Annotated in this window: 50 protein-coding genes and 1 pseudogene (2 of these 51 only partly in view); 27 read left to right on the top strand and 24 right to left on the bottom strand. The window is 69.2% G+C overall.

The features are described 5' to 3' along the window. The 3 genes from ABEA67_RS13125 to ABEA67_RS13115 all read right to left on the bottom strand — a co-directional run. A protein-coding gene (locus tag ABEA67_RS13125) for an ABC transporter permease (RefSeq protein WP_345465857.1) crosses the window boundary here: on the bottom strand, positions 1-119 show its beginning. It extends 904 nt beyond the left edge of the window; only the first 119 of its 1,023 coding nucleotides appear in the window; it begins with the start codon at positions 117-119; its stop codon lies beyond the left edge, outside the window. Further along, on the bottom strand, positions 119-1,141 hold the full coding sequence (locus ABEA67_RS13120; protein WP_345465855.1) for an ABC transporter permease: 1,023 nt from the start codon (positions 1,139-1,141) through the stop codon (positions 119-121). The genes ABEA67_RS13125 and ABEA67_RS13120 overlap by 1 nt, the downstream gene beginning before the upstream one ends. Positions 1,142-1,310: 169 nt before the next feature. Beyond that, entirely contained in the window at positions 1,311-3,032 is a 1,722-nt protein-coding gene (locus ABEA67_RS13115; RefSeq protein ID WP_345465853.1) for an ABC transporter substrate-binding protein, read from the bottom strand. 211 nt (positions 3,033-3,243) lie between these two features. Here ABEA67_RS13115 and ABEA67_RS13110 point away from each other — a divergent pair, with 211 nt between their 5' ends. Together ABEA67_RS13110 and ABEA67_RS13105 are read left to right on the top strand one after the other, a co-directional pair. Next, positions 3,244-4,263 (top strand): D-alanine--D-alanine ligase family protein, encoded by a 1,020-nt coding sequence (locus ABEA67_RS13110; RefSeq protein WP_345465851.1) that lies wholly within the window; start codon positions 3,244-3,246, stop codon positions 4,261-4,263. 99 nt (positions 4,264-4,362) lie between these two features. Further along, positions 4,363-4,878 carry a M23 family metallopeptidase gene (locus tag ABEA67_RS13105; RefSeq protein ID WP_345465849.1) on the top strand — a complete coding sequence of 172 codons (516 nt, stop codon included), beginning with the start codon at positions 4,363-4,365 and terminating at the stop codon, positions 4,876-4,878. Here the strand turns inward: ABEA67_RS13105 and ABEA67_RS13100 are convergent. From ABEA67_RS13100 to ABEA67_RS13085, 4 genes are all read right to left on the bottom strand, one after another. After that, positions 4,847-5,491 (bottom strand): histidine phosphatase family protein, encoded by a 645-nt coding sequence (locus tag ABEA67_RS13100; protein WP_345465848.1) that lies wholly within the window; start codon positions 5,489-5,491, stop codon positions 4,847-4,849. The genes ABEA67_RS13105 and ABEA67_RS13100 overlap by 32 nt on opposite strands. A 199-nt stretch (positions 5,492-5,690) precedes the next feature. Next, a complete protein-coding gene (locus tag ABEA67_RS13095) occupies positions 5,691-6,662 on the bottom strand; it encodes an NUDIX domain-containing protein (protein WP_345465847.1) in 972 nt (323 codons plus the stop codon). Continuing rightward, the gene (locus ABEA67_RS13090; protein WP_345465845.1) at positions 6,659-7,306 is read right to left on the bottom strand and encodes a nucleoside deaminase; all 648 of its coding nucleotides are present in this window, start codon (positions 7,304-7,306) and stop codon (positions 6,659-6,661) included. Before ABEA67_RS13090 ends, ABEA67_RS13095 begins: the two co-directional genes overlap by 4 nt. 41 nt (positions 7,307-7,347) lie before the next feature. Continuing rightward, on the bottom strand, positions 7,348-7,953 hold the full coding sequence (locus ABEA67_RS13085; protein WP_345465843.1) for a GGDEF domain-containing protein: 606 nt from the start codon (positions 7,951-7,953) through the stop codon (positions 7,348-7,350). 272 nt (positions 7,954-8,225) lie between these two features. Here ABEA67_RS13085 and groES point away from each other — a divergent pair, with 272 nt between their 5' ends. Further along, positions 8,226-8,513, top strand: coding sequence for a co-chaperone GroES (gene groES / locus ABEA67_RS13080; RefSeq protein WP_345465840.1), 288 nt, complete (start codon positions 8,226-8,228; stop codon positions 8,511-8,513). A gap of 109 nt (positions 8,514-8,622) precedes the next feature. Next, a complete protein-coding gene (groL, locus tag ABEA67_RS13075; RefSeq protein ID WP_345465838.1) occupies positions 8,623-10,266 on the top strand; it encodes a chaperonin GroEL in 1,644 nt (547 codons plus the stop codon). A gap of 120 nt (positions 10,267-10,386) precedes the next feature. Here the strand turns inward: groL and ABEA67_RS13070 are convergent, their stop codons facing one another. From ABEA67_RS13070 to ABEA67_RS13050, 5 genes are all read right to left on the bottom strand, one after another. Next, positions 10,387-10,698 (bottom strand): hypothetical protein, encoded by a 312-nt coding sequence (locus tag ABEA67_RS13070; protein ID WP_345465835.1) that lies wholly within the window; start codon positions 10,696-10,698, stop codon positions 10,387-10,389. 88 nt (positions 10,699-10,786) lie between these two features. Then, the gene (locus ABEA67_RS13065) at positions 10,787-12,013 is read right to left on the bottom strand and encodes a 2,3-bisphosphoglycerate-independent phosphoglycerate mutase (protein WP_345465833.1); all 1,227 of its coding nucleotides are present in this window, start codon (positions 12,011-12,013) and stop codon (positions 10,787-10,789) included. 89 nt (positions 12,014-12,102) lie between these two features. Beyond that, entirely contained in the window at positions 12,103-12,900 is a 798-nt protein-coding gene (locus ABEA67_RS13060) for a TerC family protein (protein WP_345465831.1), read from the bottom strand. Positions 12,901-13,038: 138 nt separating this feature from the next. Continuing rightward, positions 13,039-13,689 (bottom strand): tRNA (guanosine(18)-2'-O)-methyltransferase TrmH, encoded by a 651-nt coding sequence (gene trmH / locus ABEA67_RS13055; RefSeq protein ID WP_345465828.1) that lies wholly within the window; start codon positions 13,687-13,689, stop codon positions 13,039-13,041. Between the two features lie 214 nt (positions 13,690-13,903). Next, a complete protein-coding gene (locus tag ABEA67_RS13050; RefSeq protein WP_345465826.1) occupies positions 13,904-14,074 on the bottom strand; it encodes a hypothetical protein in 171 nt (56 codons plus the stop codon). Positions 14,075-14,312: 238 nt separating this feature from the next. On the opposite strand from ABEA67_RS13050, the gene ABEA67_RS13045 reads away from it, so the two are divergent. Next, positions 14,313-14,576, top strand: coding sequence for a hypothetical protein (locus ABEA67_RS13045; protein ID WP_345465824.1), 264 nt, complete (start codon positions 14,313-14,315; stop codon positions 14,574-14,576). A gap of 139 nt (positions 14,577-14,715) precedes the next feature. Here the strand turns inward: ABEA67_RS13045 and ABEA67_RS13040 are convergent, their stop codons facing one another. After that, a complete protein-coding gene (locus ABEA67_RS13040; protein ID WP_345465822.1) occupies positions 14,716-17,499 on the bottom strand; it encodes an ATP-binding protein in 2,784 nt (927 codons plus the stop codon). Positions 17,500-17,636: 137 nt separating this feature from the next. Between ABEA67_RS13040 and ABEA67_RS13035 the strand changes: the two genes are divergently transcribed. The 11 genes from ABEA67_RS13035 (at position 17,637) to ABEA67_RS12985 (ending at position 28,480) form a co-directional block, all read left to right on the top strand. Next, entirely contained in the window at positions 17,637-18,197 is a 561-nt protein-coding gene (locus tag ABEA67_RS13035) for a hypothetical protein (protein ID WP_345465820.1), read from the top strand. A 32-nt stretch (positions 18,198-18,229) separates the two neighbouring features. Then, positions 18,230-18,949 carry a hypothetical protein gene (locus tag ABEA67_RS13030; protein WP_345465818.1) on the top strand — a complete coding sequence of 240 codons (720 nt, stop codon included), beginning with the start codon at positions 18,230-18,232 and terminating at the stop codon, positions 18,947-18,949. Positions 18,950-19,031: 82 nt separating this feature from the next. Next, entirely contained in the window at positions 19,032-20,138 is a 1,107-nt protein-coding gene (locus ABEA67_RS13025; RefSeq protein WP_345465815.1) for a hypothetical protein, read from the top strand. Positions 20,139-20,650: 512 nt separating this feature from the next. Continuing rightward, on the top strand, positions 20,651-21,367 hold the full coding sequence (locus ABEA67_RS13020) for a FadR/GntR family transcriptional regulator (RefSeq protein ID WP_345465813.1): 717 nt from the start codon (positions 20,651-20,653) through the stop codon (positions 21,365-21,367). Then, complete coding sequence (locus ABEA67_RS13015) at positions 21,360-22,838, top strand: ABC transporter substrate-binding protein (RefSeq protein ID WP_345465811.1); 1,479 nt, start codon at positions 21,360-21,362, stop codon at positions 22,836-22,838. Before ABEA67_RS13020 ends, ABEA67_RS13015 begins: the two co-directional genes overlap by 8 nt. 79 nt (positions 22,839-22,917) lie before the next feature. After that, a complete protein-coding gene (locus tag ABEA67_RS13010) occupies positions 22,918-23,883 on the top strand; it encodes an ABC transporter permease (protein WP_345465808.1) in 966 nt (321 codons plus the stop codon). A gap of 23 nt (positions 23,884-23,906) precedes the next feature. Beyond that, a complete protein-coding gene (gene nikC, locus ABEA67_RS13005) occupies positions 23,907-24,752 on the top strand; it encodes a nickel transporter permease (RefSeq protein ID WP_345465806.1) in 846 nt (281 codons plus the stop codon). Positions 24,753-24,846: 94 nt separating this feature from the next. Then, positions 24,847-26,385: a gamma-glutamyltransferase family protein gene (locus ABEA67_RS13000; RefSeq protein WP_345465880.1), complete on the top strand. Its 1,539-nt coding sequence runs from the start codon at positions 24,847-24,849 to the stop codon at positions 26,383-26,385. Positions 26,386-26,416: 31 nt separating this feature from the next. Next, a complete protein-coding gene (locus ABEA67_RS12995) occupies positions 26,417-27,172 on the top strand; it encodes a sulfite exporter TauE/SafE family protein (RefSeq protein WP_345465879.1) in 756 nt (251 codons plus the stop codon). Continuing rightward, positions 27,169-27,459 (top strand): hypothetical protein, encoded by a 291-nt coding sequence (locus ABEA67_RS12990; RefSeq protein ID WP_345465804.1) that lies wholly within the window; start codon positions 27,169-27,171, stop codon positions 27,457-27,459. The genes ABEA67_RS12995 and ABEA67_RS12990 overlap by 4 nt, the downstream gene beginning before the upstream one ends. A gap of 100 nt (positions 27,460-27,559) precedes the next feature. Continuing rightward, positions 27,560-28,480 (top strand): acetamidase/formamidase family protein, encoded by a 921-nt coding sequence (locus tag ABEA67_RS12985; RefSeq protein WP_345465802.1) that lies wholly within the window; start codon positions 27,560-27,562, stop codon positions 28,478-28,480. Here ABEA67_RS12985 and ABEA67_RS12980 read toward each other — a convergent pair. From ABEA67_RS12980 to ABEA67_RS12960, 5 genes are all read right to left on the bottom strand, one after another. Continuing rightward, on the bottom strand, positions 28,468-28,905 hold the full coding sequence (locus tag ABEA67_RS12980; RefSeq protein ID WP_345465801.1) for a response regulator: 438 nt from the start codon (positions 28,903-28,905) through the stop codon (positions 28,468-28,470). The genes ABEA67_RS12985 and ABEA67_RS12980 overlap by 13 nt on opposite strands. Then, positions 28,895-31,147: an ATP-binding protein gene (locus ABEA67_RS12975; RefSeq protein WP_345465799.1), complete on the bottom strand. Its 2,253-nt coding sequence runs from the start codon at positions 31,145-31,147 to the stop codon at positions 28,895-28,897. The genes ABEA67_RS12980 and ABEA67_RS12975 overlap by 11 nt, the downstream gene beginning before the upstream one ends. After that, positions 31,144-31,692: a biliverdin-producing heme oxygenase gene (locus tag ABEA67_RS12970; protein WP_345465797.1), complete on the bottom strand. Its 549-nt coding sequence runs from the start codon at positions 31,690-31,692 to the stop codon at positions 31,144-31,146. Before ABEA67_RS12970 ends, ABEA67_RS12975 begins: the two co-directional genes overlap by 4 nt. 244 nt (positions 31,693-31,936) lie before the next feature. Next, positions 31,937-33,697 carry a M14 family metallopeptidase gene (locus tag ABEA67_RS12965; protein WP_345465795.1) on the bottom strand — a complete coding sequence of 587 codons (1,761 nt, stop codon included), beginning with the start codon at positions 33,695-33,697 and terminating at the stop codon, positions 31,937-31,939. Positions 33,698-33,918: 221 nt separating this feature from the next. Then, positions 33,919-35,484, bottom strand: a complete 1,566-nt coding sequence (locus tag ABEA67_RS12960) for an ABC transporter substrate-binding protein (protein WP_425557198.1) — start codon at positions 35,482-35,484, stop codon at positions 33,919-33,921. Between the two features lie 451 nt (positions 35,485-35,935). On the opposite strand from ABEA67_RS12960, the gene ABEA67_RS12955 reads away from it, so the two are divergent. The 10 genes from ABEA67_RS12955 (at position 35,936) to ABEA67_RS12910 (ending at position 48,930) form a co-directional block, all read left to right on the top strand. Further along, on the top strand, positions 35,936-37,255 hold the full coding sequence (locus ABEA67_RS12955) for an ABC transporter substrate-binding protein (protein ID WP_345465791.1): 1,320 nt from the start codon (positions 35,936-35,938) through the stop codon (positions 37,253-37,255). A 106-nt stretch (positions 37,256-37,361) separates the two neighbouring features. Further along, entirely contained in the window at positions 37,362-38,336 is a 975-nt protein-coding gene (locus tag ABEA67_RS12950; protein ID WP_345465789.1) for a carbohydrate ABC transporter permease, read from the top strand. Beyond that, on the top strand, positions 38,333-39,202 hold the full coding sequence (locus tag ABEA67_RS12945) for a carbohydrate ABC transporter permease (RefSeq protein ID WP_345465787.1): 870 nt from the start codon (positions 38,333-38,335) through the stop codon (positions 39,200-39,202). Before ABEA67_RS12950 ends, ABEA67_RS12945 begins: the two co-directional genes overlap by 4 nt. After that, positions 39,199-40,224 carry a glycoside hydrolase family 43 protein gene (locus ABEA67_RS12940; protein WP_345465785.1) on the top strand — a complete coding sequence of 342 codons (1,026 nt, stop codon included), beginning with the start codon at positions 39,199-39,201 and terminating at the stop codon, positions 40,222-40,224. Before ABEA67_RS12945 ends, ABEA67_RS12940 begins: the two co-directional genes overlap by 4 nt. 68 nt (positions 40,225-40,292) lie before the next feature. Then, on the top strand, positions 40,293-41,237 hold the full coding sequence (locus ABEA67_RS12935) for a glycoside hydrolase family 43 protein (RefSeq protein ID WP_345465783.1): 945 nt from the start codon (positions 40,293-40,295) through the stop codon (positions 41,235-41,237). Between the two features lie 202 nt (positions 41,238-41,439). Next, positions 41,440-42,432 (top strand): hypothetical protein, encoded by a 993-nt coding sequence (locus tag ABEA67_RS12930; protein ID WP_345465780.1) that lies wholly within the window; start codon positions 41,440-41,442, stop codon positions 42,430-42,432. A gap of 3 nt (positions 42,433-42,435) precedes the next feature. After that, positions 42,436-43,635: an FTR1 family iron permease gene (locus tag ABEA67_RS12925; RefSeq protein ID WP_345465778.1), complete on the top strand. Its 1,200-nt coding sequence runs from the start codon at positions 42,436-42,438 to the stop codon at positions 43,633-43,635. Positions 43,636-43,777: 142 nt separating this feature from the next. Then, the gene (locus ABEA67_RS12920; protein ID WP_345465775.1) at positions 43,778-45,856 is read left to right on the top strand and encodes a hydantoinase/oxoprolinase family protein; all 2,079 of its coding nucleotides are present in this window, start codon (positions 43,778-43,780) and stop codon (positions 45,854-45,856) included. Positions 45,857-45,878: 22 nt separating this feature from the next. Next, positions 45,879-46,316: a hypothetical protein gene (locus ABEA67_RS12915; protein WP_345465773.1), complete on the top strand. Its 438-nt coding sequence runs from the start codon at positions 45,879-45,881 to the stop codon at positions 46,314-46,316. Between the two features lie 160 nt (positions 46,317-46,476). Then, positions 46,477-48,930: a heavy metal translocating P-type ATPase gene (locus ABEA67_RS12910; protein WP_345465771.1), complete on the top strand. Its 2,454-nt coding sequence runs from the start codon at positions 46,477-46,479 to the stop codon at positions 48,928-48,930. Positions 48,931-49,151: 221 nt separating this feature from the next. On the opposite strand, the gene ABEA67_RS12905 is transcribed toward ABEA67_RS12910, so the two are convergent. Further along, positions 49,152-50,201: a YeiH family protein gene (locus ABEA67_RS12905; protein ID WP_345465769.1), complete on the bottom strand. Its 1,050-nt coding sequence runs from the start codon at positions 50,199-50,201 to the stop codon at positions 49,152-49,154. Positions 50,202-50,292: 91 nt separating this feature from the next. Here ABEA67_RS12905 and ABEA67_RS12900 point away from each other — a divergent pair, with 91 nt between their 5' ends. Beyond that, positions 50,293-51,186, top strand: coding sequence for a LysR substrate-binding domain-containing protein (locus ABEA67_RS12900; protein ID WP_345465767.1), 894 nt, complete (start codon positions 50,293-50,295; stop codon positions 51,184-51,186). A gap of 506 nt (positions 51,187-51,692) precedes the next feature. Here the strand turns inward: ABEA67_RS12900 and ABEA67_RS12895 are convergent. From ABEA67_RS12895 to ABEA67_RS12875, 5 genes and pseudogenes are all read right to left on the bottom strand, one after another. Then, positions 51,693-51,953: pseudogene (locus tag ABEA67_RS12895) on the bottom strand (alpha/beta hydrolase fold domain-containing protein); the annotation flags it as partial. A gap of 53 nt (positions 51,954-52,006) precedes the next feature. Then, a complete protein-coding gene (gene rsgA, locus ABEA67_RS12890; protein ID WP_345465765.1) occupies positions 52,007-53,014 on the bottom strand; it encodes a ribosome small subunit-dependent GTPase A in 1,008 nt (335 codons plus the stop codon). A gap of 319 nt (positions 53,015-53,333) precedes the next feature. Continuing rightward, positions 53,334-53,843, bottom strand: a complete 510-nt coding sequence (locus ABEA67_RS12885; protein WP_345465763.1) for a PaaI family thioesterase — start codon at positions 53,841-53,843, stop codon at positions 53,334-53,336. Positions 53,844-54,067: 224 nt separating this feature from the next. After that, positions 54,068-55,321 (bottom strand): VWA domain-containing protein, encoded by a 1,254-nt coding sequence (locus tag ABEA67_RS12880; RefSeq protein ID WP_345465761.1) that lies wholly within the window; start codon positions 55,319-55,321, stop codon positions 54,068-54,070. Further along, positions 55,314-56,706: the 3' portion of a DUF5682 family protein gene (locus ABEA67_RS12875; RefSeq protein WP_345465759.1), read on the bottom strand. The gene runs 854 nt beyond the window's last position; the window shows 1,393 of its 2,247 coding nt (coding positions 855-2,247); its start codon lies beyond the right edge, outside the window; its stop codon occupies positions 55,314-55,316. Before ABEA67_RS12875 ends, ABEA67_RS12880 begins: the two co-directional genes overlap by 8 nt.

The raw sequence follows: 56,706 nt of genomic DNA, 5'->3' as shown, positions 1-56,706 counted from the left end.
GTGATCGCCAGCCCGAACATGGCGAGCTTATTGCGGCGCAGCTTCAGCACCGGGCGGGAGGTCAGGAAGGTCTTGAAGCGGCTTTCCCGGCGCTGGGGGGGAGCACTGATTGTCGTCATCAGTCAAACCTCACGCGGGGATCGACCACCCCGTACAGGATATCGGTCAGGGTGCTGATCACCACCACGATCAGCGCCGAGAGCAGGGCGAAGCCCAGCACGGCGGGAATATCGAGTTGCAGGGCGGACTGCACCACCCACTGCCCGATGCCTGGGTAGGCGAAGATGGTCTCGGTGATCACAGCACCGCTCAGCAGGCCGATGATCAGGAAACCGCCCAGCGTGATCACCGACAGCAGGGCGTTACGCCGGGCGTGCTTGAGGTTCACAGCCCGTTCAGGCAGTCCCTTGGCACGCGCGGTGCGGACGTAATCGCTGGTGAGCGCTTCGAGCATGTTGTTGCGCATCACCTTGAGGATGGTCGCACTGTTGATGACGATCAGCGTCAGCGCGGGCATGATCAGGTGCCGGAACACGTCGAGCGCCACATCGAACTTGCCATTGAGCAAAGCGTCAATGCCCAACATCCCGGTGTAGCGTTTGATGTCACTCACCGCGAACTGGTTGAGCACCTCAAGCTGCCCGGCCCCCGGCAACCAGCCCAGATAGCCGTACAGTACGGCCAGCAGCACAATCCCCAGCACAAAGGACGGCAGGCTGTAGCCCAGCACGGCAAAGACGCGCAGCACCTGGTCGATAAACCGGTCCTTGTTCAGCGCGCTGAGGGTGCCCAGCCAGACGCCGATCAGGATGATCGGAATGGCCGTGACCAGCGTCAGCTCGATCGTGTTGGGCAGGCGGTCGTGAATGGTTTGCAGCACCGGCTGACCGCTGGCCTTGGAAAAGCCCAGGTCGCCGTGCAGGGTGCTGCCGAGCCACTTGCCGTACTGCACCGGGAACGGCTGATCCAGGCCCCGGTCACGAATGATGCGTTCGAGTTGCGCGGCCTGCTGGTCACTCTTGATGTAACCGGCAGCACGCTGGGCAGGCGTGAGCAACATGGTAAGGGCCACAATCAGAATCGACAGGGCCAGCATGACCAGTGGAATCTGAATGAGGCGGCGGACGATGAAATTGAGCATGAGAAACCTCTGGAAGAACCCGTCAGGGAGTTCAGCTTGATTGTCCTCGCAAAAGGGGGGCCTGTGATGAAAACAGGTGAAGAGCCGGGCTGCCCTCCCCTCCCTGGGTCAGGAACACGACACAGCGGGGCGGGGGAACGTCGCCGCCCCCCCGCCAGAGAGATTCCGCTTACTTCTTGCTGAGGTCCTTCCAGTTGGTACCGGTGTACGAGAAGCCCACCATGGGGTTGTAGGTCTGGGCCGTCGCGCCCACCAGGTTGTTGCGCTGCACATTCACACCAACGCCCGCAGGCACCAGGATGAAGGGAGCCTGTTCGTAGGCACGCTGGCCGACCAGGCTGTACAGGCGGTTACGCTCGGCCTGGTTGGTGGTGGTGCGGGCCTGCTCCAGCCACTTGTCCACAGAGGCGTCCTTCCAGTTGCTGCGGGGGTAGTAGTACCCGTTGCTGCTGTAGAAGGTGTACATGAAGTTGTCGGGGTCGGCGTAGTCGGGTGCCCAGCCGATCAGGATCATCGGCTCCTTGCCCGCCTTGGAATCGTTGAGCATCGCCGACCATTCCTTGGCCTGGATGTTCACGCGGAACTTGGGGTTCAGCGCCTCGACGTTCCGCTTCAGGATTTCCATCGCGGTCTGGCTGGACACGCTTCCCGCACGGTACGCCACGTTCAGCGTGAAGCCGTTCTTCCAGACGTTGCCGCCCCAGGCACGCTGGAAGTAGGCCTTGGCCTGCGCCGGGTCATACTTGTAGGTCTTGACCTTCGCGTCATAGCCGGGGAAGCTGCTAGGGAGCAGCATGGTGAGCTGCTTGCCCTTGCCCTTCTGCACGTCGCTGATGTACTGCGCGTAGTTGAAGGCGTAGGAGAAGCCACGGCGCACGTTCACGTCGCTGAAGAAGTTGGCAGGAATGCCCTGGCCGTCCAGCTTGCCGCTGCCCAGACGTCCGGCGTCCTTGATGTTCTCGTTCATGAAGATGGCGTAGGCGCTGGTGTTGGGCAGGTCGTCCACAACCACCACACCGGGCTTGCCCTTGAGCTGCTCCTCGATGTTGGCGCGCGAGCCAGGCTCGATCAGGTCGGCGTCACCACGCAGGAAAGCCTGCTGGCGGGCGGCCAGTTCGGGCACCTTCTGAATGATCACGTTCTTGATCGCAGGCTTCTTGCCCCAGTAGCCGTCAAAGGCCTGGGCCAGGATGGCGTTGGCGTCCTTGCGAACCAGCCGGTACGCCCCCGTACCACTGGGGCTGGCACTCAGCTTGCTGCCCTGGAGGTCCTTGCCGACCCAGTTCTTCCAGTCGGCCTCGGTGCCCTTCCACTCGCCCAGACCGATAGCATGCTTGCTGTCCACGATGCCCTGGCCGGTGTAAGCCAGCTTGGCGAGGAATGCCGGGTCCGGCTTGGGCAGTGTGAAGACGAGCTGGCCCTTGCTGTTGCACTCCACGGCCTTGTCGATCCTGGCCCAGGTGATGCTCTTGTCGTCGTTGGCGTTCGCGCCGACGCCCAGCAGGCTGTCGGCCAGGAACCAGTTGCCCGACTCGGCGGCGTTGGTCACCAGGTTGCGCTCGAAGGTGTACTCGGCGTCACGGCAGGTAAAGGGGTTGCCGGAGTGGAACTTGACGTTCTTGCGCAGGTCGAAGGTGTAGGTCTTGCCCCCGTTGCTGATGGTCCACTTGGTCGCCAGCAGCGGCTCGAGGTCACGCAGGCTGGAACCCTTGTAGGTCAGCAGCGTCTCGTAGATGTTCTCCACGATCTGGCTGCTGGCGGTGTCGTAGGTCGCGCCGGGGTCGAGGGTGGGCGTGTCCGCGGCCTGCTGAACGACGAGGGTGTCCTTGGGGGCGGCGGCAAAGGCCGCGCCAGCGAGAAGCAGGGTGCTGAGCAGAGCGAGTTTCTTCATTGCGCCTCCTGGGCAGAGGTACCCCGCACGCCGCAACCTTGGTTGCGAGAACAGAGCACCGATGTGGGGTTAAACGCTAGGCATCATAGCGTAGGCTGAGCAGCGGGTGTGAGAGTTCCCAAAGAGCCGAACGAGGTCTAGATCGCAGTTTTGGGGGCGTCTGATACTCTTTATGAGTCTTTTGAGTGCCGGGAGTGCCATACTGCCCCCTGTGAAGAAGCGCATCCTGCTGCTGGCGGGCGGTCAGTCCGGCGAGCACGAAGTCAGCCTCAGAAGTGCCCGCAGCGTTCTCAGCGCCCTGCCCCGCGACCAGTTCGACGTGACGCCGGTGGTGATCAGCCCGCAGGGACGCTGGCTGGCCCCCGGCGATACCCAGCGCGCGCTGGAAAGCGGCGAGGCCCAGGGCGGCGGCGACCTGGTGCTGCACCGCGCCGCCACCGCCGAGGGCTATGACGCCGTGTTCCCGCTGCTGCACGGCCCGATGGGCGAGGACGGCACCATCCAGGGCCTGCTGACGCTGGCCGGGATTCCCTTCGTGGGGTCGGGGGTGCTGGGGTCGGCGGTCAGCATGGACAAGGTGATGACCAAGCAGGTGCTGGCCTCGGCGGGGGTGCCGCAGGTGGCCTGGCGGCTGGCCGTGCGCCGCGAGTGGCAGACCAGGCCGGAGGAAGTGCGCGCCCGCGCCGGAGAGCTGGGCTACCCCCTCTTCGTGAAGCCCGCCAACCTGGGGTCGAGCGTGGGCATCAGCAAGGTGAACCACGCCGGGGAACTGGAGCGCGCCCTGGACCTGGCCTTCGACCTCGACCGCCGCGTGATTCTGGAGGCCATGACGGCCCACAAGCCGCGCGAGGTGGAGGTCGGCATTCTGGGCAACGACGCGCCCATCGCCAGCCCCGTGGGCGAACTGCGCTTCGACGCCGACTTCTACGACTACGAGACCAAGTACACCGAGGGCCGCGCGACCATGCACATTCCTGCCCCGCTGCCGCCCGAGGTGGCCGAGCGCGTGCGGACGCTGGCGCTGGCGGCCTTCCGCGCGCTGGACTGTGCCGGGCTGGCCCGCGTGGACTTCTTCTACGTCGAGCAGACGGGCGAGCTGTTCCTGAACGAGGTCAACACCATGCCCGGCTTCACCACGACCAGCATGTATCCCAAACTCTTCGAGGCGGCGGGCCTGAGCTACAGCGAACTCGTGACGCGGCTGGTGGAACTGGCGCTGGAAGAAAGGTAGGCGGGAGGCGGTGCGCGGGATGCGGGGAAAGCCCCGTCCTGCCACCTACGCCGCACGCAGAGCGGTCCTCCTCTCATCCAGGCGGCCCATGCTGAAAGCGTGCGCCGCCTGCTCCGTCTGCTGCTGGTTCTCGCGCTGCTGGCCGGGGCGATGTACTTGCTGTGGCCGAGTGTGCAGCGGGCGCAGCGGTATGCGGCCCTGGTGGGGGCACCGGCCGCCACTGCCGGGAGCCTCCCGAATCCCCTCCCCGGCCAGCGCTTCGCGGACACCTGGGGTGGGGCGCGCAGCGAAGGCCGCAAACATGAGGGCGTGGACATCTTCGCGCCGCGCGGCACGCCCGTCCAGGCCACCACGCGCGGCTTCGTGCTGAACGTGGGCGAGAATCGGCTGGGCGGACGCACGGTAATGGTGCTCGGCCCTAGCGGGCAGCGGCATTACTACGCGCACCTCGACCGCTACGCGGGCCTCCAGGAAGGGCAGTGGCTCGAGGCCGGAACCGTGGTGGGCTACGTGGGCAACAGCGGCAACGCCAAGGGCACACCCCCGCACCTGCACTACGGTATCTATCAGATAGGCGGTGCGGTCAATCCCTATCCGCTGTTGCGGCAGAACTAGCAAGGTGCGGCATCCGGTTGACGCCGGTCAGCCAGGCCGTGTGGCTGGTGCGGGACAGCTCGACGGTCGCAAATGCGGTGTCCCCGAACAGGAACCAGGCCCGCTGTGCTCCCGTCAGCTCTCGCAGCAGGCTGTTCAGAAAGCCGCCGTGCGACACCACCAGGAGATTCGCGGTCCCCGCCTGCCCCCCCACCTGCCACAGCCGCTCCAGCGCCAGCAGTGCCCGCGCCCGGATGGCGGCCTGACTCTCGCCGCCCGCTGCCGTGAAGGCGTCGAGGTCGTGCCGGAAGGCGGGAATGGGAAAGCGGCGCAGCGCCTCGTCACGCGGCAGCCCTGCCAGCGGGCCATTGTCCCACTCGCGCAGCAGGTCGTCGGGGTACAGGGGCACCCCCAGCGCGTCCGTGACGATGCGGGCCGTCTCGTGGGCGCGGGCCAGGGTGGAACAGAAGGCCAGTTCGAAGCCGGGCGGATGGGCCTGCCAGTAGGCCGCGAGTGCCTGCGCCTGGGCGCGGCCCACCGCCGTCAGCGGCGAGTCGTAGCGGCCCTCGTGAACGCCCTCGTCGTCGGCGCGGCTGCGGCCGTGGCGCAGGAGGGTGAGGTGGAGGGCGGTCATGCGGGGGCCGTGCGGGACGCGGTGCGCGGGAGGCGGTGCGCGGTGAAAGCGAGCAGAGGCCCCCTCATACGGTTTCCGTCCAATCCGTTATCGAAGCGGGAAAGCGCCGCTTCGAGAACTCCTTTCCCGGCAACCGTTTCTTTCCTGCTCGCTCCGCTCGGGTTGAACAGTCTTTGTAACTGTTCAACCGGAATTCGTATCATCCGGTCCTCGCGGCCAGAATTACTCGCTCAGCCGCGCTCACGGCCACCTCGGTGCAGGTCAGGGCGGGGTGTGCCCACAGCGCCTCACGCTCGGGATCGCCCGCGTGCAGGGCCTCGGGCAACCGGCCGGGCGGGCTGAAGTTGTCCAACACCAGCAGGCCGCCGGGGCGCAGGGCATCTACCAGCAGGTCGAGGCTCTCCGTCTCGCGCTTGGCGGGCGCGCAGTCGCTGAAGAGCAGGTCGAAGGGGCCGCGCGTCAGCACCTCCCGCCAGTCGCCGTGGAGCACCTCCGCCCGCCCGTCCCCGGCCAGCACACGGCGGGCGCTCCGGGCGCGTCTGGCGTCCTCCTCCACCGTGAGCAGATAGGCGGCGGCGTCCATTCCCGCCAGCAGCCAAGCCGCGCCTGCCCCCGTCCCGCTGCCCAGTTCCGCGAGGCGTCCGCCGGGGCGCGTGGCGGCCAGCACACGCAGCAGTCGCCCCGTTTCCAGGCTGCTCGTGCGGTCAAAGCCCAGCTGCGCCGCCTGGGTGAGGGCCAGCCGCACCCGCTCCGGCAGGGCCAGCGCGGGGGGCGTCTCCCCTCTCGTCCCCAGGACCTGCCGCAGTTGCGGGTCATCGGCCCAGGGGAGGGCGCGCGGGTTGACCCAGGCGACCGGGCGGCCTTCGGGGCTGGGGTGCAGCGACAGCAGGCGGGCGGGGTAACACGCGGACTCCACGCCGGACGAGCCGCGCAGGGTCCAGGGGTCGCCCGTCACCTCCACCCGCGCGCCGACTTCCTCCCAGGCCTCGCGCACGGCGGCTTCCTCGCCCGTCTCGCCGGGATGGATGCCGCCGCCCGGCAGGGTCCAGCCGCCCCATTCCAGGCCCACCATCAGCACCCGGCCCTGATGCTCGACCCAGACGCAGGCGCGCCCCGTGCGTTCGGGCGACGGCGAGAGGTTCAGAAAGGTCGTGGGGGTGGTGTGGGTCATGCGGCTCCTCCGTCCAGCACATCCAGGACTTCGGCCAGAGCTGCCCCACGCGAACGCAAGTCGCGCAGGGTGCCCCGGTCGTGCAATTCACGGGCGGCGGCCAGGTCTTCCCCGTACTCGTGAAAGGCTTGCAGGAACCGGTCCAGGCCGCTGTACCCCTCCTCCAGAAAGCCCACCAGCGCCAGCCGCAGCGCCGCCCGCCCCACGCTTTCCGGCGCGCGCCCTACCCGGATGCCCTTGCGCGAGACGTAGGGGTCGTCGGTCAGGAGGCGGGTGCAGCCCCCCCACGGGTCGGGCGCGGCGTACTCGACGGCCCGCAGCCCGCTCATGGCGATGGCCCCCGCACACTGCGGGCAGGGTTCGACGGTGGTCAGCACCGTCCAGCCGTAGCACTCTGGGCGTGGTGTGGCGGCCAGATTCAGCAGCGCGTTGATTTCCGCGTGCGCCAGGTCATGCCCACTGATGACGCCCCCTTCCGCCCCACGCGCTTCCCCCAGCCGGTTGCGCCCCCGCGCGATAACTTCCCCCGCCGCATCCACCACGACGGCCCCAATGGGATAGGAGCCGTGCAGATAGGCTTCCCAGGCCTGGGCGAGGGCGGCGAGCCAGGGTTGTGGGATGTGGGCTGTAGGTTGTGGGGTCACATCTTTTCCCACATCCCACAACCCACGACCTACATCCCCCCTCACAGCGCCCCCCGGTTCCGCTCGATCAAGTCGTCCAGCGCCTCCCGCAGCAGGCTCGCCTCGGTGCGGCCCAGCGCGCCCGACAGCTTGGCGAGGCGTTCGAGCTGGCTCTTGGGGTAGTAGTTGCTCTTGAGGACCATCTTGCTTTCCACGTAGATGCACGCCCGGCTGCGGCCCTCGCGCTTAGCCCGCAGCAGCGCCTCGTCGGCGGCGCGGTACAGCTCCGCGAAGGTATGGGCGTGAGCGGGGCGGGCGGCCAGCCCCACGCTCAGGCCCAGCGTGCGCGGCCACTGCGGGTCGCGGTGGATATGGAAGTGCTTGATCACCTCGTCGAAGAGGATCAGGGCCGTTTCGGCGGCGGTTTCAGGCAGGATGACCGCATATTCGTCGCCGCCGATGCGCCCGATGATGCTGCCGCCCGGCAGACTGCCCGCCAGGAGCCGCTCGACCCCGCGCAGCACCCGGTCCCCCTCGGTGTGCCCCAGCGTGTCGTTCAGCAGCTTGAAATGATCGAGGTCCAGCACCGCCAGCGTCAGCGGCGCGGAGCCAAGCTTCTCGAAGGCATCCTCAAACGGGTTACGGGACAGGATTTCAGGTCGGGGCATAGGTTCTCCTCCTTCTGAGATCAGAAAGGCATCAGGCGAAGCAGCATGTATTTGCCCTTTACATATATATGTTAGAGCTATAACCTGCAACCCCCGCCCCCAAAAGCAGCGTGCTGGTGGGCCTTGAGCGTATAAGACTCAGATTCCCAGACTATGGCGGTTGACATTTCTGTTGCGGAAGGACTAGTATTCCGTCTGGAACGGCAAAAAGCTGCTGGATTGCCCGGCAGTCCGCCGCCACTCTCACACTTCACTTCACAGGAGGGACACCCATGCTGAAACCTTTGGGCGACCGCGTTCTCGTTGAGATCATCGAAGAAACCGAGCAGAAGACCGCCGGGGGCCTGTACGTCCCCGACACCGCCAAGGAAAAGAGCCAGCGCGGCAAGGTCATCGCCGTCGGCAACGGCAAGCTGCTCGACAACGGCACGCGCGTCCCGCTGGATGTCCAGGAAGGCGACACCGTGTACTTCGCCAAGTACGGCGGCACCGAAGTCAGCCTCGACGGCAAGAACTACAGCCTGCTGAACGAGCGCGACATCCTCGCCATCGTTGAGTGAGGTGTTAGGCGTCAGGTTTCAGGCATAAGTAAAAAAAATGCCTGAAGCCCAAGCAAAAGCCCTAACCCCTAACGACTAGCCCCTTACCCCTCTCCGAAGGAGAACCATCATGGCCAAACAACTCGTGTTTGATGAAGCCGCCCGCCGCAGCCTTGAGCGCGGTGTCAATGCCGTCGCCAACGCCGTCAAAGTAACCCTCGGGCCGCGTGGCCGCAACGTCGTGATCGAGAAGAAGTTCGGCAGCCCCACAATTACCAAGGACGGCGTAACGGTCGCCAAGGAAGTGGAGCTGGAGGACAAGCTCGAGAACATTGGCGCCCAGCTTCTCAAGGAAATCGCCTCCAAGACCAACGACATCACGGGTGACGGCACCACCACCGCCACCGTGCTGGGCCAGGCCATCGTCAAGGAAGGCCTGCGCAACGTGGCGGCCGGCGCGAACCCCCTCGCCCTGAAGCGCGGCATCGACAAGGCCGTCGCCGCCGCCGTCGAGGAGATCAAGACGCTCGCTGTGCCGGTCGAGGACAGCGACGCGATCAAGAAGGTCGCGGGCATCAGCGCCAACGACGAGGCCGTGGGCCAGGAAATCGCCTCCGCGATGGACAAGGTCGGCAAGGAAGGCGTCATCACCATCGAGGAGTCCAAGGGCTTCGACACCGAAGTGGACGTGGTGGAGGGGATGCAGTTCGACAAGGGCTACATCAGCCCCTACTTCATCACCAGCCCCGACACGATGGAAGCCGTCCTCGAAGACGCCTACATCCTGATCAACGAGAAGAAGGTCAGTGCGCTGAAGGACCTGCTTCCCGTGCTGGAAAAGGTCGCGCAGACGGGCCGCCCCCTGCTGATCATCGCGGAAGACGTGGAAGGCGAGGCGCTCGCCACCCTGGTCGTGAACAAGCTGCGCGGCACGCTGAACATCGCCGCCGTGAAGGCCCCCGGCTTCGGTGACCGCCGCAAGGAAATGCTGCGCGACATCGCCGCCGTGACCGGTGGTCAGGTCGTCAGCGAGGACCTCGGGCACCGCCTGGAGAACGTGGGCATGGACATGCTGGGCCGCGCTGCCCGCATCCGCATCACCAAGGACGAGACGACCATCGTGGACGGCAAGGGCAACCAGGCCGAAATCGATGCCCGCGTCAACGCCATCAAGGCCGAACTCGACACCACCGACAGCGACTACGCCCGCGAGAAGCTCCAGGAGCGCCTCGCCAAGCTGGCCGGCGGCGTGGCCGTGATTCGCGTGGGTGCGGCGACCGAGACCGAACTCAAGGAGAAGAAGCACCGCTACGAGGACGCCCTCAGCACCGCCCGCTCGGCGGTCGAGGAAGGCATCGTCGCGGGTGGCGGCACCACGCTGCTACGCGTGATCCCCGCCGTCCGCCAGGCTGCCGAAAGCCTCCAGGGTGACGAGGCGACCGGCGCGCGCATCCTGATCCGCGCCCTGGAAGAACCCGCCCGCCAGATCGCCGCGAACGCCGGCGACGAGGGCAGCGTCATCGTGAACGCGGTTCTGAACAGCGACCAGCCCCGTTACGGCTACAACGCCGCGACCGGCGAGTTCGTGAACGACATGGTGCAGGCCGGTATCGTGGACCCCGCCAAGGTGACGCGCACCGCCCTCCAGAACGCCGCCTCCATCGGCGCGCTGATCCTGACCACCGAGGCCATCGTCAGCGACAAGCCCGAGAAGGCCGCGCCCGCTGCCCCCGCTGGCGGCGACATGGGCGGCATGGGCGGGATGGACTTCTAAACAAGCAAAAAGCTGTCAGCGAGCAGCTTTCAGCAGGAAGGAGCCGGGGCCGGGTGCCTCGGCTCCTTTCGTTGCTCTCGTGCCGCTTGCAGAAAAAGGAAGCGGCACGCCCCGCTGTTTTCAAGAAAAGTCGCAAAGCGAGACATAACTTTCCGGGTCTGTTTCTCCAAGATAGTTCAGGATATTTTCCCAATACTGTTTAGAGCTTAGAGATTCTTCTAGAAAGTCGCGCATCGTCAGGTCTTCTTCAAAATGCAGTTTGCCGTCCGCATTCTCAGAATAAATATCGACATAGGCAGGCCTGGGGCTCTCTGATTGCAGAATAATCTTCAGAAGGTTGAGGGCGTCATCACGTGACAGAAGAGCTTCTCCATCTTCCGTCGCCCTGACTTGCTGAGTGTTCACGAAGGCTTCAATATCAGCCTTGAGCATAACCATTTCTCCGCAACAGCGAACAACACTGAGGGGAAGGCCCAACCGGACCCTCCCCCCTCTTTCCTAATCCCTAACGCCTGCTCCCCTACGCCCCGTACTTCTGCAACTTCAGCGCGTTCGCCATCAGCAAAGGCATGATCTCGGTGCCCCGGCGCAGGCCCAGGCTGCCCTTCTGGGCCTCTTCCTCGGTGTAGCGCTGGGCCAGGTCCTTGCGGCCATAGCGGCTGTTGATCAGCAGCGGAACCGGGTGCCAGGAGTGGCTGGCGAGCTTGCTGGGGGTGGAGTGGTCGCCCACGATGCACAGCACGTCGGGCTGAAGGGCGCGCAGTTCCGGGAGCATCTTGTCGAACAGTTCGATCTTCTTCACCTTGGCGGCAAAGTCGCCGTCCTCGCCGGTAGAGTCGGTCTTCTTGATGTGCCAGTAGAAGAAGTCGTAGTTGTCCCAGTTTTCCCGCAGCGCGGCCAGCTTGCCCTCCAGCGCATCCTCCTCGCCCTCGACCTCCAGCACGTCCATGCCGACCAGACTGGCAAGGCCCTTGTACATCGGGTAGCTGGCGATGCAGGCGGCGCGCAGCTGGTAGATGTCGTCGAAGTTGGGGAAGTGCGGCACGTCGCTGTAGCCCCGGAACAGCACGCCGTTGACCTGCGGTTCGTCCGCGAGGGCCGCCTCGGCACGGGTCACGAACTCGTTGACGAGGTGGGCGGTGCGCTCGCTGGCGGGGTCGTGGGCCTCGGCGATGCGGGGGGGCACACCCGTCACCTGGGGGTCCACGTCGCTGACGTTGGCCCCCAGCGGCGTGCCGGTCGCGCGGAACACGACCACGAAGCGGTGTTCGGACTCGCTGTAGATCTCGACCGGGGTGCCGTCGATCTCGGGAATGGCGGCCCGCAGTTTCGCCACGATCTCGGCGTTCTTCTCGTTGCTGGGGCGGCCGGCGCGGCGGTCGGCAATCAGGCGGCTCTGGCCCAGCGAGGCGAAGTTGCCGCGCACCGCCACGTCGCCCGCATTCAGTTTCACGCCGATGCCCACCGCCGACAGGGCACCGCGCCCCACCACGTACTTCAGGGGGTCGTAGCCGAACAGGCTGAGGTGGCCGGGGCCGCTGCCGGGAGTGATGCCCGCCGCGACGAGTTCGGCCAGGCCCAGTTGCGATTCCGCGGCCAGCGCGTCGAGGTTGGGCGTCTCGGCGGTCGCCAGCTCGGTATCGCCGTTCACGGTCAGCGGCAGCCCCCCCACGCCGTCCAGCACGACCATCAGAATTTTGCTGTCGGTCTTCTTGGCAAGGGGGCGCACGGTGTCGATCAGGTCCATAAGTCCTACTGTACCGCCCACCCGCCGCCCCGAGGTTCACGGCAAAGGGGCCGCCTCCACGCGGAAGACGGCCCCACAAACAGGAACCCTCAGCGCCCGTCGAGCTTCCCGTCGAGGGGATCGTTCGCGGCGGCGTCGAGTTCCCGGCGGATGGCCTGGGCGTCGGCCTCGGCCACCGCATCGCTGACGGCGGCACGGCGCATAGCGAACAGGCCGCCCACCACGGCGATCAGGCCCATGCCGGTCCAGAACAGCCAGGACGGCATCATGACGTGCCAGCCCAGCTCGTAGACCTCGCTGACCTGCTCGACCGTCTCGATGCCCAGCTTGAGGGCAATCCACCCGATCAGGATGTAGGCCACGTCGTCCAGCGCGGGGAAGCGGTCGAGCAGCTTGAGGAAGAAGGTGCTGGCGAAGCGCACCAGCACCAGCCCCATCAGGCCGCCCGCCACCACGATCCAGAAGCCGGTCGAGGTGTCACGCATCTCGGGCTTGAGCAGCGCCACGCCCGCCAGGATCGAGTCCACGCTGAAGGCGAGGTTCACCAGGTTGAGGCTGACAACCACGTTCCAGAAGCTGCCGGTGAGTTCCTTCGGCCCCGCGCCCTCGTCCCGGCCCTTCTTAATGAAGTGGCTGATCACCAGATACGCCAGGTACGCCGCGCCGAACGCCCGCAGGAACCAGTACTTGATGATGAAGCTCGCCAGCAGCACGCCCACCAGCCGCAGCACCATCGCGCCCCACATCACGTAGGTCAGCGCCTTTTGCTGGAGGGCGGCGGGCAGCGGGCGCACCATGACGGCCATCACCAGCGCGTTGTCGGCGGACAGCAGGCCCTCCAGCACGGCCAGGGTCAGCAGAATGACGATAATTTCCGTGTTCAACAAAGCACCCCTTCGCGCCCCCGCCCTGCGGCCAGGCCCCGGTCAGGGGCGGCGCAGGCGGAAGCAGTCACCCCGCAGTCTACCCGCCTCATCCGGCAGGAGGGGAAGCACAGAACATACAGAACGCAACGGGGGGCCGCCTCAGCGCCGCAGTTGCCCCGCCTCGTCCAGCGCCGGGTAGGGTTCGCCGCGCTCGCGGTAGCCGGGGGCGAGGTCGGGGTAGGCCCACTCGAAGGCGAGGCGCTCCAGTTCGGCGGGCGCGAGCTGCGGCGTAGCGTACATCCCGGCGGCGAGGCGCTGGCGCTGGGCCTCGAACAGGATGGTGGCGGCGGCGACCGACACGTTCAGGCTCTGCACCATGCCGAACATCGGAATGACGATGTTGGCGTCGGCAGCCTCGGCGGCCTCGTCCGACACGCCCCATTTCTCGGCCCCCAGCAGCACGCAAGTGGGGCGGGTGTAGTCGGGTTCGCGGTAGTCCAGGCTGCGCTGCGAGAGGTGCGTGGCAAGGACCTGCACGTCCTGAGCCTGAAGCTGACGCACCGCGCCCAGCGCGTCCGGGTGCTTCACGACGCCCACCCACTTGTGGGCGCTGCCGCTGGTCGCGTCGAAGGTGGGCAGCGCGCCGCTTTTGGGCGGGACGGCATGGGCGGTCAGGACGCCCACCGCGTCGCAGGTCCGCAGGATGGCGCTGAAGTTGTGGGGCTTGTTGACCTCGTCCATCAGCACGGTCAGCGTGGGTTGCCGCCTGCTCAGGACGCGGCGGATTTTCTCGTACCGTTCGGGAGTCACGTCGGAGGCCAGGGTAGCGCAAGCGGGAGCGCCGCAGCCCCCCCACAGAAAAAGCCCCCGGGCCTCGCTCCGGGAGCGGTCTTCCCGACTTCACCCGGCCGGGTTGAATTGTTGAACGTCTTCAGGGTAAGGGGCAACGCCGGGGCGCACATGGGGACGGCCTGACTGTTCCTTCATCCCTCGCGGTCGCTGCCGCCCGGACTGTGTGGGCCGCTCAGTGCAGGCGTGCCGGAAGCTGGCCGTCCTCCGGAAACGGGAATGGCAGGTCCTCCTCCTCGGCGGGCACGGCCTCATGACGGCGCAGGAGCGCGGCCAGGCCCAGCACCAGGAGAAACGCGGCGTTCAGGACGCCCCAGGTCGCCAGCAGGTAGAGAAAGTACCCCATCGGTGTTCCCGGAGTGTAAGTGCTCACAGGAGCTTTAGCAAGAGTCAGATAGGAATCAGATTCAGGGAAACTGGGGGTGGGAGGGGAAACGCGGACGGCCACTTCCCCGCCATGACCCGCGAACATTCCAGCGGCACTTCCGGGGGCCCATTCCGCCCGTATCCTCCTGACCCGCCGGGGCAATTTCGGGTACGCTCGTGAGGACGGGGTTCACCACGCCACGAAACGGAGGCGCGTTATGGACGAGCTTGAGCAGAAACTCCTGGCCCTGCACGACCTGTTGCGGTCCCTCGACCTGCCGGACGACACCGAGTTCACCCTGCCCCTCTCCTCGGGCCGCCTGACCGTGAGCAAACGCACGTCCGGCAGCGTCACGCTGGCCTCCGGGGGCGGCCGGGGGGTCAGCGAGCACTTCGACGTGCGCCTGTCCTCCTGGCAGGAACCGCCGACCCTGCCCCCGCACGTCGTCCCGGAACCCGATAGCCACAGCGCAGGCGGCTGAGGCCACCGCGTCCCTAGGACGGCGCTCCGTTGCGTTGCCGCGCGTCCTGGGCGTCCACTCCACTGCGCGCCGCCCTTTTTGCGCTGCTCGCTTCGCTCGGAAAGGTTGCCAAAAGGCGGCAACCTTTCTGCGCCCCGCCCTAGGACGGCGCGAGGTGCCCTGTCCAGGCGGAGAGCTGGTGCAGGGCCTCGACGACCAGGGTGCCCACGTCCCCCACGGTGCCGGCCTCGTCCGGTGTGGGGGCGGCCTCGCCCAGCTCGCGCTCCAGCGTCGCCCGCGTCCAGTGGGGCAAGGCCGGCTCACGCAGCAGCCGCGACCGCAGGTGCCGAGCCTGCTGCGTCTCGCCCGCCTGCGCGAGCACGGACGCCGCCAGCGCCAGGCGGTCGAGGGTCTCGCCCAGGGCACCCGTGCGCCAGCTCTCGTCGAGGCTCTGCCAGGCGTCGCGGGCCGCGGCGGGCAGGGCACCGCCCGCCAGGTGGGCACGGGCGCGCACGTCCAGCAGTAGGCCGTGCAGCGCGGGCGGCGCGTCGCTGCCGGCCAGGTCAAGCGCGGACGCGCACCACGCCAGCGCCTCCCGCACCTCGCCCTGCTTGCGCGCGACCTCCGAGAGGGCGGTGAGGAGCCAGGGCAGCAGTGAAGGCTCCTCGTCCCGCGCCCACCGGCAGCCCTCGTCCAGGATGCGGCGCGCCTCCGGCAGCCGGTCCAGGTTCGAGAGCAGTGCCCCGTAGTTCAGCAGGGCGCGCGCGAGGCCCGGCCCCCGGGTCTGACGCCGCCTTGCGAGCACCTCCAGGTACGCCCGTTCCGCCGCGCCGGGCTGGCCGAGCTGCTCGTCCAGAATGGCGAGGCTTTCCAGGGTACGCAGCCGCAGGGCCTCGTCGCCGTTCGTGCGGGCGAGGTCGAGCAGCACCTGCCAGTGGTCGCGGGCCTCCTGCGGGCGGCCCAGCGCCTGCAACACCGCGGCGAGGACGTGCAGCGCGCGCGGCCGCACCGGCCCGCCTGCCCCCGCACCCGCCCGGGCCAGTCCGAGCGCCGCGTCCAGGTGGCCCAGTTGCAGGTGCAGCCACGCGAGGTCGGTGCCGAGTTCCCCCAGGGCCTCCCGGTCGTCCGCCGCGCCGGCCACCTCCAGCGCCCGGCGCAGCAGGTCCGCGCCCTCGGCCAGGCGGCGGGCACGCCCGGCCAGGAAACGCAGGCCGGGCGAGGCCTCGCGCAGCCCGCCCGTGTCCGCCGCCTCACACGTGGCCTGCCAGGCCGCGCGGGCATTGCCGAAGTCCGCCTCGCCCAGCGTCCGCGCCGCCAGCCCGTGCATGAAGTGCCGGCGGTGACGTTCGCGCACCTCCTGCCAGCGGGGGCCGTCCGCCTCCAGCGCCTCGCGGGCGTAGGTGCCCAGCAGCGGGTGGAAGTCGAAGCGTCCCGCGCCCACCCCGCGCAGCAGCGCCCGGTCGCAGAGCGCGGCGAGCTGCGCGAGGGTCGTGCCGCAGACCTCCGCCGCCGCCTCGCGCCCGAACCCTCCCTCGAAAGGGGCCAGGCCCGCGAGGGCACCCTGCAACACGGGCGGGAGCCGCGCCCAGGAGCGCGAGAAGACCACGCGGGGCGTCGTGGTGCCCGGCGGCGCGTGCTCGTCGAGAAGCCGCAGGTCGCCCGCGAGGGCCTCGGCCAGGTCCCCGGCCGGCAGGGCCGCGCTCCAGCCGGCCGCAAGTTCCACGGCGAGGGGGTGGCCGTGCAACAGCCGCACGATCCGCTCGACCCCGGCGGGGTCCGGCGCGGGGGCCGAGCGCGACCAGCGCGCGCGGCGCATGAACAGCGTCGCGGCGTCCGTCAGCCCACCGGCGCGGGGGTGCCGATGGTCCAGCCCCTCCAGATGCACCTCGTGCACGGACGGCCCGGCCAGGCGCGAGCGCGACGTGACGAGCAGCCGCCACCGCGGGTCGCGGGCCAGCAGCGCGGCCACGAGCGCGGCCGGGTCCTCCAGATCCTCCAGGTTGTCGAGCAGCAGCAGCTCCGGCTGGCCGGGGGGCGCGAGCGCCGCGTCCACGCGCCCGGTGGCGTCACCGGAGGTGTGTGCGCGGGCGAGGTCCACCAGGCGCGCGTCCACCCCCAGCTCGTGCGCGAGGTCCAGCGCGAGGTGCGTCTTGCCGATGCCGCCTGGTCCCGTCAGGACGATGCAGCGTTCCGGGGCCTCCCGCAGCAGGGCGAGCACCCGTTCGCGTTCCGCCTCACGGCCTACCACGGGCGTGGGCCGCGCGGGCAGGTGCGCGGCGGGCGGGGCGCGCGGTGCCTGCCACACCTGCCGCGCCGCCAGGGCCGTGGGGGCCAGGGGCACGTCGAAGCCGCGCGTCTCGGCCCGCACGTCGCGCGCGGCCGGATGGTCCGCGGCCAGCAGCAGATCGTGCAGGCGCTGCAACTCCGGCAGGGTCGGCTCGGGGGCACCCCGCAGCACGTAGGCCCGGTGGGCGAGCCGCGCCGCCTCCCCGAACGCGCCGCGCCCGGCTTCGCGCGCCGCGAGATGCAGCAGGGCCTCCCGGACACACGACCCGATGGCCTCGCGGGTGGCGAAGACCCATTCCTCCAGCGCGGCCCCCAGCAGCGGCAGGGCCACGCCGTCGAGAAACGCGCCGGTGAACTGCTCCACCACGGCGGGGTGGTCGCCGCGCTCGTGCGCGCGCAGCAGCAGGGCGGCGTCGGCCACGACGGTCGTGGCGACCGTCTCGCCCTGGGTGAGGATCGCCCCGGGCAGCCCCTGCTTGAGGCGTGCCAGCGTGACCCTCAGGTGCGCGGCGGCCTCCGGATGGCCCGGCCAGAACAGCGCCCGCAGCTCCTGCCGGGGCCGGGTGCCCTCCAGCGCGAGGTAGGCCAGCAGCAGCAGGCCCTGGGGCCGCGTGAAGTGCCCCCCGCCCGCCGAGAGCTGGCCGAGCGTGCGCAACATGGCCCAGTGTACGCCCGGCGTTGCCAGCCTGGATACGCGGCGGCAACGGGGCCAGGCGCACCCTGGGCAGCGAGGAAAGCGTGAACCGCAGGGAACTTCGCTTTCCGCCCGGCCGCGGGGCCGGGAAAGGAGCACAGATGGACATCTCGGTACCCGAAAACGGTTCGCTCATCCTGGACGCCGAGCATCCGGGGGCAGAGGTCGCGCCCGCCGCCGTGCAGCACCGCGTCACCCGGCTTCAGGACTACGCCGACCTGGGCCTGGTGCGGGAGGAGCACCTGACACGCATGCTCGCCGCGGCCCGCGAGAGCACGGCGGACGCCCTCTCGAACCCCGGCCGGCCCGGCGCGTTCGTGCCCGGCACCCGCCGCCCGGACCTGGGGCGCTACACCGGGTACACCTCCCGCCTGGCGGAGGTGAACACGTCCGAGGCGCGGCTGGTCTGGAACGCGCTGCGGGCAGTGGAACCCCGGCGGCTCGGGGCCTGGACGCTCTCGGACCGCCTGCCTGGGAATCTGGGTCCCATCATCAGCGGCTTCCGGTTTGCCGACATCACCGTCGCGGGCGGCGGCCAGTTGATCGTCGCGCCGGGCACGCGGGTGATGTGGGCGGGCGACATCGTGGTCGCGCCAAGCGGCCGGATCGTGGTGCAGGGGGCGTCACTCACCGTTCGCGCCCATTCCTTCCGCGGCCAGTAGGGTCTGGCCGGAATCCTCAGAGGAGCAGAGAGATGAACTTCAATGTGCTAGCGACGGGACCGCGCGGCAATGCGGGCACCGACGGCTTCGAGGGAACGGCCGGCGCGGGCGGACAGGTCGGGCAGAACGCGGACTGCGGCACCTGGGACGACAACGAACCCACCCGCGGCAGCGACGGCGGGCGCGGCGCACGCGGAAGCGACGGCGCGGCCGGGTCGGCGGGCGGGGCCGGGGGGCACGTCACCCTGGAGCTGACCGAGTACCGGGGCGGGCTGCGTGCCTCCTGCCAGGGCGGCGAGGGCGGACGGGGCGGCCACGGGGGCCGCGGCGGTCCGGGTGGCCCCGGAGGCCACGGGGGCTGGGGCCACAACTGCGAGGCGAACGCGCACGGCGGGCGCGGCGGGGACGGGGGCGACGGCGGCAACGGGGGCCGCGGCGGCGACGGCGGTCCGGGGGGCAGCTTCACCCTGCGCTTCAAGACGGACCTGTCGGGCGGCGCGCCGACCACCATCGAGGTGGGTGGGGGCGTGGGCGGCGTCGGCGGCCTGGGTGGTCCGGGCGGCGCACCCGGCCCGCGCGGCGTGACCGGTGGCCCGGACGAGCACGGCAATCCCCGCTCCTCGTCCTACTCCCACTCCGACTATGAACCCGGCGACCCGCCCGGACCCGCCAACGTGGGCCAGCCGGGCAGCACCGGCGCGACGGGCATCACGGGTCCGGGGGGAACCTTCGACATCATCCCGGTGCCCTGACGACGCCGACGACGCGGCACCCCGACATGACGCGGGCGGGCACGGTGCGTGGGGCTGTGCCCGCCCACCCCAAGGAGGCAGCATGACCACAGGCGACAAGCTGAGCACAGGCGCACGCCCCTTTGACCGCGCGGTATGCGCCGTCGGGGACGTGCTGGGCCTGGGGGCGGCGGGGGCACGGCAGGCGCAGGCCCGAGCACTCCTGCACGTTCTGACGCGGGACGTGCCGACGGCCGCCCGCGCGGGTGGCCCACGCCGCTCGACCCTGACCCCAGGCGGCCTGCCGCTTGAGGTCGCGGTGAGCACGGGGACCGGCGGCGCGCAGGTGCGCTACATCGTGGATGCCGGGGATCTGCGGCGGCCGGTGTCGGCGCGGGTGCGCGACGGGACGACGCGAAACGCCCTCCTGCACCTGGGCCTGCACGCCTCGGTGCCGGCGCACGACACGCTGGCGAATGTCCTGCTGGGGCCGGACGTGCTGCGCGGGGACGGGGTGCGCTTCGGCATGTGGCTCTCCCCCCAGCACCATGCGGACGGGACCGACACGCTGCGGGTGTACTACAACCTCACGCCCTTCCGGCGGCAGGTGCCGGGAGGCGTCCGGGCCGTTCTGGGGGCGCTGGCGGCCGTGGTCCCCGTCGCCCACCTCGACGCTGTGGCGCGCCTGGTGCCGGTGGGGCTGTGTCCGGCCCTGCTCGGGGTGGAGTACGGCGGGGGCGGGGCACGCAAGGCCAAGTGGTACTTCCGGGCGTGCCAGGGCCTGAGCCTCGTGCGCCTCGAACGGCTCGCGGCCCGCTGCGACCCGCCGGACGCCCTGCGGACGTTCATCCAGGTGCTGCTGGGCGGCGCGGCGCACTATCCCGAGCGGGGCGTGATGCTGTACCTCTCGCACGACCCGGCCGGGCGGGTGGGTCTGAACGTGTACCTGTCCGGACCGGCGGCGGGGCCGGGTGAGCGCGAGCTGTCACACCGGGTGCGGCAGGCCCACACGGCCCTCGGGCTGGATCCCTCGACATACGAGGCGGTGCTGGCGCGGTTGCGCCGCGACACATCCCCGGAAACGCGGCTGCATACCCTCACCGGACTGAAGCTGAGCGCGGCAGGCGTTTCCCTGAATCAGTACCTGTGTCCCGCCAGCCCGGAGGACCCCGGCGGCGGAACCGCACACCAGGCAGGCCTGGACCCCTGACCCCGGGAGGCGGGGATAACTTCCGGGCACAGCGGGCTGGCAATCCTGAAGAACAACCAGAAAGCCCCACTCCAGGCGGGGTTTTTTCTGGTGCACTCGGCTGGATTCGAACCATTAGCCTGTCCCCTGGGCACCTTCGCGGTCGTTGACGCTGGCGGGCGGATGTTACAAGAATGACGTTTCAGACGTTCTTTCTCCAGGTTGGTCTGGTGTACTGGTTTACGCAGGGAGACGGACGTGGCCGCCCGGAGCTGTCGTGCGTTTGTCATGCCCTCGGCCCAGACCATCAGGCTTTTCTGCCCTGCTCGTGCTGAGGGGCGTGCGCGCCGAAGTGAGCCGGTGGTTCCTCGCCACGTCCAGCCTGCCGATGCCCTGGCGCGGCGCTCCGTTACATTGCCGCTTTCTAGACAGGTCCCGGGGGAGGCTGGGAAGGAAGCGTACCCTGACCTCACCCCAAATTGGTAGGACCACCAGACCAAAACCATCCGCGCTGCTCCAGCCTCAGGAGGTCCATGACGGCTTATCCCATCAAGCGGCAGAAACTGACCGCCAGTGTTGCGGAGGAACTCCTGGCCCTGATCGTGCGCGGCGGGTTCCAACCCGGCCAACGCCTCCCCGCCGAGCGCGTCCTGTCGGAGCAGATAGGCGTTTCCCGGACCAGCCTGCGCGACGCCATCGCGCGCTTGGAGGTGCTGGGCCACCTGGAGGCGCGGCAGGGCAACGGCGTGTATGTGCGCGAGCCGTCCGCGGCGCACCTCACGCAACCCTTCCAGGGCATGCTTGCCCGCACCGCTCAGAACGTGCAGGACCTGCTGGAATTCCGCCGCATGATCGAACCCGAGGTGGCGGCGCACGCGGCCGCCCGCGCGACCCCGGAGCAGGTGAGGGGTCTGCTCGCGTCCATCGAGGCGCAGCAGGAGGCGGCCCGGCAGAACGTCAAACTCAGCCACGAGGATCTCCAGTTCCATACCCTGATCGCCCAGATGGCCGGGAACGAGATCGTGATGGGCGTGCTGGACACGTTGCGGTCGCTGCTCCGGGACCTGCGGGATCAGGTGCTGGGCGACCAGCCGCAGCTCACCATTCAGGAGCATGCCGCCGTCGCGCAGGCCATTGCGCGCGGTTCTCCGGCAGCAGCCCGTCAGGCCATGCTGCGCCACCTGATCAGCGTTCGTGAACACGCCACGTCGAGCCTTCAGAGGCAAAAAGGAGAAGACCACCATGCGTAAACCCTTCCTGTCGCTTTGCCTGTCGGTCCTGAGCGCCGCGCTGATCGGCAGCGCCGCCGCCGAAACCCTCACCGTCGGCCTCGACGCCGATCCGCCCCGGCTCGACCCGGCCCTGTCGAGCGCCCTGGTCGACCGTCAGGTGATGAACCAGATCTACGACAAGCTCGTGGACCTCGATCAGAACCTCAAGATCGTGCCCATGCTGGCCACCTCCTGGAAAATCACGAACGGCGGCCTGACCTACACCTTCAAACTGCGCGGCGGCGTGAAGTTTCAGGACGGCACCCCCCTGAACGCCGACGCCGTGAAGTACACCCTGGACCGCAACATGACCCTGGAAGGTTCGGTCCGCAAGGGTGAACTCAAGAGCGTCAAGGACGTGAAGGTGATCGACCCGCTGACCGTGCAGATCACCCTCTCGCAGCCGTATGGTCCCCTGCTGGCGGTCCTGAGTGACCGCGCGGGCATGATCGTCTCGCCCACCGCCGTCAAGAAGGCCGGGGCCGACTTCCAGAACGCGCCGGTGGGCAGTGGTCCCTTCAGCTTCACCAGCCGCAAGCGCCAGGACAACATCACCCTGAGCGCCAACAAGAGCTACTGGGGCGGCGCGCCGAAGATCGATAAGCTGGTCTACCGGCCCTTCCCGGACGGCGACGTGCGCTACGCCAACCTGCTGTCCGGCGCGATCCAGGTGATGACGCCCATCGATCCCAAGGACGTGAGCAAGCTCTCCCAGAACGCCAAGTTCAAGGTTCTGAACTACCCCGGCCTGGGCTTCCAGGGCATCTGGTTCAACGTGACCCGCCCGCCGTTCAACAACAAGGCTTTCCGTCAGGCGGTGGGGGCCACCATCGACCGTCAGGCCCTGGCCAAGTCCATCTTCTACGACACCGTGGAGCCGGCGGCCGGCCCCTTCCCGCAGGGCACCCCCGCCTACTCTTCGGCCATCAAGGTCAGCCGGCCGGACCTGAACCTCGCCAAACAGAAGCTGGGCGGCAAGCCCCTGAGCTTCACGCTGCTGACCACGCCGGGAACCGTGACCACCCAGACCGCGCAGCTGTATCAGGCGATGTTCGCGCAGGCCGGCATCAATGCCAAGATTGAACAGGTCGAGTTCGGCACCCTGCTCGACCGCGCCGACAAGCGCGACTTCGACGCCCTGATGCTGGGCTGGAGTGGCCGCCCCGACCCGGACGGCAACATCTTCGACTTCTTTACCACCGGCGGCAGCAACAACCAGGCCGGGTACAGCAACAAGACCGTGGACGCGCTGCTCGCCAAGGCCCGCGCCCAGACCAGCATGTCGGCCCGCGTCGCCACCTACAACGTGGCGCTGGGCAAGATCCTCGACGACGCGCCCTATACCTTCGTCTACTTCCAGCGCAACCTGGTCGGGGCGGCGGCGGGTGTCACGGGCCTGAAGCCCATCCCGGACGGCATCCTGCGCTTCAGCGACGTGGACCTGAAATAGACGCGGACTGAACCAGGTACCTGGCCCGCGCGGCCTGGACGCTGAGACCCTGCCTGAGGCGTCCAGGCCGCCCTTCCACATGCTGGAGAAGGAGACGCCCTTGCTGGTGTTCGCGCTGCGCCGACTGCTCTCGGCGATTCCCACCCTGCTGATCGTGACCCTGCTGGTGTTCGGCATGGTCAAGCTCCTGCCCGGCGACCCGGCCCGCCTGATGCTGGGCGAGGAGGCCACCCCGCAGGCCCTCACCGAACTGCGCCATTCGATGGGACTCGACCGGCCCCTGGCCCAGCAGTACGTCGGCTGGCTGGGCAGCGTCCTGCATCTGGATTTCGGCGCGAGTCTCAAGGACAACACCAGCGTGGGCAGCCTGATCGCGGACAAGTTGCCCGTGACCATCGAGCTGGCGGTGTTCTCCATGCTGATCTCGCTGCTGATTGCCCTGCCGGCGGGCCTGCTCAGCGCCCTGCGGCGGGGCAGCTGGGTGGACCAGGGCGTGACCCTGCTGGCCCTCTCGGGCATCAGCCTGCCGAACTTCTTTCTCGGGATTCTGCTGATCTACCTGTTCAGCATCCGGCTGGCCTGGATTCCCGCCAGCGGCTACACCAGCCTGCTGGAGAATCCGGCCCGCAACCTGCTGCTGCTGCTGCTGCCCGCCGTGACGCTGGGTGTTCACTCGGGCGCGGTCCTGACCCGCTACCTGCGCTCCAGCCTGAGTGAAACCCTGATGCAGGACTACGTGCGCACCGCCCACGCCAAGGGCCTGCCCGCGCGGCGCGTCACGCTGAAACACGCCCTGCGCAACGCCCTGATTCCCTTTCTGACCGTGTTCGGCCTGCAACTCGGCGGCCTGCTGGGGGGGGCCGTCATCACCGAGCAGATCTTCAGCATTCCCGGCTTTGGCCGCCTGCTGGTGGACGCGGTGTTCACGCGCGACCTGCCGGTGATTCAGGGCATGGTGCTGGTGTCCGCCGTGGCCGTCTTTCTGGTGAGCTTCCTGGTGGACCTGGGCTACGCCGCCGCCGACCCCCGGATCAGGTACAGCTGATGACGACCCTGACTTCTCCCCCCGTGACCCGCCGACGCGTCAGCCCGGCGCTCCAGCGCTTTTTGCGCAACAGACTGGCGGTGGCCGGGGCAGTCGCGCTGGCCCTGCTGGGCGTGACGGCCCTGTTCGCGCCGTGGCTCGCGCCCGCCGACCCCACCAAGATCTTCTTCACGGACCTGCGGACGCCGCCCTCGGGCGCGCACCTGTTCGGGACCGACGAACTGGGCCGCGACATCCTCTCGCGCGTGATGTACGGGGCGCGGGTCAGCCTCAGTGCCGGGCTGGTCTCGGTGCTGTTCGCGCTGGTTTCCGGCACAGCCATCGGGCTGATCGCCGGATACGTGCGCGGCTGGCTCGACGACGTGCTGATGCGCCTGGTGGACGCCATGCTCGCCCTGCCGTTTCTGGTGCTGGCGATTGCCCTGGCGGCCATCCTGGGACCCAGCCTCCAGAACACCATGATCGCCATCGCCATCGTGACCGCGCCCGTCTTCGCCCGCATCACGCGCGGCGAGGTGCTCGCGCAGCGCGAACGCGAGTACGTGCAGGCCGCGCAGGCGCTGGGTGCCCGCGATGGGCGGGTCCTGCTGCGGCACCTGCTCCCGAACATCGCGGGGCCGCTGATCGTGCAGACTTCCCTCGCCATCGCCAATGCCATCCTGGCGGAATCCAGCCTGTCGTTCCTGGGCCTGGGGGTGCAGCCTCCGGCCCCGAGCTGGGGTTCGATGCTCAACGCCGCGCGCGGCTACCTGTCCGACGCCCCCTGGATGGCCCTGTTTCCCGGTGCCGCGATCTTCCTCGCCGTGCTCGCCTTTAACCTGCTGGGCGACGGCCTGCGCGAGGCCCTCGATCCGCGCGCCCGCCACTGACCGCCCGCTGCTGCCCCCCCGACTGCCCCCCTCAGGAGACTCGCCCTTGAACACCTATTCCAGTTACCGGCACCCCGTCATCGCCCGGCAGGGCATGGTCGCCACCAGCCAGCCGCTCGCCGCCCAGGCGGGCCTGTTCATCCTGCGGGAGGGCGGCAACGCGGTAGACGCGGCGATTGCCACCGCCGCGGCGCTGACGGTCGTGGAACCGACCAGCAACGGCATCGGCGGCGACCTGTTCGCCCTGGTGTGGGCGGACGGCGAACTGCACGGCCTGAACGCCTCGGGACGCTCGCCCGCGCTGCTCGGCCTGGGCGCGCTGGCAGACGGGCAACTGCCCGCCTACGGCTGGCTCCCGGTGACGGTGCCGGGCGCGCCGCGCGGCTGGGCCGACCTGCACGCGCGGTTCGGCCGCCTGCCGTTCGAGCGGCTGCTCGCGCCCGCTGTCCACTACGCCCGGCACGGCTACCCCCTCTCCCCCGTTCTGGCCGAGAACTGGCGGCGCGCGGCCCAGGCCTACCGGCGGCGGGAGGGGCAGGAATTCGCCGCCTGGCTGGACACCTTTGCCCCGCCGGGCTTCGGGGCGCAGGCGGGCGAGGTCTGGGCCTCGGAGGGCCACGCCCGCACGCTGGAGCAGATTGCCGCCTCGCAGGGCGCGGCCTTTTACGAGGGCGACCTCGCCCGGCAGATGGACGCCCACGCCCAGGCGACCGGGGGCCTGCTGCGCCTGGACGACCTCGCCGCGCACGAGAGCGAGTGGGTCACGCCGATTCGGACCGAGTACCGGGGCCACCTCGTTCACGAGATTCCGCCCAACGGGCAGGGCCTCACCGCCCTGATCGCGCTGGGCATCCTGAACGGCCTGGAGCTGCCGGACCACCGCGACGACTCCTGGGGCCTGCACCTGCAAATCGAGGCGATCAAGCTGGCCTTTGCCGATGCCCAGAAGTACATCGCCGACCCGCAGCATGTGGACGTGCCCGTGGAACGGCTGCTGAGCGAGGGCTATCTGGCGGCCCGCCGCGCCCGCATCGGGGAGACGGCCCTGGAGCCGGAGGCGGGCGACCCGAACGCGCACGGCACGGTCTTCCTGACCACCGCCGACGCCGACGGGCAGATGGTCAGCCTGATCCAGAGCAACTACATGGGCTTCGGCAGCGGCGTGGTGATTCCCGGCACCGGCATCGCGCTGCAAAACCGCGGGCACAACTTCAACCTGGAGGCCGGACACGCGAACGTCCTGGCTCCCCGCAAGCGGCCCTACCACACCATCATCCCCGGCTTCCTGACCCGCACCGACGGCACGCCGGTCGGCCCCTTCGGCGTGATGGGCGGCTTCATGCAGCCGCAGGGCCACGTGCAGGTGGTGCTCAATACCGTCCGCTACGGCATGAATCCCCAGCAGGCCCTCGACGCCCCGCGCTGGCAGTGGCTCCAGGGCCGGGTCGTGGAGGTGGAGCATGAACTCGGGGGGCCGCTCTCCCGCGCCCTGGCCGCGCGGGGGCACGAGGTCCGGGTGGGACTGAATCCGAATGCCTTCGGGCGGGGGCAGATCATCTGGCGCGACCCGAAAACGGGCGTACTGACCGGCGGCAGCGAGAGCCGCGCCGACGGACAGGTGGCGGCGTTCTGATGGCGCGTTCAGGGGCAGGCCGGCTGTGAGCGTGCTGCTGGCGACCATCGCCATCGGGCTGCTGGCGGGCGTGCTGGGCGCGATCCTGGGCCTGGGGGGCGGGGTGGTCGTGGTGCCCGCCCTGCAATTCACGTTGCCGCATCTGGGGCATCCCATCAGCATCAGTCAGGCCATCGCCATCAGCCAGTTCAGCGTGCTGGCGGTGGGCCTCTCGGGGGCCGCGGCGTATCTCCAGCAGGGGCTGGTACGGGCGCGGACCGGGTATCTGCTCAGTCCCTACACCATCCTGGGCGGCACGGTGGGCAGCCTGCTCGGCCTGGTGCTGCCCGCGCGGGCGGTCGCCACCGTGTTCGCCCTGCTGCTGCTGTATTCCGCGTTCACCCTGGTGCGCGGCCTGCGCCGGGTGGAGGCCGAACGCGCGAGCGGCCCGCTGATGCTGCCCGCCATGACCTTTGCCGGCGTGATGAGCGGCCTGCTGGGCATCGGGGGCGGCACGGTGCAGGTGCCGGTCATGAATCTGCTGGGCGGGCTGCCCATCCGGCAGGCCATCGCCACCTCCACCTTCATCATGGGCCTCACGGCGGTGGCGAACGCCCTGATCTATCAGGCGGGGGGCCTGCTGGACGCGCGGCTCGCGTGCGCGGTGGCGCTGGGCGTGCTGGTGGGTGCCCGCGCCGGGGCCGGGCTGCAAAAGCGCATTCCCGACCGCGCGCTGAAGATCTTCTTCTCGCTCCTGCTGGTGTTCACGGCGGCGCAACTGCTGATCAAATACTGGGGGCACGCATGAGCCGGCCCGGCGCACCGGAGCCTGCGCCCCACACCGAACCCCCGGTGCTGCCCCCCTGGCTGTACCCCGCGTGCTTCTGGCTCGCGCTGCCGGTCCTCGCGCTCAGTCTGGCCGTGCCGGGGCTGGTCGACCTGGGCGTGTGGTTCATGATGGCGGTGCCCGCCCTGGCCGCGCTGGTCGTGGTCGTCACGCGGTGGCGCACCGACCGCCGCGTCGCCGTGGCCGCCCTGGTTGCCCTGATCGGGCTGGCTGTGGTGGTCGTGGTCAAGCAGTTCCTCCGCCCGTAAAAAGGCCCCTTCCCCTCGGCGGCAGGGTCCAGGCTTTCTCGTTGTCTCCCTGCCCCGCCCCACCATCCACTCCCCGCGCCAGCGGGCAAAGGAGGGACCCATGACAACCTTCGATGTCTCCCGCGAGCACCTGGTCTATGCGATGGACCGGGAGAATCCGCCCGTGCTGCGGGTGCCGGACGGCAGCACCCTGGTCTTTCACACCCGCGACTGCTTCGAGGACCAGATTCAGGACGCGCGGGCGGCCTTCACGGCGCTGGACTGGAACCGGGTCAACCCGGCCACCGGCCCAGTGTTTATCGAGGGTGCCCAGCCCGGCGACGCGCTTGCCATCGAGATTCTGGACATTCAGGTCGGGGACCAGGCGGTGATGGTGACTGGCCCCGGTCTGGGTGTGGAGGGTGACGCCCTGGAGCAGCCCAGCGTGCGCGTCTATCCCATCGAGGACGGGCAGGTGACCCTGCACGGCGTCCGGCTGCCGCTGCGCCCCATGATCGGCGTGATCGGCACCGCCCCGGCCGATACTCCTGTTCCCAACGGCACGCCCGGCCCGCACGGGGGCAACATGGACACGACCGTGATCCGGGCCGGCAGCCTGCTGGTCCTGCCGGTGAACGTCGAGGGCGGTCTGCTCGCGCTGGGTGACCTGCACGCCGGCATGGGCGACGGGGAGGTCAGTGTCTGCGGGCTGGAGGTGCCCGGCCGGGTGACCCTGCGCGCCCATGTGGTCAAGGCTTGCGCCTGGCCGCTTCCGCTGGTGCAGACCGCCACGCACCTCTACACCATCGCCAGCGCCCTCACGCTCGACGAGGCGGCCATCCTCGCCACCAAGCACATGAGTGCCTTCCTCCAGACCCAGGCGGGGCTGCCCCGCGCCGACGCCATCGGCCTGCTGAGCGCCGCCGGCCACCTCCAGATCAGCCAGGTGGTGGACCCCCTCAAGACCTGCCGCTTCGAGCTGGGCCTGGACATCCTCGCGCAGCTCGGCGTGCCGGCGCTCACCGTTGCTCAGGCCGAATAGGTGCTGGGGAGGCTGGCGGCCCCGAACCAGTACGCTTCGAGCAGGCGGACCAGGTGCAGGAACTCGTCCAGGGTGGCGGGCTTGCTGACATAGGAGTTGGCCTGAAGGGCGTACGCCCGCCGCACGTCGGTTTCTGCGCTGGAGGTGGTGAACACCACCACGACCAGGGACGCGAGGGCCGGGTCCGCCCGCAGCGCGGCGAGCACCTCGAAGCCGTTCAGGCGCGGCATGTTGAGGTCGAGCAGGACCAGATCGGGGAGCCGCTCTGCGGCCCTGTCGGCCTCCAGCTGCGCCAGGGCCTCCACGCCGTCCCGGGCGACCGTCAGGTGGACGGGCAACGTAGCGGCCTCCAGGGCAGCCTCCATCAGGAAGACGTCGGCGGCATTGTCCTCCACCAGCAGCAGCCGCACCTGCTCAGCCGGCATGGGGGCCTTCCTCCGGGTCGGGCAGGTGCAGGGTCAACGCGCTGCCCTGCCCCGGAAGGGACGTGAGGTGGAGGCTGCCCCCGTGCCGCTCGGCGATCTTGCGGCACAGGGCCAGCCCGATGCCGTTGCCGGGGGAATCCTCGCGGCGGCCCAGACGCTGGAACAGGCCGAAGACCTTCTCGTGGTATTCCGCGGCGATCCCCGGCCCCTGGTCCCGCACCGTGACATTCCATGCGCCCGGCACACGTTCGGCGCTCACCTCCACGCCGGGCCTGGGGCCGCCGAAGGTGAGGGTATTTCTGAGCAGGTGCAGCAGCAGGTCACGCAACTGGGCCGGGTCGGCGTGGAGGGTGGGCAGGGGTTCGGCCACCCGGACCTCGGCCCCCGTGTCCCTGATCTGGGGGGCCAGCGTCTCCAGCACGTCCCGGAGCACCTGCCCCAGCGCCACGGGGCGGCGGACGGGCGGTGGGGCCGACAGCAGCGCCGTGTAGGTGTGGAGGTCGTGGGTCAGGCCGCGCAACCGCGCCGTCTCCGCGAGCAGGAAGCGGATCATGCGCTCGGCACCCTCGTCGACCTGATCGCGGTAACGCAGGTGGAACAGCTCCGCGAACTGCGTGATCAGGCGCACCGGTTCCTGCATGTCATGGGCAATCACGAAGGCGTACTGCCGCCACTCAGCGTTGGCGCGCTCCAGGGCGGTGTTCAGCTCCCGGACCACGCTGAGCCGTTCGCCCAGGGCCGCCGTCAGGGCACGCCGGAGGTCCTGGGCCTCCTCCAGTTCGCCGGGGTGCCAGGGTTCGGCCCGCCCCCGCACCGTTTCCACGTAGGTGTCGAAGGACTGGCGCGGCCCCAGCCCGCCCTTGGCCTGCTCCGGCGTCGCCCCGCCCCAGGCCACGGTCGTGGTGATCGCCGGGCGCAGCCACACCACCCCCTCGGACCAGCCGTTCCCGACACTGACGGCGAGCAGGCCGCTGGCCCGGTCGCTGAAGTCGGCCGCTGCGGGCCAGTGTTCATGCAGCGCGTCCGTGTGAAACAGGGTGCCTTCCCGCGTGCGCAGCCACGTGAGCAGCGCCTCCACCTGGGCGGGTTCGGGCGTGAGGCCCGCGGCCCGCCAGCGCCCCTCGAAGAACACGATCACGCCGCCCGCCCGCATCAGCCCGGCCAGGTCCAGCGCCTCGTCGGCGAAGGTGTCCAGCGGCGCGAGCGAGTGCGCGGTGGCCTCCACCAGCCGGGCGTGGCGGGCCTGGAGCCGCGCGCGGAAGGCGTCGGTGTCTGCCCGCGCCTTGACCTGGACCTGCAGGCTCAGCAACCGGCCCAGGTATTCGAGTGCGGTGCGGGTTTCGGGGGGCACCACGTGCGGCGTGAGGTGATGGCAGGAGAGCAGCCCCCACAGCCGCCCCTCCACCACGATAGACACCGACAGGCTCGACGCCACGCCCATGTTCCGCAGGTACTGGAGGTGCATGGGCGAGGTCGCGCGCAGCACGGCCCCACCCAGCGGCGTGGGCTGGCCGGTCTGGGGGTTCAGCACGGGTTCCAGCGGGACGGGCACCCCTTGCGTGTCCGCCGTGAGGCGCAGCAGGTGCCGCACATAGAGCGCCCGCGCCTGCGCCGGAATGTCCGACTCGGGAAAGCGGTGACCCAGGAAGGGCGGCAGGTCCTCCCGGCGGGCCTCGGCGATCACCTCGCCGCTGGCGTCCTCGGCAAAGCGGTAGACCATCACGCGGTCCAGGCCGCTGATCTCCCGCACCAGGGCGGCGGCCCGCTCCGCCAGCTCGGCCAGCGAGGGCGCGCTTTCCAGCGCGAACACGGCGTTGCGCAGGGCGTGCGGGCCAGTGGGGTCATGCCCCTCGCTGGCCTCGAACTCCAGCACCAGCAGGTCTCCCACCCGGTGCGCGGTCAGGGCTGTGCGTCCCGCAGGCAGGTCCAGCGTCGCACGGTACTGGAGATGGTCGGGCGACCCGGCAGGCAGGGCCGCCAGCAGGGGCTGAAGGGCCGCCTCCGGCAGCAGGGTGGTCAGCGGCGCGCCCCGCAGCGCATCTGGAGGGTGCCCCAGGTGCCTTGCCGTGTTCGCGCTGGCCTGGAGGACAAGCCGCGTCTGCGCGTCCGCGGTGAGCAGCGCCCCATGCGGCTGAATACTGCCGGGGATATGGATCGGCTCGCGGTCGCAGTTGTCGGTGTCTATCGTCGGCCCGCCCAGATAGGTCGGTGGCAGCAGGTCCGCCGGGCCGCCCCCCGTCATGCCGGCACTCTGCGCAGGGCGTCCCCGAATGCCCGAAAGGTCATCTGCGCGCCCCCGATCACCCGCGCCTCCTCGCCTACCGTGCCCCAGCGGTTCATCGCCTCGCCAAAGGCCTGCCACATCCGCCCGGTGTCCGGACCATAGCCGTGAAAATAGGCACCGCCCCTTTCAGGCGTGAGGCCCAGATGTCGCCGCAGGTGGCGGGTAATGACCTGACCTCCCAGCGTGGCCCCTTCCAGAACATAGAGCGCCCCCAGTGCCTCGGGCACGCCCGCCAGCGGTGGGGGGGCGAGACGGACGGGTGGGGTGGCGGGCAGCGCGGCCAGGTCACGCATCAGCAGGGGCGCTTTCTTCAGGCGGAGGCCGATTCCGAAAGGCGCGGGCAGTGTCAGGGTCAGCAGCCTGGCCTCCAGCGGTTCCACCACGCCCTGGAGCTGCCGCAGGAGCCGGGCATACGCCTCCAGAGACAGGGAGGGCTGCATGACCGGCATCAAGGCTTCGACCTCCTGGTGTTGGTCCTGCGTAGCCTGTTTCAGACGTGACATCAGCATGAGTGAGATGTGACCTTAGCATACGTCGGGGCAGACATTTTGCGCCGGGCGGACTGTCAGCGACTCCAGCCGCGTGGGCGCGGGCCTCCCGGTGAGCGGCCTGCCTGACTCCTATCGAGGCGCTGCGCCACGAGTGAGCCTCTGGAGGAGACATGACCGCCGGGAACCGCTCTCCTCAACGCGGCCGACCTTCTCGTGCAAGGCGCGAGCGTGAGTTTGTTCCTGGGAAGGCCCTCTTTTACTTCCGCCCGTCACCGACGGCTGGGCGCGGGGAGGAAAGTGCTTCGCCCTCCAACCACCGAACCGCGCTTTCAATCACCTGTCCCTGGGCCGTGCAGCCCAGGCGGAACCGCTCGCCTTCCACCGTTTCGTCGGGGAACTCGGTCAGGAGCGTCAGGGGACACAGCATTCCCTCCACCTCGGCCAGCATGACGGGCGTGCCGTGGATCATCTGGTAGGGACGGGCGGCAGTGTGACACTCATAGACGCGGAGTTGCCGCTCATTGAAGGCCATCAGCGCGCGCTGCCCCGACAGGTCCAGGCAGACCTGCTCCGCCAGCCTCCTGGCCTGCTCCGACTGTTCCGGGGTGTGCCGCACCAGCAGCACGAAGCCCTTGGGAAGCGACCAGGCTTCGAAGCCGCGCGGGACATACCCGGAGAAGGGCCGGGTCCATTCATGCGCCGGGTAGCCGTGCAGGTTCACGTGGAGCGCGGCGTTCAGTTCACGGGCCAAGGCGCAGCGGGCATCCGCTTCCCCGAAGGGCGGCTGGCGGTACTCCAGGTCGTCACCGAGGGCCGTGTAGCGGGCGGCGTGGTGCATGTGTTCGGGGGCCACGGCGCGCAGCTCCTCGAACAGGGCCGCCCCATCCGGGTTCTCCAGCGGAATGAAGCCCAGGGGCAGGGGACTGGCAAGCTGGCCAGCAGCCAGCAGGGCCGCGGCGACGCCCGTGGCCTCGTTGCCGTGCTGGCCCCCACTGATCAGGACGCCCGACCCCCGGCCTGGACGCCGGAGCGTGGGAATGGGCCGCCCCTGAACGCTGTGGAAAGTCGGCGGGTCCGGCCACTCCCGCGTCAGGTGGTACACCTCGGCCACCCGGAGGGGGCGATCCAGGGTGGCGAGTGGGGGCGCAGCCCCGGATGAGGCCGCCGCCTGCGGCAAGGGCAGCAGGTCGACGGTCAGGCGGCAGGGACCGCCCGGCACCGCCTTCACCACCGGCACGATCTGGCCCACCGGAAGTTCACGGCTCCCCAGCGGCACACCCGCCCGGTCCTGGAAGTATTCCAGGGTGCCGAAATACAGGTCCTCGCTCAGCCCCTCGGTCAGGCTGGCCCGCTCGTGCCCGTAGGCAAGCGGCTCGTCGGGTTCGGACAGTTCGGCCGCGACACGCAGCACTCCGAAGAAGGGGGCCTGCTGCGGCCACGGGAAGCGTTTCAGAAATGCGGTGTAGGCGTCCCAGCAGCGCTCGGCGTCGGTCAGGACCAGCCGGGTGGTCGCCCCCTCCCCTTGAACGATGTCCACCCGCGCCGTGGGCCGCAGGCACGGGCGTCCCAGCGCATCGGTGGCCCCGCGCAGGGGAACTTCTACCCGCGTCAACTCCCCGTCCACGACCAACTCGTAGTGGTCGGCGGCGTAACCCTCGTGGGTGAACCGGACCCGGAGGTCGTCCAGCCAGCCCGCCAGGGGATAGGCCTCGATCAGGAAGCGTTCGGGATGCTCCCCGTCCAGCACGGGGAACCGCAGGTGAACGTGCCGGGGCGGCGCGGCTTGCCAGAGGGGCAGGTGAACCTCGAACACCTCGCAGGCGAGCGGCTTGTACGCGGCATGGACGCGCAGCTCGCACCCGGGAAAGCGGTGTCTCAGGTCTGCCTGAAGCCTGGCACGAACTTCGCGCGACTCGGACAGCCAGAGTTCCAGGCGGTCGGGCTGTGACGCACATGCCTCCAGCAGGGCCAGGACGGACTCGATCTCGGATGGGAACTGCTGCTCAAAGACTCGCACGGCATCTCCAGTTCAAAGGAAAGAGCCGCCCACGCTAGAGGACGGCCCTTTCCCGCGCCTCATACGGCCTCCGCTAAATTCCGCAACAATCGGGAAAGCACCGCTTGCTGCTCCATACCGCGGAGGCCGTATGTTCTCCTACTCGCTCTGCTTCGCAGCTTTGCAAGTCCGCTCGGATTTCAGGTTTACAAGTAAACCCTTCAATCGGAGTCCGTATCAGGTCATTTCTTGGTGATGGTCCAGAACTGCTCGCTGTTCGCCGGGTTGGGCACCCAGCCCGTGAGGTTGCTGCGCGCCGCACACAGCGGGCGGGAATGCACGATGGGAATGCGGACGGCCGCCGCGTTCGTCAGCTCATGCACGCGGGCGTACAGCTCCGCCTGCTGGCCCCTGCTCTTGGCCGAGGATGCCTGGGTCAGCAGGTCCTGAACCTGCGCGTTGTCGAACCCCGAATCCTGGGTGCCGCCGGGGCCGTAGAAGGCGTCGTAAAAGTTGGACGGTGCCCCGTACTGGCCGCTCCAGCCGATCATGTACATGTCGAAGCCGGGGGCCTTGTTGCGGTCCTCGAGGTACTTGGCCCAGTCCTCGGTCTTCAGGTTCACCTTGATGCCGATATCCGCGAGGTCGGCGGCCATCGCTTCGGCAATGGGCTTGGGCGTGGGGAAGTAGGGGCGGCTCACGGGCATGTACCACAGGTCGAGGGTGAAGCCGTTGGGATACCCGGCTTCCCGCAGCAGCTTCCTGGCCGCCTCGGGGTTATAGGCGGTGGCGGCGACCTTCTTGCTGTTGGCCCAGGCCAGGGCGGGCGGCACGAAACTGTTGTCGGCCACGCCCAGTTCGCCCCAGAAGGCGTCCACGATGGCCTTGCGGTTCAGGGCCATGCTGATCGCCTGGCGTACCTTGGCGTTCTTCAGTTGCTCCTGCCGGACATTCAGGCTCAGGAACCCCACATTGAAGCTGGGGCGCAGCACGGCCGTCAGGTTCTTGTCGGCCCGCACCGCCTTCAGGCTGTCGGGGTTCAGGTCGCAGGCGAAATCCACCGTTCCGGTTTTCAGCTCGTTCAGCCGCGCGCTGGGGTCCTTGAGGAAGCGGAAGAGCAGCGTGTCACTCCTGGGCTTTCCGGCCCAGTAACTGGGGTTGGCCGCCAGGTTGATCTGGGCACCGCTCGTCCACGAACGGAACATGTACGGGCCGGTGCCTACCGCACCCGCGCCGGGCGTGCCGTAGCTCGCCCCCGCCTTTCGCACCGCCGCCGGGCTGGCGATCCCGAAGAAGTTCACGCTGATCATCTCCGGAAAGTTCGCCAGCGGGCGGCTCAGCAGGAAGGTCACCTGATACTCGCCGTCCTTGCGGATGCTCTTCAGCACACTGTCCTTGCCCCTGGGTTCGCCGAAGATCAGCCGCCAGCTTTCCCAGGTTTTCTGGGGCCGGTAACCGCTGGCGAAGGCCGGGTCCCACCAGCGGTTCACGTTGAACACGACCGCGTCGGCGTTGAAGGGCGTGCCGTCGTGGAACTTCACATTCCGCCGCAGGTTGAAGGTCCAGGCGGTGCGGTCGGCGTTCGGCGTCCAGCTGGTGGCGAGGCCGGGCGCGAGGGTGGTGGTGCCGGGCCGGACCCTGGTCAGGGTGTCGTAGATCTGGTTCTGCACGATGGCCGAATTGGTGTCGTTCAGGTTCCCGCTTTCCAGCGTGACAGGTTCGCCCCCCGCGCCGTACACCAGGGTGGCGGCGCTGGCCTGCGTGCCGGCCGCCAGGGCCAGGCCGAGCAAGAGCTTTCTCGCGTTCATCATTCGCTGCGCCTCCGGTCAATGACTCGAATCAGAGAGGATTCGCTGGGACCCTGACCCGTGGATATGGCAGGCGTGGGACCAACGGCTGGATTGCTTGGCCTCCCCATGATACAGGGTGTCCTTCGCCTTCAGCCTCCGCGAAAACCGCCGCAACTGCCCCCACTGCTCCCTGAGCAGAGAACCCCCGGACGGTGGGGCCGTTCACTCCGGAAGTTCCACCGTGCCGAGGTACCGGGTCCGGCCAGAACGAGGAGTGCGTCAGGAACGGGGTTTCCGCGCATGCCTCAGATTCCCTTGAACGTCCTCAAATCAAATTGACGCCCTTCTGGGGGGGGTGTAGGCTGCCGGATGAACATACAGTAAGGCGCACCTGGGGCCAGCTTCACCCGGCCCTGTCCCGTTGACCTCGCGCGCCGCGTCGTCACGCTTCCCCAGGAGGTTCATCGTCATGGCCCGAACCACTTCCCCCCGCACCGCGGCGCTGCTGGCCCTGCTGGCCCTCGGCACCGCGAGCGCCCAGACGTACAGTGGCCCGAACGTCACCCTCACGTTCCTGCACGGCTTTACCGGCCCCGACCGGCCCGTCATGGAAGGGCTGATCAAGAAGTTCAACGACACGCACCCCAACATCCAGGTGCGCGCGCAGGCGCAGCCCTGGGCGACCACCTGGCAGCAGCTGCCCTCGCTGGTGGCCTCGGGCAAAGCGCCCGACGTGACCGTCATCAACGAGGACCAGATCACTGGCTTCATCGCGCGCGGGGCCGTCTCGCCCCTGACCCCCGCCGAGATGAAGGCGGCGGGCATAGACAGGAGCCGTTTTTTCGGCCCGCTGTTCGCCACGGCGGACTACCAGGGGCAGTCGTATGGGGTGCCGGTGTCGAGCGTCGCCTACGTGATGTTCTACAACAAGGACCTGATGAAAAAGGTCGGGCTGGACCCGGCCAAGCCCCCCCGCACCCGCGCCGAGTTTCTGGCCGCCGCGCAGAAATGCACGGTGGACAAGAGCGGCAAGACCGCTACGCAGGCCGGCTTCGACCCCAAGAACCTCGACACCTGGGGCGTGAGCCTCTACAACAACTGGGTCGGGTCGCGGGCGGCCTACGCGGCCATCCTGCAAAACGGCGGGTCGATGGTGGACAAGAACCAGAACGCGGCCTTCAACTCGCCGCAGGCGGTCAGCGCCGTGCAGTTTCTGGTCGATCTGGTGCAAAAGCAGCATGTGGCGCGCCCCAACAGCACCGAGGAAGCCGAGCTGGCCGCCTTCAGCCAGGGCAAGGTCTGCTTTTTCCCCAGCGGTCAGTGGTACCTCGACCGCTTCGAGGGGCAGAAGATGAATTTCGGCGTGACCTTCCTGCCGCGCGTGGGCGGCAACGTGCGGGACGCGGCCTGGGGCGGCTCCAGCCACCTCACCCTGCCCAAACAGCGCGCCGGGTACGACGCCAACAAACGCCGGGCCGCGCTGGTCTTCATGTCGTGGCTGTCGCAACCCGCGCAGAATCTCACCTGGACGAGTACCGGCAGTCTGCCGACCCAGCCCGCCGTGGCGAAGAACCCGCAGTTCGAGAAGGCCGCCATCAGCGGCATCTTCGACCGCCTGAACAGCGTGTACGCCACCAGCGGCTACCCCTGGGTGGGGCAGGTGATGGCCCCCTTCGATCAGGCGTGGGAAGCCGCCTACCTGGGCAAGAAGACCGTCACGCAGGCCCTGAACGACGGCGTGCGCGAGTCGAACAAGCAGATCGAGCAGGCCCGCAAGAACTTCCGGTAACCCTGCCCGGCGGGCGGCCCGGCCCCCTCACCCCCGTTCCGGCGTGGTCGTGGGGCCGGGCCGCCCCGTCGCTGCTCTCCCGTCACCCCGCGCGAGGTCCCCGCCCATGACCGTCACCCCAGCGACCCCGAGTCCACCGGCCCAGACCACACCCGCACAGACCACCACGGCCCCCGCCCCGGTCCCGCGCCGCCGCCTGAACCTGGAACCCTACCTGTACCTGCTGCCGCACGCGGTGCTGTTTTTCGTGTTCACGGTGTATCCCATCGGCTACGGGCTGTACATCAGCCTGCACCGCTGGGACCTGCTGAGCGGGCAGCAGCCCTTCGTGGGCGGCGAGTTCTACCGCAACCTGTTCACGCCCGGCACGCCGCAGTTCGATTTCTTCTGGAAGACCCTCTGGAACACGACCTTTTTCACGCTGGTCAGCGTGCCGCTGCTGGTGGCGGCGGCGCTGGGGCTGGCCCTGCTGCTGCACCGGCCCATCTTCGGGCGGGCGTTTTTCCGGGCCGTGTTCTTCATGCCCGGCATCCTGACCGTCTCGGTAATGGGCATCCTGTGGCGCTGGCTCTTCGACAACCAGATCGGGCTGGTCAACGCGGCGCGGGACGCCCTGTTCCACGCCCCGCCGATTCCCTGGCTCTCCACCGAAGGGCTGGCCTGGGTGCCCATCGTGGTCGGGACCGTGTGGTGGACGGTGGGCTTCAACATGACGCTCTATCTGGCGGCGCTGGGCAACGTGCCGCTGAGCCTCTACGAGGCGGCCTCGCTGGACGGGGCCACGCCCTGGCAGAGTTTCCGCTTCATCACGGTGCCCATGCTGGCTCCGGTCACGCTGTTCGTGGTGGTCACGACGGCGCTGGCGTCCTTCCAGCTGTTCGGGCAATCGCTGATCATCACCAACGGGGGGCCGAACCGCTCCACCCAGAGCGTGATTCAGTACATCACCGAGGAGGGGTTCACCAACGCGCAGTATTCCAGCGCCGCCGCGATGGGGTTCGCCTTTGGCCTCGTGATGCTGGTGCTGACCGCCGCGCAGTTCCGCATGATGGCGCGCGACGTGCGTGAAGGAGGCGCATGACCGACCTCGCCCCCACCCCGGCCCGGCCTGCCGCACCGCGCCGCCGGATGCCGCGTGACCTGCCCCGTTTTCTCCTGCTGTGCCTGCTGTCGCTGGTGTTCCTGGCCCCGGTGTACTGGATGATCAGCACGTCGCTGAAAACCGAGGCGGACGCGATCTCCTCGCCGGTGCAGTGGCTTCCCAGGCACGTCACCTTCGAGAATTACGTGTCGGTGCTCACCTCGCCCGACGGCAACATCCTGCGCTGGACCGGCAATTCGCTGTTCGTGGCGCTGGCCTTCACGGTGCTGCACGTGCTGCTGTGCGCGCTGACAGCCTATCCGCTGGCGCGGATGCAGTTCCGGGGCCGCAACGCCTGGTTCTGGTTCATCCTGTCGAGCCTGATGATTCCCGGCATCGTGACCCTGATTCCGACCTACATCATGATGCTGAACTTCGGCTGGATCAATTCGTACCACGCGCTGATCTGGCCCGGCCTCAGCGGCGTGTTCGGCGTCTTTTTGCTGCGGCAGTTCTTCATGGGCATTCCGCGGGAGCTGGAGGAAGCCGCGCGGCTCGACGGCGCGAACAGCCTGCAAATCCTCTGGCGGATCATCCTGCCGCTGAGCATTCCCTCGCTGGTCACGCTGGCGGTGTTCGCCTTCATGGGGTCGTGGAACAACTTCCTGTGGCCCCTTTTTACCGTCACCGACGTGGACAAGATGACGCTGCCGGTGGGCATCACCACCTTCTCGCAGCGCTACGTGACCGAATACGGCAAGCTGATGGCCTCGACGACGCTGGCGGCGGTACCCGCGCTGATCGCCTATCTGGTCGCGCAGCGGTTCCTGGAAGCGGGCCTCTCCACGACGGGGCTGAAGGAATGAAGCGGCCGTCCCGGCTGGCCCTCGCCCTGACGCTGGGGGCGCTGCTGACCCCCGCCGCGACGCTGGCGGACGGACGTGGTGCAGGGGCAACCCGGCCCACCTCCTCCCCCACCACCTTCCGCAATCCCGTGATCGACGAGAATTTCCCCGACCCGTTCATCCTCAAAGTCGGGAAGATCTATCACGCCTACTCCACCAACAGCGGCAACGACAATGTGCCGCACGCGGTCAGCCGCGATCTGGTCCGCTGGGAGCGGGCGGGGGACGCGCTGCCGGTGCTGCCGGAGTGGGCGCAGGGGGGGCGCACCTGGGCACCCGAAGTGGCGCGGGTCGGCACCCGCCTCGTGCTGTACTTCACCGCGCAGGACCGCGCGAGTGGCCGCCAGTGCATCGGCGCGGCGACGGCCAGCTCGCCCGCCGGGCCGTTCCGGGACACGTCCGCCAAGCCGCTGGTCTGTCAGACCGCCGAGGGCGGCAGCATCGACGCCAGCCCCTTTCAGGACGTGGACGGCCGGCGTTACCTGCTGTGGAAGAACGACGGCAACTGCTGCAACCAGGCCACGAACATCTACCTCCAGCCGCTCAGCGCCGACGGCCTGCGGCTGACGGGCAAGGCCACCGCGCTGATGGGGAACTTCCAGCTCTGGGAGGGAAACGTGATCGAGGCCCCGACGCTCTACCGCTCGGGCGGCGTGTATTACCTGCTGTACTCGGCGGGTCCCTTCGACAGTGACCTGTACGCGGTGGGCTACGCGACCGCCCCGCGCGTGACCGGGCCGTACCGCAAGGCCCCCGAAAACCCGGTGCTGGTCAGCAAGGGCGCAGTGGCCGGACCGGGGCACCAGTCGGTCGTGACGGACGGCGCGGGGCGCACCTGGCTGGCCTACCACGCCTGGACCGCCGGGCGCATCGGGGACGCCGTGGGCCACCGCAGCCTGCGCCTGGACCCGGTCACGTTCGGGGGCGGCAAGGTGAAGGTGGCGGGACCCACCCTCACGCCGCAGCGGGCACCGACGCCATGAACCGGCCTCAGGAGGTGGAAAGCCGCCCCGATGTCCGGCACACCCCCCGTTCTGAAAAGGCTTGACCGATGACCCAGACACCAACGAATCAGCCACCGACATCCGGCCCGCTTCCCCAGGAACCGCTCTACCCCGGCAACTTCGCCGACCCCTTCGTACTGCACGTTGACGGCACGTACTACGCCTACGGCACCGGCCTGAACGGTCAGGCGGGCGTGCGGGCCTTCGAGGTGCTGTCCTCGCCCGACCTGGTCCACTGGACCTCACACGGGGGCGTGCTGGAGCCGGTGCGCCCGGAAGCGCTGGACTACTGGGCACCGGAAGTGGCGCACGCGGACGGCACCTTTTACCTGTACTACTCGGTCGGACGCGGCGACAAGGGCCATCACCTGCGGGTGGCGACGGCGGCACATCCGCTCGGGCCGTTTACCGACCTGGGGCTGAACCTCACGCCGGAGGAACCCTTCGCCATCGACCCGCATCCCTTTCAGGCCCCGGACGGCTCGTGGTGGCTGTTCCACGCCCGCGACGACCTGACCGGCGAGCGGCCCGGCACCGTGCTGGCCGTGGCAGAGCTGCATGACATGACCCGGCTGGGTGAGTCGCGGACCATCCTGCGGGCCAGCGGCGACTGGCAGGTGTACCAGCGGGGCCGCACTATGTACGGCGCGATCTACGACTGGCACACCCTGGAAGGTCCCTTCGTGCTGTTCCGGGACGGGCGCTTTCACCTGCTGTACTCGGGGGGGGCCTGGACCAACGAGACGTATGGCGTCGGCCACGCCGTCGCGGACCACCCGCTCGGCCCCTGGACCGAACCCGTGCCCGGCGCGAACGTCTTGCGGAGCGCCGGACATCTGCGCGGCCCCGGTCACGCCAGCGTCACGGAGCGCGGCCGCGAAGACATCCTGATCTTTCACGCCTGGAACGAGGAACGCACCCGCAGGCAACTGCACGCCGCCCCTCTGCGCTGGGCGGACGGCCTGCCCAGCGCCCTTCCCGCCCCTCTCTGACGGTCGCCCCGCCCTCCCGGCCCCTCTCTTCCCAGACTGAGGAGTTGCAGAATTCGGGCGCACTGTCGGCTCAGCCACCGAGGGCTGCCCGAGGGGCCTCGCCTGGGCGACCACCCACAGAAGCTCCGGCCTCCCCAAGTTATCCTAACAATTCCGAGTGGATTGGTTGACTTTAGAGAAGCTGCTTCATAGAGTGCTCACCATGATTCGCCGCGCTTCGTTCATCTTCCTCGGTCTGGCCCTCTCCAGCGCTGCTCTGGCGGCCCCGAAAGACTCCGTCAAGTTCGCTGTGACCCTGGAGCAGATGCGCGGGCACTACGATGCCAGCTTGCTGAACTACCGCAATGGTGACCTGACGATGGCGGCCAAGCACGCCAAGCATCCCGCCAACGAGCTGTACGCGGCGGTTCGCGGCGACCTGACGCCCGCCCTGCAGCAGAAGTTCCTGGCCGACTACGCCCGCATCAACCAGACCCTGGCCGCCAGGAAGCCCTACGCGGAGTACCAGAAGGTCATGAACACCTTCTACGCCGACGTGGACGCGGCGCTGGCGACCCTGGGCACCACGCGGAACGATCCGAAGTTCGCCGCGCAGGTGATTGCCCAGATCCTGGAAAACGCCGAGCACGAGTACGAGGAGGGTGTGCAGGGCGGCAAGGTCACGAACCTCGCCGAGTACCAGGACGCGATCTACTACGTGGCCCGCGCCCGGACCTGGTTCGACCGGAGCGCCCGCAGCTTCCCCCAGCACCAGCGGGACGAAACGGCTGCGGCGCTGCGTGACGCCGCCGCCGTCATTGCCCGCAAGGGCGACGTGAAGGCCCTGGAAAAGGCCATTGACCAGGCCAGGGAGGAACTCGCGGAGATCAGCGGCGTGGAGCAGGCCGCGAAGAGCAGCAACGCGACGTACTTCGCCAACATCGACCGCCTGCTGGCCGCCGCCAAGGGCCACTACGCGGGCGGCATGCTGGACGACGCCGAGGAGGCCCTGATCGACGCCTACCTTGAGAACTTCGAGTACCTGGAAAGCCCCCTGGCCAAAAAGGATCAGGCCCTGGAGACGAAGCTCGAAAAGACCCTGCGCGAGGATCTGCGCGCCCTCTTGAAGAGCAAGCCCAGCGCGCCGAAGTTCAACGCGGCGGTGGACGCCGCCCTGACCGACCTGAAAAAGGCCCGCGCCCTGCTGGGAGAGTAAGCCATGAACCGGTTCCTGATCCTGCTCCTGGCCCTGCTGGGCGTGGCCCGTGCCGCGCCCGGACAGGTGGACGTGACGGCGGAACTCCGCACCGCGCACGATCTGGTGACCCAAAGTCTGCGCGAGTACGCGGGCGGCAACCGGGAGGCGGCCTTCCGCAGCGCCCGCGCCGCGTACCTCGACCACTTCGAGTACGCCGAGCCGCCCCTGCGCGTCCTGAATCCGGACCTGATCCTGGAGATGGAGTACCGCTTCGCGGACCTGCGCAACGGCATGAAGAGCGGGGCGAGCCTCGGCGAGCTGCGGGAGATTGCGGGCGACATCGACGACAGCCTGCGCAAGGCCGAGAGCATCGTGAACGGCACGGGCGTGCTGGCCCCCACCCTGGCTGCGACCGGGGGCTTCACCATCCTCTTCCGCGAGGGGCTGGAGGCGGCCCTGCTGATGGCCGCGATCCTGGCCTACCTGGTCAGCACCCGCAACGACCGCCTGCGGGGCGGGGTGTGGTGGGGAGCCGGCGCGGCCCTCGCCGCCACGGCCGTCACGTGGTTCGCCGCCACCTACCTGCTTTCCATCGCGCCCATCTCGCGCGAGCTGATCAGCGCGATCACCAGCGTCATTGCCGTGGTGATCCTCTTCTACCTCTCGTTCTGGATGCTGCAACAGGGGGACCGCAAGCGCAGCGCGGAATTCATGCGGGCGCGCGTTTCCCAGGCAGTGCAGAGCGGCAGCCTGGGTGCCGTCGCGCTGGTGACCTTCACGACCATCTACCGCGAGGGGTTCGAGACGGTGCTGTTCTACCAGGCGCTCGCGGTCGCCAGCGGCCCGGTCCTGGGGTACATGTACCTGGGCATCGCGCTGGCCGTTCTCGCACTCGTGGCCGTGTTCGCGGTGATCTTCCGCCTGGGGCACCGGGTGCCCACCCAGCGCCTCTTCCCGGTGCTGGTCACCGTCACGGCACTCTTTGCCGTCGCCTTTGTGGGCAACGGCGTCCGCGCCTTCCAGGAGGCGGGCTGGCTGCCGGTGACCAACCTGTACGGGAAGGTGCCCACCCTCGACCCCAACGTCGCGGCCCTGACCGGCCTGCATCCCACGGCAGAAACGCTGGTGGCGCAGCTGCTCATGATCCTGGTCTACGTGGTGGGCTTCGCCGTGTTCCGCGCCCGCGGGTCACGCCAGGCCGGACGCGAGGCGCATTCTTGATGGAGTCCGGCGCGGACCGACTCCACATTCCCCAACAATCGGGAAAGCACCGCAAGGCGGCTCCATACCGCGAAATCCGTATGCTCTCCTCCTCGCTCTGCTCGGATTTCAAAACCTTTTGGAATCCGTATGAGGCCCCCAGTTGACCCCTGACCCAGCCAACATCCTGCCCGCACGTGTGGGCATCGACGTGGGCGGCACCTTTACCAAGGGTGTCGCCCTCGACGCCGGGGGACACATCCTCGCGGTGTCCCACGTGCCCACCACCCACCGCCACGAGCATGGCGTCGCAAGCGGCGTCCTGCTGGCCCTGCGCGCGCTGCTGCGCGACCTGCCGCCGGGGACGGCCCCCGTCCTGGTGGCCCACTCGACCACCCAGGCGACCAATGCCCTGCTGGAGGGCGACACCGCCCTGGTGGGCATCCTCGCGCTGGGCGAGGCGCGCGACGAGCGGCGCATCGGGAACGTCACGCGCCCCCCGGCGGGCCTGCGTGCCCTCCAGGCCTTCGTGGCGACCGACCGGCCAGACTTCGGGGACCGGGTGCGGGCCGTGCTGCAGGACTGGCGTGCCCGGAACGTCGGCGCGGTGGCCGTCTCGCAGGCCTTCGGCGTGGACGACGCCCGCTTCGAGCACGAGGCCGGGGAACTGGCACGGGAGGCGGGCTTTCCCGTCAGCCTCGGCAGTGACCTGTCGGGCGCATACGGGCTGGAGATGCGCACCCTGTCCGCCGTGGTCAACGCGAGCATCCTGCCCACGATGGTCCGCACCGCCGGGCACGTGCGCGACGCCGTGCGTGACCTCCTGCCGGACGTGCCCCTCCTGATTGTGCGGGGCGATGGCGGCGCGGCCGACCTGCGCGCCTTCGAGGAAACGCCCCTGCACACCGTGGTGAGTGGCCCCGCCGCGAGTCTGGGCGGGGCCATCCTCGGGCACGGGGTGATGGACGGCGTGTTCTTCGAGGTGGGCGGCACGAGTACGAACATCGGCGTGATCAAAGACGGGCAGCCCGCCCTGAAGTACATGACGGTGATGGACGTGCCCACCGGGCTGCGCGCGGCAGACATCCGCATCGCCGGCGTCGCGGGCGGCAGCCTGGTGCGCCTGCGTGGGCACCGGATCGAGGACGTGGGACCCAGGAGTGCCCACATTGCCGGGCTGGCGTATTCCAGCTTCACGCCGGCAGACCGTTTGGCGGGCGCGCGGGTCGAGCTGATCGCCCCCAGTCCCGGTGACCCGGCGGACTATGCGGTGTTGCAGACCCCGGACGGCACCCACTTCGCCATCACGCCCACCTGCGCCGCCAATGCGCTGGGGGCCATTCCCGCGGGGGGCTACGCGCACGCCTCCCCCGAGAGCGCCCGGCTGGCGCTCGCCCTGCTGGGGCAGGCGCTGGGGGCCGGGATGGAGGCGGCGGCCCAGGCGGTCCTGGAGGCCAGCGCCGAGAAACTCACCCGGACCGTGCAGGGCCTGGTGCGCGAGTATGGCCTGCGCGGTACACCGCTGTACGGCGGTGGGGGCGCGGCCAGCGTGCTTGGCCCGGTCGTCGCCCGCCGGCTGAAGGTGCCGTTCGTGCCCATTCCGCACAGCGACGTGATTTCGTCTATCGGGGCGGCGCTGGCCGTTATCCGCGTAGAACGGGAGCGGAGCGTCACCCGCCAGGACCCCACCGTCGCGGACCTGCTCGAACGCGAGGTGGGCGACGAGGCGGTGCGGCTGGGCGCGGACCCCGCCTCGCTGCGGGTCGAGACGGAGTACAGCGCCCGCGAGGGTCGCCTGCGGGCGGTGGCGACCGGATCTCATCCCCTGAGTGCGCGCACCCGTCCCCTCGATGCGGACGAGTTGCAGCAGCAGGCCCGGCAGGTGCTGGGGGAGCAGGCCCGGCTGGTGTTCGGCGGCACGCACCATACCCTGTTCGTGGCCTCGCGGGTGCGCCGCGGCCTGCTGCGCCGGAGCGAGCAGCACGCGGCCCTCGTTCTGGATGGGCGCGGCGTCCGGCTCCTGCGGTTCGAGGACGCGCAGGTGCTGACCGGCCACCCGCACGTGGCGCTGGAACGGTTACAGGCCCTGCTGGCCGGACGGGCGGTCGCGCCGCACGTGGCCGCCCTGACCGCCGCCCGCCTGCGCGATTACGCGCATCTGCACGACCCCGCCCTGCTGTTGCAGCAACTCACCGAGAACCTGCGCCTGGAAGGCCAGGTTGCGCTTATCGTCGAAAGGTGAGCGCCACAAGGAGAACCCAACGATGCTGTACCGCCGTCAACGCAACCTGTCCCCCCTGCTCGTGACCGTCGCGGCCCTCCTGGGGCTGGCGCTGGGCTTCTTCGCCGGTCGCGCCACCGCACCCGAGCCGACCCTCGCCCGTCTGGTGGGACCGGAGGTGGAACACGCCCGCAAGGCCTCCGGCGCGCTGGAGATCGTCCCACTGGAGTACGCCCGCGCCCAGCAGGGCAACGCCAGCAGCCTCGACGCGGCCCGGAGTGCCGCCCGGCAGGCGCAGTCGGAACTGGACGCTGCGACGCTGCTGCGACAACTGAACCCGGGCGGGTTCCGCGAGGCACGGGCGGCCCTGGTGGCCCTCAATGGTGCCATCGACGCCCACCGCAGCGCCGACACTGTGCAGGCGGATGCGGCGCGCGCTCAGGCCGCGCTGCGGGAGCTGCAAGCGATCGGCACGCCCTGACCGCAGCAGGCCTCCTGGCCTCTCCCCCACCCGAGAACGTCTGCTGCACGCCGCCCACACCCTGCCGGTCCTACCGCAGAAATCGAAACGCTCCTCGCCTGACCCTTTACGGAAGCTGAACGGTGCCGGCCTAAGGTGGCCGAATGGACAGGAGGACGGCATGACGACGCATGACCACGGCGGGCACCATGACCACCACCACGCACCGGCGGCGGTTCTCGAGGTGGTCTTCCGCAACTGCCATGACGGTTCGGAGTTCGCGGATCTGGAGCAGAGCCTCGCGCGGGTCCCCGGCGTGACCTCGGTGCACATCGACCGCACACGCGCCGTGGCGCACCTGGGGTACGACCCGGGCAGCGTGACCGAGGCGGAGCTGCGCCAGCGCCTGCACACCGCCGGGTACGCCTGCGCCTGCCAGGACTGCGCGCCGTCGGCGGTGCAGCCAGGCCATCCGAGCGTCGGACACGAGCACCAGGGGCACGGTGGGACAGCAGGAGCGCGGGACACGCACGCGGCGATGGGACACGGCCGTCATGGAGGCACGAGCGACGCCGGGCCTGACGCACACGCCGATATGGGGCACGACGAGCACGCGGGGCACGGCGCGCACATGGTGAACGACATGCTGCGCCGCTTCGTGGTCAGCCTGATCCTGACCGTGCCGGTGGTGCTGTACTCCCCGATTGGCGAAACGCTGGGCTTCACCGCCCTGCCGCCTTTCGGCCTCTCGATGGCCTGGTTCGGGCTGCTGCTGTCCACGCCGGTGGTGTGGTGGGGCGGCTGGCCGTTCATCTCGGCGGCCTGGCGTGCCCTCAGGCGCGGCGAGGCGAACATGATGACCCTGATCGCCACGGGCATCCTGGTGAGCTGGGTCTTCTCGGTGTACGCGACGTTCTTCCTGGGTGGAACCGACGTGTTCTTCGAGGCGGCAGCCATGCTGACCACCCTGTCGCTGCTGGGGCACTGGCTGGAGATGCGCTCACGCTTCGCCACGGGGCGGGCCGTGGAGGCGCTGCTGAAACTGGCTCCCTCCACGGCCCGCGTCGTGCGGAACGGGCAGGAGCTGGAGGTCCCCCTGGAGCAGGTGGTGGTGGGCGACGAGATCGCCGTGCGGCCCGGGGACCGCGTACCCGTCGACGGCGAGGTCATCAACGGCAGCAGCTACGTGGACGAGTCGATGATCACCGGCGAGCCGATTCCGGTGGCGAAGAACCCAGGGGCGCGGGTCACCGGCGGAACCGTGAACCAGAATGGGGCCTTCACCTTCCGCGCGACGGCGGTGGGGGCCGATACCGCCCTGTCCCGCATCGTGCAGCTGGTGCAGAACGCGCAGGCGAGCAAGGCCCCCGCGCAGCGCCTGGCCGATCAGGCCGGGAAGTACCTGGTGTTCGTGGCGCTCGGCGCGGGCCTGATCGCCTTCCTGGCCTGGTACTTCCTGGGGAATGAAGGCGTGGTGTTCGCGCTGACCGCCGCCGTCTCCGCCATCGTGATTGCCTGCCCGGACGCGCTGGCGCTGGCCACGCCCACCGCGATCACCGTGGGGGTCGGGAAGGGCGCGCGGGAGGGCGTGCTGTTCAAGAACGCCACCGCCCTGGAGGCGACCGCCGGGGTGGACACCGTGATCTTCGACAAGACCGGGACACTCACCGAGGGCAAGCCCTCCCTGACCGACGTGATTCCCGCGCCCGGAGCCAGCGAGGCCGAGCTGCTGCGCCTGGCGGCGTCCGCGGACCAGCCCTCGCAGCACCCACTGGCGGAGGCCATCGTGAAGGGCGCGCAGGCGCGGGGCATGACGGTCGAGCGGCCGGAAACCTTCGACAGTATTCCCGGGCACGGCGTGGAGGCGACGGTGCAGGGCCAACGGGTGCTGCTCGGGAACCGCAAGCTGATGGAGCGGGAGGGGGTGGACATCGGTGCCCTGTCTGGTGAGGTGGAGCGCCTGGCAGCCGACGGAAAGACCGCCATGTTTGTGGCGGCCGACGGGCAGGCACTGGGCGTGGTGGCCGTGGCGGACACCATCCGCGCGTCGGCGAGGCAGGCAGTTGAGGCGCTGCATGCCCTGAACGTGCAGACCGTCATGCTGACCGGGGACAACCGCCACACCGCCGGGGCAGTGGCCCGGCAACTGGGCCTGGACACCGTGATCGCCGAGGTCCTGCCGCAGGACAAGGCCGCCAAGGTGCAGGAACTTCAGGGGCAGGGCCGCACGGTTGCCATGGTCGGCGACGGCGTGAACGATGCCCCCGCGCTCGCGCAGGCGGACGTGGGCATCGCCATCGGTGCCGGAACCGACGTGGCGGTCGAGACCGCCGATGTGATCCTGGTGAAGAGCAGCCCGGCGGACGTGGCGAGCAGCATCGCTCTGGCCCGCAAAGTCCGCGGCAAGATCAAGCAGAACCTCTTCTGGGCGGCCAGCTACAACGTGCTGGCCATCCCCTTCGCGGCGGGCGTGCTGTACCCGGCCTACGGCATCCTGCTGCGCCCCGAGTGGGCCGCCCTGCTGATGAGTGCCAGCACCGTCATCGTCACCGTCAACGCGCTGCTGCTCAACCGGGTCCGCTTCGAGCGGGGAACACCTCCGACGCCCGCCGGGCCAGCCAGCCCCGCTCTCTAGGGCGGGCGGGTTGAGGCACCTCATGCTTGGCTCTGCGGGACAGTGGCCCAGACCGGAGGCCGGGAGAGATGGAGCCGCAGAGGTAGACCCAAAACGGACACCCAAGTGCGGTTGTTGTTGCCGCGTCCACTATGCTGGACAATGACTGAAGAAGTTGGCGACCCACTTTGCGGAGCCGGCGAAACTCCGTGCGGGGAACGAGAAGCGAGACTGCCCCGGAGTCAGAGATGAAGTGCCGCCAGCCCCCACTGGAACAGGCCGCCGCCCACGACCAGCCAGACCATCAGCAGGCCCCCCAGCACCAGGGGCTTCAAGCCCGCCTGCCGCAACGTGCTGAGGTGGGTGGTCAGGCCCAGGGCGGCCATCGCCATCGTGAGGAGCCAGGTGTCCACGTTCAGCAGCAGTGACACGGCAGAATCGGGCAGGAGACGCAACGAGTTGAACAGCGCCGCTGCGATGAAGCCGAACGCAAACCAGGGAACAGGGATGGGTTGACGCGGGTTCCCTGCGGTCGAGGCCGCCGCCTGACCGTTCCACCACGCAGAGAGCAGCAGCAAGAACGGCGCGAGCAGCATCACCCGGATCAGCTTGGTCGTGACGGCGACGTCGGCAACGGAGGCACTGACGGCCTTGCCCGCCGCCACGACCTGCGCGACCTCGTGGACACTGGAGCCGATATAGACGCCGAAGGCCGGACCAGCGAAAGGCCACAGGTGCAGGGCGTTCATGGCGGGGTAAAGGAAGATGCTGAGGGTGCCGAAGATCACCACGGTCGCCACCGCGACGGTGACCTGCCCCGCCTTCGCTTTGACCACGGGTTCCGTCGCCAGCACGGCGGCGGCTCCGCAGATGCTGCTGCCCGCCCCGATCAGGACCGCGCTTTGCCTGTCCAGCCTGAGCCAGCGGCCCAGCAGACAGGCCAGGAGGAAGGTGCTTCCCAGCATGAAGACCGCCGACAGGAGGCCCTGTGCGCCCACACCCAGGAGTTGCTGCCAGGTCAGCCGAAAGCCGTACAGGATGATGCCTGCCCGCAGGAGCGTTCCTTTGCTGAAGGTCACACCGGCCTCACAGGTCCGGCTCAGGGGCGGATACACGGTATTGCCCAGCACCATCCCCAGCACGATGGCGAGGGTCAGGGGACTGAAGCCCAGCGAACGGCCCCAGCCCGCGTTGCCGACCAGCACAGCGAGGGCCGCCACGGCGAGGGTCAAGCCCAGACCGGGCAGCAGGCGAAACAGCGGGGAGGGACGCGACCGGGCAACAGCAGACATACCGGGAACGTAGTGCCTCAGGGGTCATCACTCAAATTTGTCTTTTTGCCCTTCATTGCAAAGTTTGTTTATATCCTGTTGACTGGGTCCTATGAACGTCCAACCCGACGCCCTGCTTTCCTTCGCGGCGGTGGCCCGCCTGGGGAGCCTGACCGCTGCCGCACAGGAAAGGAACCTCAGCCAGCCCGCGCTGTCCGCACAACTCAAACACCTGACGGCGGCTGTGGGAGAGCCTTTGCTGGTCAGGCACCGCCTGGGCATGCGCCTGACGCCGGCGGGAGAGGCCCTCTTGCCGTATGCCCTGGAACTCTCACGGGCGCTGAACGGGGCGCGAGGGTTCGCCAGCGAGCACCGGGGCTTGCAGACGGGAACACTCCGGCTGGCCGCCAGCAATACCCTGGCAGCCTATGTCCTGCCGGCGGCCCTGCGAACCTTCCACCAGCAGTATCCCGGCGTGCGGCTTCAGGTCAGTTCGGGCAACAGCGAGGAGGCGCTGCAACGCCTGCTCGCTGGCGAGACGGATATAGCCTTCATCGAGCGCCCCTTCCCGGCTTTGCCCGAGGGGATGCAAAGCCGCCGGGTGGGCGGCGACGAGTTGCGCCTGGTGGTCAGTGCCGCCCACCCGCTGGCGAAGCCCTCGCTGGGCCGGAAGGAGTTGAAGAAGCTCCCACTCATCCAGCGCGAAACCGGTTCCGGCACCCGTGAAGTGTCTGAACGCGCCTTGCAAGCCGCGCAGATCGAGGTCACGCCCTTTCTGGAGCTGGCGGGCAACGAGGCGGTCAAGGAAGCGGTGCTGACGGGTCTGGGTGGGGCTTTCTTGTCGGAATACTGCGTCCGGCGCGAACTGGGCAGCGGCCTGCTGGTCAGCCCGGAAGTGCACCTGCCCGGACTCCGCCGTGAATTCACCGCCATCTTTCCCACGGCTCCCACACTGGCGGTTCGGACATTTCTGGAGGAGGGAATGGAGGGGCTGGGCAGCGTGTAGAGCGGCGCTCCTTACCACCCTGCACCGCCCTTTTTGCGCTTCTCGCTTCGCGCAGAAAGAATGCTAGAAGGCGATAACCTTCCTGCGCCCCGTCCGCCCAGGACGAGACAGGACCGCTCCCCACAGAAAACGACCCACTTACCGTGGGGGAGGGGCCTCACATCGCCCCCAGCCTCTCCACGCCCTCTACCCCCAACAGAAAACCCCGCTTCCGGTGTATGAATGTTGCAAAACTAGCGTCCTAGAGCAGCTTTCCCTGAGTTTCCCTATTGCGCTGGTTGCGGAAGGAGACGGACGTAGACGCTTGTATTTGTCACGTTTTCGCCCTGCCGATGCCAGACCTGAGCGCTGCTGACGGGAGCAGCATGTGACTGTTGGCACGCCCTCTTCACTCCGGCCCCGCGCTGAGCGTCGCCTCCTCAGGAGGCTCTGGTATCGCCTCCCCGGTGTGCAGTTGGAAAATGTCCATGTAGGGGCGGTACTCGAAGACCCGGTCGCGCCCTCATTCAAGTGTCAGCCCTGAGGTACTTCCTCTGTTCTTCCACCACCCGCTTCATGGCTGGCCGCGCATCACGACTGAAGTACGGGAAGATCGCGAAGCCGTGGGGCGTGGAGGTGTACTCCTCCAGTACGACCGGCACGCCCGCCCCACGCAGAACCTCCGCATAGCGAACACCGTCGTCACGCAGGGCGTCGTACCCGGCCACCTGGATGAGTGCCGGTGGCAGCCCCACATGGCTGGACGCCCGTAGCGGGGAGAGTCGCCAATCGGTCTTTGGGGTTCCCTCCGGAGGTTACAGTTCTCCAGCCGGATGTTGGCTCAGCGCCGTCGGGACTTGCGTGGAGACAGCCCCTGCGCCTCGGCGTAGGCGACCACGAGATCGGCACCGATCTCGCCCCGCTCCACGGCCCGGCGCACCGCGCAGCCAGGCTCGGTGCGGTGCGTGCACCCACGGTAACGACACCGGGTGGCGAGTTCCTCGATGACGCCGAAGCGGGAGCCGCCGGCCCCGGCGTCCCACACCGCGATGTCCCGCAGCCCCGGATTGTCGATCAGCAGGCCCCCACCGGGCAGACGGTAGAGGGTGCGCGTGGTCGTCGTGTGGCGTCCCTGGCCGTCGAGGTCCCGCACCGCGCCGGTCGTGGCCGCCTCACGCCCCAGCAACCGGTTCGTCAGGGTCGACTTTCCGACCCCCGAAGAGCCGATCAGGGCGACCGTGACTCCCTCGCCGAAGTACGGGCGGAGGGCATCTAAGCCCTGACCCACCGCTGCCGAGACCGCGTGCACGGGCAGGTCCGGCGACAGGCCCGCGACCGCCTCGGCAAAGGGACTCACGTCGCGCACGGCGTCCACCTTGTTCAGCAACACGACGGGCCGTGCCCCGCTGAGCTGCACGGCCGCGACGTAGCGGCCCAGCCGGGGCAGGTCGAAGTCGAGGTCGGGCGTGGTAACGATGAAGACCACGTCCACATTGGCGGCGATGACCTGCTCGGTCAGGCCGCCCTGCACGGCCCGCGCAAAGCTGGTCCGGCGCGGCAGCACCTCCACGATCCGCAGCGGCGGCTCTGCGGGGCGCTGCACGATGACCCAGTCCCCGATGACCGGGAGCATCCGGCCCCCGGCAGCCGCGTGCCTGAGGGAACCCGGCAGCGACGCCTCCTCCGGGCCGCCCGCGGTCCAGACCTGCATGGAGGTTCGCCCGGTGCTGGCGACCCGGCCAGGTTCCAGGGAGGGCCGGACTTCAGGTGAGGCGGCCGCGATGGCCTCGCGGGCTGCCTGAGCATAGGCCTCCGACCAGCCCAGGGCATGCAGGGGGACAGAGGTCATCTGGTGGGGGAAGAAGAGAGCACGGGGAAGTGGGGCTGAGACATGGACTCAGGGTAAACCCGACTGCCGCTCGGCCGGGCTTTTCTCTTGACGGGAGTCCAGGCAGGGGGAGGCAGGCGAGGAGGCCGGGTCTGGGTGCCGAGCAGGGCCAGAACGACGCCCCGGAGAACCGCGAGGCCCTGCGCGGCCTTTCTGGTCCAGCACACGTCTTCAGGGTGTCGCGGCGGTGGTGCGTGGCGTGGCCCGGCCGCTCCCAGGACCGGTGGACCGGGCTGACCTGTATCTCTCCCGTCTGGAACCACGCACGGGGCAGGCTCAGTCAGGGGGTCTCACGCTGCGGGCGCAGGATCAGGCAGGTGGTGGTGGCGTGGGCAAAGAGCTTGTCGTTGCCGTCCAGCAGTTGCGCCTGCGCCGTGGCGACCTGCCGCGACAGGCTCAGCACTTCACCGACGGCGCGCACTTCCCCCATCCCCGCAAGCAGGGGGCGAATGTAATTCACCTTGAGTTCCAGGGTGGTGTACCCCACGCCGGCGGGGAGCCGCGTGTGAACCGCGCAGCCCAGTGCCGAGTCGAGCAGCGCCGCGAAGACGCCACCATGCACACTGCCGATGGGGTTGTAGTGAAATTCCTGCGGGGTCATACGGAAGGTCACCCGGCCCGGCTCGATGTCCGCCTCGCTCGCCAGGGAGAAGTCCAGGCTGGCCGAGATGGGTGGTGCCGGAAACTCACCTCGCGCGATGCCGCGCAGGTAGTCGAGTCCACTCATCTGCCGCGCGGCATCGGCACCCATCAGAGGGTCTTCCCAGGAATAGGTTCGTATGCGGTTCATCCGGGCGAGCTTACCTGGTCGTGAACTCCACCGTGCGGCGAAGAATCGCAAGCCCTCCTGGCAGACGCCGTGCCGAACCAGCCGCCTCATGTTGCGCCGCCTCGAAGCGGTGCTGCCGCTTCAGGGTCTCGGGGCGGCTGCTCATCCTGAGCAGGCGTGAGCACGCTGGCATTCCCCTGAACCTCAATCTCGACCTTGCCGCCGACCCCCAGGCCGCCCGGCTCTCATCGTCCAATTGCCCCAGCCGCCGCACGGGCCATCACGATGCCGCGTGAGGCGGCCCAGGCACCGATGTCGGCCCCCCCCAGGGCGGTCGCCATCAGTTCGGGGAAAAAGTCCGGCGTGCAGGCGAAGACCGGGATACCCAGCGCGGCGAGGCGGGCAGCGTTCTCATGGTCGTAGCTCGGCGTGCCGTCGTCGTCGAGGGCCAGCAGCACAATCACGCGGGCACCCATCTCGCGGAATTCATGCAGGCGGCGGATCATCTCGGCGCTGCCGGAGCCTTCATACAGGTCGGAAATCAGGACGAAGGTGTGCTCTTCGGGGTTGGTGAGCAGGCCCTTGCAGTAGCGCAGGGCCAGCGGCGTGTCGTTGCCGCCGCCAAGCTGAACACCGAACAGGACGTCCACCGGGTCCGCGAGGTGGTCGGTCAGATCCACCACCGTGGTGTCGTACACGACCACGTTCGTCTTTAGAGCCGGGAGGCTCGCCAGCACCGCGCCGAAGATGCCCGCGTACACGACGCTCGACGCCATGCTGCCCGACTGGTCCACACACAGGGTCACGGCCTTGAGTTGCCGCCGCGCGCGCCCGTACCCCACCAGGCGCTCGGGAATCACGCTGCGACGCTCAGGGTCGTAGGTGCGCAGGTTTTTCAGCAGGGTGCGGCCCCAGTCCACCTCGTTCTGGCGGGGGCGCAGGTTGCGCTGCGAGCGGTTGAGGCTACCCGTCACGGCGCTGCGCAGCGGCTCGGCGAGGCGAGCCTGGAGGTCGTCCACCACCCGCGCGACCACCTGCCGTGCCAGCGCCTTGGCCTGATCCGGCATGGCGTCCCCCAGGCTGAGGAGGGTGGCGGCCAGGTGCACGTCGGGTTGCAGGTGCTCCATGAGTTCGGGTTCGAGCAGCAGGGTCTTCAGGTTGAGGCGCTCGACCGCGTCCTGCTGCATGACCTGCACCGCCGACTGCGGGAAGAGGTCGCGGACCTCACCCAGCCACGCGGCGACCGCTGGGGCGCTCTTGCCGAAGCCCACGTGGCGGTGCGACTTGCGGCCCTTCTGGGGCTTCTCGGTCTGCACGATGAAGGGCGCGCCGTCGTACAGCGAGGCCAGCGCGGCGTCGAGGCGGCGGTCGTGTTCGCCCAGCTCGCAGCCGATGCCGTCGGCGCTCTCGCCCGTGGCCGTTTCGCCGCCGAGCAGCAGCCGCCAGCGGCGTAGGCGTTCTTGTTCGGGAGTGAGATTTTGCGGGGTGGGTTCAGTCATGGGCCTCTCCAGCGGGCAGAGCCGCGCCGAGGAGCCGCAGCACCACCGGCACCACCCTGGCTCCCAGGTCGTCATTGACCTGCGCCGCATATTCCGTGCGTTCCAGGCCGCGCAATTCCTCGCCCAGCCTCCTGCGGGCGTGGGGTTCCAGGCGCGAGAGGGCGCGGCGCAGGGGGGGCAGCACCTCGCCAAAGGCGTCGGTATCGAGTCCAGTGACCCAGGCGTCCAGCAGGGAAAGCGCCGCCGGGTCGTGGCGGAGCGTCCCGCCGTCCTCGCCGATGAAGCCGCCCAGCCACGCCGCCACATCCAATGGCGGTGCCCCCGGCGCGAGGGCCGCCGCGAGCCGCGCCTGCACCTGCCCCGCGTCCAGGAGGTCCCGGTCGCGCAGGCGGTTCACGGCGTCGCCCCGGAGCAGCGGCGCGGTGCCCTCCGCGTCCAGGGCGTGCAGGGCCGCGACCCACCCAGCGCTCGCTTCCGGGTCGTCGAGGAGGCGCACCGCGGCATCCGCCTGCGCGAGCTGGCCGTGAAGCGCCCCCGCCGCTTCCTCCCCCAGCCCGTGCGCGGCGTTGGGCAGACCGGCGGCGGCGCGGGCCACCAGCGTGCGGAACACGGGCCGCAAGTCGTCACCCTCGCGCGCCCTCACGTCGCCGTAGCGGGCCAGGCGCGCCAGGGGCGGGAGGGACAGCAGCAGCGCGGCGGTGTCGGCGTCGGCGGCGCGGGCGTCCAGACGGGCGAGCGTGAAGTCGGCGGCCCCCGGCAGCCCGCACAGCCGCGCGACTTCCAGCAGCGCCGAGAGTTCCCCCAGGTCCGCCGCCCGCCGCGCCCGCGAGACTGCCGCCGCGTGGGCCGCGCGTACCACAGTATTGCCGTGGCGGCTCGCCTCGACGATGCGCACACTGAATTCCGGTTCCCAGCGCAGGCTCCAGGCCTCCTTGAAGGTGCCCGTGCCGCTGCTGTGTGCCTCCTTCGCCCACGGCACGCCCAGCAGGTTCAGGCGGTGGAAGAGCTGCGAGCGGTTCAGCCCGGCATCCTCGCGCAGGTCGAGGGTGAGGTCGCGGGTGGTGGCCTCGCGCTTCAGGCGCAGCCGGGCCAGCGTGGCCGTGAGGTCCTGTTCCAGCGGCACGGCGGGCGCGCCGGAGGGCACACTGCCCAGCGCCTCACCCACGAACAGTTCCTCCGACAGCAGGCGCAGCGGCGTGTCGGAATCCCAGGCGAAGACGGCCCGCGTGGCATCGGTCAGCTCGTCCAGGCCCGCGAGGTGTCGTCCGCGCAGGGTCGCCAGGGCGTCGGCCAGCCGCACCGCGTCGATGACCTGGGCACTCGAGGCGTCCAGCCCGTGCGCGCGAAGCAGCCGCGCCGAACGGGTCAGCCAGCGCTCGCTGACC

The sequence above is a fragment of the Deinococcus carri genome (genome assembly GCF_039545055.1).
Lineage (GTDB): Bacteria > Deinococcota > Deinococci > Deinococcales > Deinococcaceae > Deinococcus > Deinococcus carri.
The sequence above is the reverse complement of the archived record's forward strand: the minus strand, read 5'-3'. Positions and strand labels throughout refer to the sequence as shown.

Bases quoted from the DNA above. Each gene is read 5' to 3' on its own strand.
- ABEA67_RS13050 (WP_345465826.1), bottom strand. From the start codon at position 14,074: ATGGGGTACTTTCTCTACCTGCTGGCGACCTGGGGCGTCCTGAACGCC.
- ABEA67_RS13010 (WP_345465808.1), top strand. From the start codon at position 22,918: ATGCTGGAGAAGGAGACGCCCTTGCTGGTGTTCGCGCTGCGCCGACTG.
- ABEA67_RS12990 (WP_345465804.1), top strand. From the start codon at position 27,169: ATGAGCCGGCCCGGCGCACCGGAGCCTGCGCCCCACACCGAACCCCCG.
- ABEA67_RS12885 (WP_345465763.1), bottom strand. From the start codon at position 53,843: ATGAACCGCATACGAACCTATTCCTGGGAAGACCCTCTGATGGGTGCC.
- ABEA67_RS13000 (WP_345465880.1), top strand. From the start codon at position 24,847: ATGGTCGCCACCAGCCAGCCGCTCGCCGCCCAGGCGGGCCTGTTCATC.
- ABEA67_RS12935 (WP_345465783.1), top strand. From the start codon at position 40,293: ATGACCCAGACACCAACGAATCAGCCACCGACATCCGGCCCGCTTCCC.
- ABEA67_RS12980 (WP_345465801.1), bottom strand. From the start codon at position 28,905: ATGCCGGCTGAGCAGGTGCGGCTGCTGCTGGTGGAGGACAATGCCGCC.
- ABEA67_RS13030 (WP_345465818.1), top strand. From the start codon at position 18,230: ATGAACTTCAATGTGCTAGCGACGGGACCGCGCGGCAATGCGGGCACC.
- ABEA67_RS13045 (WP_345465824.1), top strand. From the start codon at position 14,313: ATGGACGAGCTTGAGCAGAAACTCCTGGCCCTGCACGACCTGTTGCGG.
- ABEA67_RS12970 (WP_345465797.1), bottom strand. From the start codon at position 31,692: ATGTCACGTCTGAAACAGGCTACGCAGGACCAACACCAGGAGGTCGAA.
- ABEA67_RS12905 (WP_345465769.1), bottom strand. From the start codon at position 50,201: ATGTCTGCTGTTGCCCGGTCGCGTCCCTCCCCGCTGTTTCGCCTGCTG.
- ABEA67_RS12910 (WP_345465771.1), top strand. From the start codon at position 46,477: ATGACGACGCATGACCACGGCGGGCACCATGACCACCACCACGCACCG.
- rsgA (WP_345465765.1), bottom strand. From the start codon at position 53,014: ATGACCTCTGTCCCCCTGCATGCCCTGGGCTGGTCGGAGGCCTATGCT.
- ABEA67_RS13015 (WP_345465811.1), top strand. From the start codon at position 21,360: ATGCGTAAACCCTTCCTGTCGCTTTGCCTGTCGGTCCTGAGCGCCGCG.
- ABEA67_RS12880 (WP_345465761.1), bottom strand. From the start codon at position 55,321: ATGACTGAACCCACCCCGCAAAATCTCACTCCCGAACAAGAACGCCTA.
- ABEA67_RS13120 (WP_345465855.1), bottom strand. From the start codon at position 1,141: ATGCTCAATTTCATCGTCCGCCGCCTCATTCAGATTCCACTGGTCATG.
- ABEA67_RS12960 (WP_425557198.1), bottom strand. From the start codon at position 35,484: ATGAACGCGAGAAAGCTCTTGCTCGGCCTGGCCCTGGCGGCCGGCACG.
- ABEA67_RS12945 (WP_345465787.1), top strand. From the start codon at position 38,333: ATGACCGACCTCGCCCCCACCCCGGCCCGGCCTGCCGCACCGCGCCGC.
- ABEA67_RS13035 (WP_345465820.1), top strand. From the start codon at position 17,637: ATGGACATCTCGGTACCCGAAAACGGTTCGCTCATCCTGGACGCCGAG.
- groL (WP_345465838.1), top strand. From the start codon at position 8,623: ATGGCCAAACAACTCGTGTTTGATGAAGCCGCCCGCCGCAGCCTTGAG.
- ABEA67_RS12930 (WP_345465780.1), top strand. From the start codon at position 41,440: ATGATTCGCCGCGCTTCGTTCATCTTCCTCGGTCTGGCCCTCTCCAGC.
- ABEA67_RS13070 (WP_345465835.1), bottom strand. From the start codon at position 10,698: ATGCTCAAGGCTGATATTGAAGCCTTCGTGAACACTCAGCAAGTCAGG.
- ABEA67_RS13095 (WP_345465847.1), bottom strand. From the start codon at position 6,662: ATGACCCACACCACCCCCACGACCTTTCTGAACCTCTCGCCGTCGCCC.
- ABEA67_RS13065 (WP_345465833.1), bottom strand. From the start codon at position 12,013: ATGGACCTGATCGACACCGTGCGCCCCCTTGCCAAGAAGACCGACAGC.
- ABEA67_RS12955 (WP_345465791.1), top strand. From the start codon at position 35,936: ATGGCCCGAACCACTTCCCCCCGCACCGCGGCGCTGCTGGCCCTGCTG.
- ABEA67_RS13025 (WP_345465815.1), top strand. From the start codon at position 19,032: ATGACCACAGGCGACAAGCTGAGCACAGGCGCACGCCCCTTTGACCGC.
- ABEA67_RS12900 (WP_345465767.1), top strand. From the start codon at position 50,293: ATGAACGTCCAACCCGACGCCCTGCTTTCCTTCGCGGCGGTGGCCCGC.
- ABEA67_RS12975 (WP_345465799.1), bottom strand. From the start codon at position 31,147: ATGACGGGGGGCGGCCCGGCGGACCTGCTGCCACCGACCTATCTGGGC.
- ABEA67_RS13040 (WP_345465822.1), bottom strand. From the start codon at position 17,499: ATGTTGCGCACGCTCGGCCAGCTCTCGGCGGGCGGGGGGCACTTCACG.
- ABEA67_RS12925 (WP_345465778.1), top strand. From the start codon at position 42,436: ATGAACCGGTTCCTGATCCTGCTCCTGGCCCTGCTGGGCGTGGCCCGT.
- groES (WP_345465840.1), top strand. From the start codon at position 8,226: ATGCTGAAACCTTTGGGCGACCGCGTTCTCGTTGAGATCATCGAAGAA.
- ABEA67_RS12940 (WP_345465785.1), top strand. From the start codon at position 39,199: ATGAAGCGGCCGTCCCGGCTGGCCCTCGCCCTGACGCTGGGGGCGCTG.
- ABEA67_RS12950 (WP_345465789.1), top strand. From the start codon at position 37,362: ATGACCGTCACCCCAGCGACCCCGAGTCCACCGGCCCAGACCACACCC.
- ABEA67_RS12985 (WP_345465802.1), top strand. From the start codon at position 27,560: ATGACAACCTTCGATGTCTCCCGCGAGCACCTGGTCTATGCGATGGAC.
- ABEA67_RS13115 (WP_345465853.1), bottom strand. From the start codon at position 3,032: ATGAAGAAACTCGCTCTGCTCAGCACCCTGCTTCTCGCTGGCGCGGCC.
- ABEA67_RS12915 (WP_345465773.1), top strand. From the start codon at position 45,879: ATGCTGTACCGCCGTCAACGCAACCTGTCCCCCCTGCTCGTGACCGTC.
- ABEA67_RS13020 (WP_345465813.1), top strand. From the start codon at position 20,651: ATGACGGCTTATCCCATCAAGCGGCAGAAACTGACCGCCAGTGTTGCG.
- ABEA67_RS13085 (WP_345465843.1), bottom strand. From the start codon at position 7,953: ATGCCCCGACCTGAAATCCTGTCCCGTAACCCGTTTGAGGATGCCTTC.
- ABEA67_RS13100 (WP_345465848.1), bottom strand. From the start codon at position 5,491: ATGACCGCCCTCCACCTCACCCTCCTGCGCCACGGCCGCAGCCGCGCC.